The organism is Limnohabitans sp. 2KL-51 (assembly GCF_003063645.1).
Lineage (GTDB): Bacteria > Pseudomonadota > Gammaproteobacteria > Burkholderiales > Burkholderiaceae_C > Limnohabitans_A.
The window spans coordinates 55,263-110,328 of record NZ_NESJ01000009.1 but is presented as its reverse complement, the minus strand read 5'-3'; the positions used below and the strand labels follow the sequence as shown (position 1 = coordinate 110,328).

The 55,066-nt window shown below is 59.3% G+C and carries 60 protein-coding genes (2 of these 60 only partly in view); 48 read left to right on the top strand and 12 right to left on the bottom strand.

Going from position 1 to position 55,066, the window contains the following annotated elements; genetic code table 11:
- The 3 genes from B9Z49_RS11345 to B9Z49_RS11335 form a co-directional block, all read left to right on the top strand.
- On the top strand, positions 1 to 773 hold the 3' portion of the coding sequence (locus tag B9Z49_RS11345; RefSeq protein ID WP_233254601.1) for a DegT/DnrJ/EryC1/StrS aminotransferase family protein. Its footprint begins 472 nt before the window's first position; 773 of the gene's 1,245 nt are visible here — the last part of the coding sequence; its start codon lies off the left edge, out of view; the stop codon is at positions 771 to 773.
- A 46-nt stretch (positions 774 to 819) separates the two neighbouring features.
- On the top strand, positions 820 to 1,830 hold the full coding sequence (locus B9Z49_RS11340) for a D-cysteine desulfhydrase (RefSeq protein ID WP_108353555.1): 1,011 nt from the start codon (positions 820 to 822) through the stop codon (positions 1,828 to 1,830).
- 216 nt (positions 1,831 to 2,046) lie between these two features.
- On the top strand, positions 2,047 to 2,772 hold the full coding sequence (locus B9Z49_RS11335) for an aspartate/glutamate racemase family protein (RefSeq protein WP_108353554.1): 726 nt from the start codon (positions 2,047 to 2,049) through the stop codon (positions 2,770 to 2,772).
- Positions 2,773 to 2,830: 58 nt separating this feature from the next.
- Here the strand turns inward: B9Z49_RS11335 and manD are convergent, their stop codons facing one another.
- From manD to B9Z49_RS11295, 8 genes are all read right to left on the bottom strand, one after another.
- Positions 2,831 to 4,042 (bottom strand): D-mannonate dehydratase ManD, encoded by a 1,212-nt coding sequence (gene manD, locus B9Z49_RS11330; RefSeq protein WP_108353553.1) that lies wholly within the window; start codon positions 4,040 to 4,042, stop codon positions 2,831 to 2,833.
- 3 nt (positions 4,043 to 4,045) lie between these two features.
- The gene (locus tag B9Z49_RS11325) at positions 4,046 to 5,443 is read right to left on the bottom strand and encodes a mannitol dehydrogenase family protein (RefSeq protein WP_108353552.1); all 1,398 of its coding nucleotides are present in this window, start codon (positions 5,441 to 5,443) and stop codon (positions 4,046 to 4,048) included.
- A gap of 147 nt (positions 5,444 to 5,590) precedes the next feature.
- Positions 5,591 to 6,643 carry a malate/lactate/ureidoglycolate dehydrogenase gene (locus tag B9Z49_RS11320; RefSeq protein ID WP_108353551.1) on the bottom strand — a complete coding sequence of 351 codons (1,053 nt, stop codon included), beginning with the start codon at positions 6,641 to 6,643 and terminating at the stop codon, positions 5,591 to 5,593.
- Positions 6,644 to 6,818: 175 nt separating this feature from the next.
- The gene (locus tag B9Z49_RS11315; protein WP_108353550.1) at positions 6,819 to 8,348 is read right to left on the bottom strand and encodes a UxaA family hydrolase; all 1,530 of its coding nucleotides are present in this window, start codon (positions 8,346 to 8,348) and stop codon (positions 6,819 to 6,821) included.
- Positions 8,349 to 8,394: 46 nt separating this feature from the next.
- Complete coding sequence (locus tag B9Z49_RS11310; RefSeq protein WP_108353549.1) at positions 8,395 to 9,789, bottom strand: TRAP transporter large permease; 1,395 nt, start codon at positions 9,787 to 9,789, stop codon at positions 8,395 to 8,397.
- A 21-nt stretch (positions 9,790 to 9,810) separates the two neighbouring features.
- The gene (locus tag B9Z49_RS11305; protein ID WP_108353548.1) at positions 9,811 to 10,386 is read right to left on the bottom strand and encodes a TRAP transporter small permease; all 576 of its coding nucleotides are present in this window, start codon (positions 10,384 to 10,386) and stop codon (positions 9,811 to 9,813) included.
- A gap of 80 nt (positions 10,387 to 10,466) precedes the next feature.
- Positions 10,467 to 11,456, bottom strand: coding sequence for a sialic acid TRAP transporter substrate-binding protein SiaP (locus tag B9Z49_RS11300; protein WP_108353547.1), 990 nt, complete (start codon positions 11,454 to 11,456; stop codon positions 10,467 to 10,469).
- A gap of 55 nt (positions 11,457 to 11,511) precedes the next feature.
- Positions 11,512 to 12,240, bottom strand: coding sequence for a FadR/GntR family transcriptional regulator (locus B9Z49_RS11295; protein ID WP_108353546.1), 729 nt, complete (start codon positions 12,238 to 12,240; stop codon positions 11,512 to 11,514).
- Between the two features lie 245 nt (positions 12,241 to 12,485).
- Here B9Z49_RS11295 and B9Z49_RS11290 point away from each other — a divergent pair, with 245 nt between their 5' ends.
- From B9Z49_RS11290 to B9Z49_RS11140, 31 genes are all read left to right on the top strand, one after another.
- Positions 12,486 to 13,601, top strand: a complete 1,116-nt coding sequence (locus B9Z49_RS11290) for a mandelate racemase/muconate lactonizing enzyme family protein (RefSeq protein WP_108353545.1) — start codon at positions 12,486 to 12,488, stop codon at positions 13,599 to 13,601.
- Positions 13,598 to 14,347, top strand: a complete 750-nt coding sequence (locus tag B9Z49_RS11285) for an SDR family oxidoreductase (protein WP_108353544.1) — start codon at positions 13,598 to 13,600, stop codon at positions 14,345 to 14,347. Before B9Z49_RS11290 ends, B9Z49_RS11285 begins: the two co-directional genes overlap by 4 nt.
- Before the next feature lie 31 nt (positions 14,348 to 14,378).
- A complete protein-coding gene (locus B9Z49_RS11280; protein WP_108353543.1) occupies positions 14,379 to 15,137 on the top strand; it encodes an SDR family NAD(P)-dependent oxidoreductase in 759 nt (252 codons plus the stop codon).
- Between the two features lie 24 nt (positions 15,138 to 15,161).
- Positions 15,162 to 16,025 carry a fumarylacetoacetate hydrolase family protein gene (locus B9Z49_RS11275; protein ID WP_108353542.1) on the top strand — a complete coding sequence of 288 codons (864 nt, stop codon included), beginning with the start codon at positions 15,162 to 15,164 and terminating at the stop codon, positions 16,023 to 16,025.
- Between the two features lie 139 nt (positions 16,026 to 16,164).
- Positions 16,165 to 17,292, top strand: coding sequence for a 3-dehydroquinate synthase (gene aroB, locus B9Z49_RS11270; RefSeq protein ID WP_108353541.1), 1,128 nt, complete (start codon positions 16,165 to 16,167; stop codon positions 17,290 to 17,292).
- 9 nt (positions 17,293 to 17,301) lie between these two features.
- The gene (locus tag B9Z49_RS11265) at positions 17,302 to 18,477 is read left to right on the top strand and encodes a deoxyguanosinetriphosphate triphosphohydrolase (protein ID WP_108353540.1); all 1,176 of its coding nucleotides are present in this window, start codon (positions 17,302 to 17,304) and stop codon (positions 18,475 to 18,477) included.
- Positions 18,474 to 19,685 carry a CynX/NimT family MFS transporter gene (locus tag B9Z49_RS11260; RefSeq protein WP_108353539.1) on the top strand — a complete coding sequence of 404 codons (1,212 nt, stop codon included), beginning with the start codon at positions 18,474 to 18,476 and terminating at the stop codon, positions 19,683 to 19,685. The genes B9Z49_RS11265 and B9Z49_RS11260 overlap by 4 nt, the downstream gene beginning before the upstream one ends.
- Positions 19,682 to 20,236 carry a DUF1415 domain-containing protein gene (locus B9Z49_RS11255; protein WP_108353538.1) on the top strand — a complete coding sequence of 185 codons (555 nt, stop codon included), beginning with the start codon at positions 19,682 to 19,684 and terminating at the stop codon, positions 20,234 to 20,236. Before B9Z49_RS11260 ends, B9Z49_RS11255 begins: the two co-directional genes overlap by 4 nt.
- Positions 20,237 to 20,440: 204 nt before the next feature.
- Positions 20,441 to 21,316 (top strand): SAM-dependent methyltransferase, encoded by an 876-nt coding sequence (locus B9Z49_RS11250; protein ID WP_108353537.1) that lies wholly within the window; start codon positions 20,441 to 20,443, stop codon positions 21,314 to 21,316.
- A gap of 69 nt (positions 21,317 to 21,385) precedes the next feature.
- Entirely contained in the window at positions 21,386 to 22,081 is a 696-nt protein-coding gene (locus B9Z49_RS11245; protein WP_108353536.1) for a transposase, read from the top strand.
- Between the two features lie 132 nt (positions 22,082 to 22,213).
- Positions 22,214 to 26,938, top strand: a complete 4,725-nt coding sequence (locus tag B9Z49_RS11240) for a glutamate synthase-related protein (RefSeq protein WP_108353535.1) — start codon at positions 22,214 to 22,216, stop codon at positions 26,936 to 26,938.
- A gap of 30 nt (positions 26,939 to 26,968) precedes the next feature.
- Entirely contained in the window at positions 26,969 to 28,450 is a 1,482-nt protein-coding gene (locus tag B9Z49_RS11235) for a glutamate synthase subunit beta (protein ID WP_108353534.1), read from the top strand.
- Between the two features lie 105 nt (positions 28,451 to 28,555).
- Positions 28,556 to 29,374, top strand: coding sequence for an ABC transporter ATP-binding protein (locus tag B9Z49_RS11230; RefSeq protein WP_108353533.1), 819 nt, complete (start codon positions 28,556 to 28,558; stop codon positions 29,372 to 29,374).
- Positions 29,371 to 30,153, top strand: coding sequence for a lipid asymmetry maintenance ABC transporter permease subunit MlaE (gene mlaE, locus B9Z49_RS11225; protein ID WP_108353532.1), 783 nt, complete (start codon positions 29,371 to 29,373; stop codon positions 30,151 to 30,153). Before B9Z49_RS11230 ends, mlaE begins: the two co-directional genes overlap by 4 nt.
- A gap of 10 nt (positions 30,154 to 30,163) precedes the next feature.
- Positions 30,164 to 30,643, top strand: coding sequence for an outer membrane lipid asymmetry maintenance protein MlaD (gene mlaD, locus B9Z49_RS11220; RefSeq protein WP_108353531.1), 480 nt, complete (start codon positions 30,164 to 30,166; stop codon positions 30,641 to 30,643).
- Positions 30,640 to 31,377, top strand: a complete 738-nt coding sequence (locus tag B9Z49_RS11215) for a VacJ family lipoprotein (protein WP_108353530.1) — start codon at positions 30,640 to 30,642, stop codon at positions 31,375 to 31,377. The genes mlaD and B9Z49_RS11215 overlap by 4 nt, the downstream gene beginning before the upstream one ends.
- Positions 31,378 to 31,429: 52 nt before the next feature.
- Positions 31,430 to 32,086, top strand: coding sequence for a phospholipid-binding protein MlaC (locus B9Z49_RS11210; protein ID WP_108353529.1), 657 nt, complete (start codon positions 31,430 to 31,432; stop codon positions 32,084 to 32,086).
- A 10-nt stretch (positions 32,087 to 32,096) separates the two neighbouring features.
- On the top strand, positions 32,097 to 32,372 hold the full coding sequence (locus B9Z49_RS11205) for a lipid asymmetry maintenance protein MlaB (RefSeq protein ID WP_108353528.1): 276 nt from the start codon (positions 32,097 to 32,099) through the stop codon (positions 32,370 to 32,372).
- A gap of 84 nt (positions 32,373 to 32,456) precedes the next feature.
- A complete protein-coding gene (locus tag B9Z49_RS11200) occupies positions 32,457 to 33,392 on the top strand; it encodes an ABC transporter ATP-binding protein (RefSeq protein WP_108353527.1) in 936 nt (311 codons plus the stop codon).
- Positions 33,389 to 34,144 carry an ABC transporter permease gene (locus tag B9Z49_RS11195; RefSeq protein ID WP_108353526.1) on the top strand — a complete coding sequence of 252 codons (756 nt, stop codon included), beginning with the start codon at positions 33,389 to 33,391 and terminating at the stop codon, positions 34,142 to 34,144. Before B9Z49_RS11200 ends, B9Z49_RS11195 begins: the two co-directional genes overlap by 4 nt.
- Positions 34,145 to 34,150: 6 nt before the next feature.
- Positions 34,151 to 34,393 carry a BolA family protein gene (locus B9Z49_RS11190; protein WP_108353525.1) on the top strand — a complete coding sequence of 81 codons (243 nt, stop codon included), beginning with the start codon at positions 34,151 to 34,153 and terminating at the stop codon, positions 34,391 to 34,393.
- A 38-nt stretch (positions 34,394 to 34,431) separates the two neighbouring features.
- Positions 34,432 to 35,697: a UDP-N-acetylglucosamine 1-carboxyvinyltransferase gene (gene murA / locus B9Z49_RS11185; RefSeq protein ID WP_108353524.1), complete on the top strand. Its 1,266-nt coding sequence runs from the start codon at positions 34,432 to 34,434 to the stop codon at positions 35,695 to 35,697.
- Positions 35,694 to 36,335, top strand: coding sequence for an ATP phosphoribosyltransferase (hisG, locus tag B9Z49_RS11180; protein ID WP_108353523.1), 642 nt, complete (start codon positions 35,694 to 35,696; stop codon positions 36,333 to 36,335). The genes murA and hisG overlap by 4 nt, the downstream gene beginning before the upstream one ends.
- Positions 36,336 to 36,349: 14 nt before the next feature.
- Positions 36,350 to 37,744, top strand: coding sequence for a histidinol dehydrogenase (gene hisD / locus B9Z49_RS11175; RefSeq protein WP_108353629.1), 1,395 nt, complete (start codon positions 36,350 to 36,352; stop codon positions 37,742 to 37,744).
- Positions 37,741 to 38,823 carry a histidinol-phosphate transaminase gene (hisC, locus tag B9Z49_RS11170; RefSeq protein ID WP_108353522.1) on the top strand — a complete coding sequence of 361 codons (1,083 nt, stop codon included), beginning with the start codon at positions 37,741 to 37,743 and terminating at the stop codon, positions 38,821 to 38,823. The genes hisD and hisC overlap by 4 nt, the downstream gene beginning before the upstream one ends.
- Entirely contained in the window at positions 38,820 to 39,410 is a 591-nt protein-coding gene (gene hisB, locus B9Z49_RS11165) for an imidazoleglycerol-phosphate dehydratase HisB (protein ID WP_108353521.1), read from the top strand. The genes hisC and hisB overlap by 4 nt, the downstream gene beginning before the upstream one ends.
- A 2-nt stretch (positions 39,411 to 39,412) precedes the next feature.
- Positions 39,413 to 40,069: an imidazole glycerol phosphate synthase subunit HisH gene (gene hisH, locus B9Z49_RS11160; RefSeq protein ID WP_108353520.1), complete on the top strand. Its 657-nt coding sequence runs from the start codon at positions 39,413 to 39,415 to the stop codon at positions 40,067 to 40,069.
- A 47-nt stretch (positions 40,070 to 40,116) separates the two neighbouring features.
- Positions 40,117 to 40,857 (top strand): 1-(5-phosphoribosyl)-5-[(5-phosphoribosylamino)methylideneamino]imidazole-4-carboxamide isomerase, encoded by a 741-nt coding sequence (hisA, locus tag B9Z49_RS11155; protein ID WP_053172214.1) that lies wholly within the window; start codon positions 40,117 to 40,119, stop codon positions 40,855 to 40,857.
- A 21-nt stretch (positions 40,858 to 40,878) separates the two neighbouring features.
- Positions 40,879 to 41,736: a D-hexose-6-phosphate mutarotase gene (locus B9Z49_RS11150; RefSeq protein ID WP_108353519.1), complete on the top strand. Its 858-nt coding sequence runs from the start codon at positions 40,879 to 40,881 to the stop codon at positions 41,734 to 41,736.
- Between the two features lie 32 nt (positions 41,737 to 41,768).
- Positions 41,769 to 42,569 (top strand): imidazole glycerol phosphate synthase subunit HisF, encoded by an 801-nt coding sequence (gene hisF, locus B9Z49_RS11145; RefSeq protein ID WP_108353518.1) that lies wholly within the window; start codon positions 41,769 to 41,771, stop codon positions 42,567 to 42,569.
- Between the two features lie 307 nt (positions 42,570 to 42,876).
- On the top strand, positions 42,877 to 43,656 hold the full coding sequence (locus tag B9Z49_RS11140; protein WP_158273480.1) for a class I SAM-dependent methyltransferase: 780 nt from the start codon (positions 42,877 to 42,879) through the stop codon (positions 43,654 to 43,656).
- 220 nt (positions 43,657 to 43,876) lie between these two features.
- On the opposite strand, the gene B9Z49_RS11135 is transcribed toward B9Z49_RS11140, so the two are convergent.
- On the bottom strand, positions 43,877 to 44,161 hold the full coding sequence (locus B9Z49_RS11135; protein WP_199225041.1) for a type II toxin-antitoxin system RelE/ParE family toxin: 285 nt from the start codon (positions 44,159 to 44,161) through the stop codon (positions 43,877 to 43,879).
- Complete coding sequence (locus B9Z49_RS11130) at positions 44,161 to 44,379, bottom strand: hypothetical protein (RefSeq protein ID WP_108353516.1); 219 nt, start codon at positions 44,377 to 44,379, stop codon at positions 44,161 to 44,163. Before B9Z49_RS11130 ends, B9Z49_RS11135 begins: the two co-directional genes overlap by 1 nt.
- Positions 44,380 to 44,519: 140 nt before the next feature.
- Here B9Z49_RS11130 and hisI point away from each other — a divergent pair, with 140 nt between their 5' ends.
- The 7 genes from hisI (at position 44,520) to tatC (ending at position 47,717) form a co-directional block, all read left to right on the top strand.
- Positions 44,520 to 44,909 (top strand): phosphoribosyl-AMP cyclohydrolase, encoded by a 390-nt coding sequence (gene hisI / locus B9Z49_RS11125; RefSeq protein ID WP_108353515.1) that lies wholly within the window; start codon positions 44,520 to 44,522, stop codon positions 44,907 to 44,909.
- Positions 44,910 to 44,914: 5 nt separating this feature from the next.
- On the top strand, positions 44,915 to 45,283 hold the full coding sequence (locus B9Z49_RS11120; RefSeq protein ID WP_108353514.1) for a phosphoribosyl-ATP diphosphatase: 369 nt from the start codon (positions 44,915 to 44,917) through the stop codon (positions 45,281 to 45,283).
- Positions 45,284 to 45,307: 24 nt separating this feature from the next.
- Positions 45,308 to 45,670 (top strand): hypothetical protein, encoded by a 363-nt coding sequence (locus B9Z49_RS11115; protein ID WP_108353513.1) that lies wholly within the window; start codon positions 45,308 to 45,310, stop codon positions 45,668 to 45,670.
- A gap of 21 nt (positions 45,671 to 45,691) precedes the next feature.
- A complete protein-coding gene (locus tag B9Z49_RS11110) occupies positions 45,692 to 46,048 on the top strand; it encodes a histidine triad nucleotide-binding protein (protein WP_108353512.1) in 357 nt (118 codons plus the stop codon).
- Positions 46,049 to 46,143: 95 nt separating this feature from the next.
- Positions 46,144 to 46,392, top strand: coding sequence for a Sec-independent protein translocase subunit TatA (gene tatA, locus B9Z49_RS11105; RefSeq protein WP_108353511.1), 249 nt, complete (start codon positions 46,144 to 46,146; stop codon positions 46,390 to 46,392).
- 26 nt (positions 46,393 to 46,418) lie between these two features.
- Positions 46,419 to 46,886, top strand: coding sequence for a Sec-independent protein translocase protein TatB (tatB, locus tag B9Z49_RS11100; RefSeq protein WP_108353510.1), 468 nt, complete (start codon positions 46,419 to 46,421; stop codon positions 46,884 to 46,886).
- 42 nt (positions 46,887 to 46,928) lie between these two features.
- The gene (gene tatC, locus B9Z49_RS11095) at positions 46,929 to 47,717 is read left to right on the top strand and encodes a twin-arginine translocase subunit TatC (RefSeq protein ID WP_108353509.1); all 789 of its coding nucleotides are present in this window, start codon (positions 46,929 to 46,931) and stop codon (positions 47,715 to 47,717) included.
- A 75-nt stretch (positions 47,718 to 47,792) separates the two neighbouring features.
- On the opposite strand, the gene B9Z49_RS11090 is transcribed toward tatC, so the two are convergent.
- Entirely contained in the window at positions 47,793 to 48,953 is a 1,161-nt protein-coding gene (locus B9Z49_RS11090) for a S1C family serine protease (RefSeq protein WP_108353508.1), read from the bottom strand.
- 131 nt (positions 48,954 to 49,084) lie between these two features.
- Here B9Z49_RS11090 and B9Z49_RS11085 point away from each other — a divergent pair, with 131 nt between their 5' ends.
- On the top strand, positions 49,085 to 49,837 hold the full coding sequence (locus B9Z49_RS11085) for a Nif3-like dinuclear metal center hexameric protein (RefSeq protein WP_108353507.1): 753 nt from the start codon (positions 49,085 to 49,087) through the stop codon (positions 49,835 to 49,837).
- 17 nt (positions 49,838 to 49,854) lie between these two features.
- A complete protein-coding gene (gene pdxA / locus B9Z49_RS11080) occupies positions 49,855 to 50,925 on the top strand; it encodes a 4-hydroxythreonine-4-phosphate dehydrogenase PdxA (RefSeq protein WP_108353627.1) in 1,071 nt (356 codons plus the stop codon).
- A gap of 11 nt (positions 50,926 to 50,936) precedes the next feature.
- Here pdxA and mscL read toward each other — a convergent pair whose 3' ends face one another.
- The gene (gene mscL, locus B9Z49_RS11075; protein WP_108353506.1) at positions 50,937 to 51,368 is read right to left on the bottom strand and encodes a large conductance mechanosensitive channel protein MscL; all 432 of its coding nucleotides are present in this window, start codon (positions 51,366 to 51,368) and stop codon (positions 50,937 to 50,939) included.
- Positions 51,369 to 51,507: 139 nt separating this feature from the next.
- Here mscL and petA point away from each other — a divergent pair, with 139 nt between their 5' ends.
- From petA to B9Z49_RS11050, 5 genes are all read left to right on the top strand, one after another.
- A complete protein-coding gene (petA, locus tag B9Z49_RS11070; protein WP_108353505.1) occupies positions 51,508 to 52,104 on the top strand; it encodes a ubiquinol-cytochrome c reductase iron-sulfur subunit in 597 nt (198 codons plus the stop codon).
- A gap of 11 nt (positions 52,105 to 52,115) precedes the next feature.
- Positions 52,116 to 53,525, top strand: a complete 1,410-nt coding sequence (locus tag B9Z49_RS11065) for a cytochrome bc complex cytochrome b subunit (protein ID WP_199225040.1) — start codon at positions 52,116 to 52,118, stop codon at positions 53,523 to 53,525.
- A 20-nt stretch (positions 53,526 to 53,545) separates the two neighbouring features.
- Complete coding sequence (locus B9Z49_RS11060) at positions 53,546 to 54,310, top strand: cytochrome c1 (protein ID WP_108353503.1); 765 nt, start codon at positions 53,546 to 53,548, stop codon at positions 54,308 to 54,310.
- A gap of 91 nt (positions 54,311 to 54,401) precedes the next feature.
- Positions 54,402 to 55,013: a glutathione S-transferase N-terminal domain-containing protein gene (locus tag B9Z49_RS11055; RefSeq protein ID WP_062406307.1), complete on the top strand. Its 612-nt coding sequence runs from the start codon at positions 54,402 to 54,404 to the stop codon at positions 55,011 to 55,013.
- 43 nt (positions 55,014 to 55,056) lie between these two features.
- Positions 55,057 to 55,066, top strand: partial view of a ClpXP protease specificity-enhancing factor gene (locus B9Z49_RS11050; RefSeq protein ID WP_108353502.1) — the 5' end (the start) only. Its footprint extends 434 nt past the window's final position; the window shows 10 of its 444 coding nt (coding positions 1–10); the start codon lies at positions 55,057 to 55,059; its stop codon lies off the right edge, out of view.

The window sequence follows — 55,066 nt, the reverse complement described above, 5'->3', positions numbered from 1 at the left end:
GCCACATTGCTGACTTGCAAGCCATCAAAGTCATTTGCGATCAAAACGGCATCGCGATAGTGGAAGACTGCGCTCACACCATGGGTGCAAAATGGGATGGGAAACACACGGGTACTTGGGGCAATGTGGGTTGCTACAGCGCGCAAACCTACAAACACATCAACTCGGGTGAAGGTGGTTTGCTGGTGACCGATGACGATGATGTCGCTGCCCAAGCCATATTGATGTCGGGTTGTTACATGATGTACGACCAGCATGTCCTCAAGCCCAATGCAGAGGTGTTTGAGCGCTGGAAGTACGTCACACCCAATTTCAGTATGCGCATGTCAAACTTGGCCGCTGCGTTGCTGCGTCCCCAAATTGGGCAGTTGGCTGATCGTGGCCGCCGTTGGAATCACATTTACGCCACACTTGAACGCGAGCTGACAAAAGCTCAACACGTGTCGATCCCAGCGCGGGATGCAAGGGAAGATTTCATTGCCAGCTCGATTCAATTCACTCTGAATCTAAAGCCACATCAAATTGAGCAATTTCTCAAGCAATGCGGTTTGCGTGGGCTCTACATCAAGTGGTTTGGCACCCCTGCACCAGTCGCATTTACCAGCAATTACGAGCACTGGCATTACCTTGCCTGCAAGCCAGAAATTCCAAATTCAAAGGCCGTTTTGGATCAATTGCTGGATTTACGAACGCCCTTGTCGCTGACTGACGAGGACTGCGTTTTGATCGGGAAAATTGTCTTGGTTTCTACCCAGATAGCCGCAGCCACTTAGAGACCACGGGTACTGCATCCATTTCAAACCACAAAAGAAAGCACAAATGAAAATCACCAACTTCCCCCGAGTACGCATCACCCATGGTCCTACACCGCTTGAATTCATGCCCCGCATGTCGGAGGCATTGGGTGGCCCCAATCTTTACATCAAGCGAGACGACTGCACTGGCCTGGGCTCTGGTGGTAACAAAACGCGCAAGCTTGAGTTTTTGATGGCCGATGCTGTCAAGCATGGTGCAGACACCATCATCACGCAGGGTGCCACCCAATCGAATCACGCACGCCAAACCGTGGCCATCGCAGCAAAGATGGGCATGAAGTGCGAAATACTGCTCGAAGATCGCACCGGTTCTAAAGTAGAAAATTACAAAAAATCTGGAAACGTATTCCTCGATCTTTTATATGGTGCCAACGTGCAAGAAGTGCCAGGTGGAACAGACATGAATTCCGCTATGGCCAAGCTGGCCGAAGAGCTGGTTGCCAAAGGCCAGAAGCCTTACATCATTCCTGGCGGCGGCTCCAACCCCATTGGCGCACTGGGTTATGTGGTTTGCGCATTGGAGTTGGTCGACCAGTTCAATACCCTGGGCCTGAATGTCAGTAGCGTGGTGCACGCCACCGGAAGTGCCGGCACACAGGCTGGTTTGGTGGCAGGATTTGAAGGCACACGCAGTCAAATTCCGGTACTCGGCATTGGCGTACGTGCTCCTAAAGAGGCTCAGGAAAACAATGTCTACAACTTGGCCGTCAAAACAGCAGAACTCTTGGGCGTCCCCGGCAGCATCAGTCGCGACAGCGTGAAAGCCAACTGCGACTATGTAGGTGGTGGTTACGGCGTCCCGACAGACGGCATGGTTGAAGCCGTGACGATGATGGCCAGACTCGAAGGGATTTTGCTTGACCCCGTGTATTCGGGTAAGGGCATGGCCGGCCTGATTGATCTGTGCCGCAAGGGGCATTTCAAGAAGGGAGAAAACGTCGTTTTCCTTCACACCGGTGGCTCGGTAGCGCTTTACGGTTACATGGATGCTTTTAGTGGTTTGAAACCTCTTTGAATCCTGCCTTGATGACGACGCTTGCGCCGGGTTTTGCTTTTGAGTTCACACAATCACGTGCACCGGCGTGGGTTTGAAGACCTTCCTTAAAGAGGTCACTCAGTTCGTCTGGAGGCCAGTGGCCATGATTTTTTTGAGTCAAGCTGGGCTTGGCTTTTGTGGCGGGTGGCTATTTGATCGCCGTTCAATGAGCAATATCTGAAGGAGTCACCGATCATGATCGGAGTTTTAGGCGGGATGGGACCCTTGGCAACCCTTGATTTCTTCAGCAAAGTGATCTCGGCAACCCATGCCAAAGAAGATGCCGATCATGTACCGATGCTGATGCAGTCCGACCCTCGTATTGCGCCGCGACCAGCAGCAATTCTCAATGGGGGGCGTTCGCCACTGCCTGAATTGATGGCCGGGAGAGACCGCCTGATTTCAGCTGGCGCCATGGCCTTGGCCATGCCATGCAACACCGCACATTTTTGGTACCCTGATCTTCTGAAGGGATGTGCAGTTCCTTTTCTAAGCATTGTGGATGCGAGTGTCAATCAGCTCACGCTGCTGGCTGATGTGGGTTCAAAAATTGGCGTGATCGCCACACGCGCTACTTTGGCGGCCCAAATTTTTGATCCAGTACTCCACCGCGCGGGCTATACCGTCGTTTTGCCAGACGAGATCGCAATGAGCACCTTGGTTTTGCCTGGGATTGAGCGGGTCAAGGCTGGCGACGCTTTGAGCGCAGGAAAGCTCATTGAGAAAGCCGTTGAATCACTGCTGAACCAGGGCGTAAGCGCAGTGATTCTGGCTTGCACCGAAACACCTTTGGCGCTGGATGCGATCCAATCACCGCTTCGCACGCAGTGTGTTGACAGCACTGCGGCACTGGCTACAGCCTGCGTGGCTTGGTGGCAGTCCCAAAAAGATGGCATAAATGACAAGAGATCCTGCGTTTAAAGATGCAAAGACCTTGAGGCCTGCCACCCCAGCAACCAGCCCCCTCATTCAAAGCACCTCACCAATTCCACAAAGTCCCATCATGCTGCAGCCGGTTCACCGGCAAATAAGCCCTCTGATACGGGTACTTGGCGGCCAGCTTCTCGTCGATGTCCACACCGTGACCGGGTGACTCGCCGCAGTGCATCATGCCGCGCTCAAAGCGGTAATCGTGCGGAAAGACCGAGAGCATTTCTTTGCTGTGCGGCATGAACTCTTGCACGCCAAAGTTGGGCACCCAGGTGTCAAAGTGCAGGGCTGCGCCCATGCACACGGGTGACAAGTCGGTCGCGCCGTGGCAGCCGGTGCGCACTTGGTACAGGCTGGCCAGGTTGGCGATTTGCCGCAAGTGAGTGATGCCGCCCGCGTGGACCACGGTGGTGCGGATGTAGTCGATCAGTTGCTTTTCGATCAGCGCCTTGCAGTCCCAGATGCTGTTGAAAATCTCGCCAACCGCGATCGGCGTGGTGGTGTGGTGGCGTATCCACTGAAATGCTTCCTGGTTCTCGGCCGGGGTGGGGTCTTCCATCCAGAACATGCGCACAGGCTCCAGCGCCTTGCCCAGTTGCGCTGACTCGATCGGCGTCAGGCGGTGGTGCACGTCGTGCAGCAAATGGATGTCGGGGCCCACGGCTTCGCGCACGACTTCAAACAGGCCGGGCGTGTGGCGCAAATACTTTTCAGTGCTCCAGTCGTGCTCGCCGGGCAAGTTGCCGTCGGCGGGTTCGTACAGATGGTTTGTGCCACTCACACCATAGACCTTGTTCAGGCCGGGCACGCCGCTTTGGGCGCGTATCGCCATGTAACCTTCTTCCTTGTGGCGTAAAACTTCGTCTACGGTTTCTGCTGTGTCGCGGCCATTGGCGTGGCCGTAGACCATCACGCCAGTGCGGCTGCGACCGCCCAGCAGCTGGTACAGCGGCATGTTGGCTATCTTGGCCTTGATGTCCCACAGCGCGGTGTCCACCGCCGCAATGGCGCTCATGGTCACCGGACCGCGCCGCCAGTAAGCGCCTTTGTAGAGGTATTGCCAGATGTCTTCGATCTGCTGCGGGTCGCGCCCGATCAGGCAGGGCAGAACATGGTCCTCGAGGTAGCTGACCACCGCCAGTTCGCGGCCGTTGAGTGTGGCGTCGCCGATGCCGTAAACGCCTTGGTCAGTCTCGATCTTAAGGGTGACGAAGTTGCGGCCGGGGCTGCAGACGATGACGCGGGCGGCGGTGATTTTCATGGCTCAGGTCCCGGTCAGTTGCTGGACAGCGTGGTCCACGCCGTGCTGCAGGATGTGTTGGTGCCAGTGCTTAACGCGAGCCGTCCAGGCTGCGTCTTGGGGCAGGGCGCTGCCCCACAGGTCTTCGCGGGCTAGCAGGGTGCGCACGCAGGCCTCAGGTGTAGTCCGTTGCGCGGCACCCAATGCCATCAGGCTCTGGGCTTGTGGGTCGTTCAGGTTATAGGTTTGGCCTTGCTCGTCCACACCCAGCGTGTAGCGCACAAACACGGCCGCGGCCAGCGCGTGGTGTTCAAAAGTAGCGCCTTGCGCGATTTGCCCTAGAACTGAAGGCGGCCAGCGCTGCGGAATTTTTTGCGAGCTGTCGGTGGCAATCTGGTGCACGCTGTGTTTCAGATACGGGTTGCCAAAGCGGGCGATCAGCGCAGTTCGGTAATCAGCCCAGTCGCTGCGGCTCAGGTGTGGCGCAACTTCATGGCCCATCAAGCGGAACACAAATTCTCGGATGTGTGGCACGCCAATGCAGCTGGCAATAAAAGGCCTGCCCGTGACCGCGCCCATCAGCGCCATGGCCGTGTGGCTGCCATTGAGCATGCGCAGCTTGGCCTCTTCGTAGCTGTGCACATCGGCCGTGACACGCACGCCTGCGCTTTGCAACAGGGCAGCATCTGCCGGGTCGGCAAAGCGGTCTTCAATCACCCATTCCCAAAAGCCCTCAGTGCTCAAAGCGCAGTGGTCTTTAACGCCCAGTGCCTCGTGCGCTGCGGCCAGCACTTCAGGTGTGGCAGCGGGCACGATGCGGTCGACCATGCTGCACGGAAAGGCACACTGCGCATCGAGCCAACTCAGCACCTCGGAGTCTTGTGGCGCAGCGGCGGCTTTCACCAAAGCCTGCAGCTTGTGCCCGTTGCCTTGCAGGTTGTCGCACGATGCGATGGTGATGCCCGAAAGACCTGCTTGCTGGCGCAGGCGCAAGCCGTCCAGCAGCAGTTGGGCCAGATTAGGCATGTAGCCTTTTTCGGTAACGGTGAGCGTGACCCAGCGGGTGCTTGGCGCGGCGATGGCTTGCACCACCGCATCGCGCTCGGTGGTGGCCACGTTGGTCCGCCACAAAGCGCCGGGCACTTGCCATTTCACGCCCTGACCATCGGCCACGCGCACCGCGTACAGGCCGTCTTGCGTTTTGAGTTGGTTCACCAGATCCGGCCGTGTCATGCCCACACCGTGTATGCCCCAGCGTGTGTCACCACCGGCCAGCAGCTGGTCAAAGACCATGGCCTGGTGCGCCCGGTGAAAAGCTCCCAAGCCTAAGTGCACCACGCCGGGGGCGTGGTGGCGGCGGTCATAAATGGGGGTGACGATATCGGCGGGCAGCGATGCCAGGGCGAGGGCTGAGAGGTGCATGGTGTCAGAGGGGTGAACAGTTCATGGAGTTGTAGGAGCGCACCCCTGTGCGCGATGGGTTTGGGAGTTGGTCAGTCATGTGTGCCGCAATCGTCCCAATCGCTCACGCGGTGGGCTCCTACGAGGGAGGTCTTGGTCAGGCAACGCTTAACGCCCTGCCAACTTTTTCTCAGACGCTTCGATCTCGGCCCAGGTGGCGTCGTCGATCCAGATGCCGTTTTTCTCGCGGTCAGCGCGGGCTGCGCGTTCGGGATCGCCCGCCATGCGCACGCCATCGCTGCCAGGGGCATCAGGGCTTTGGCGCAGCCAGTCGTCAAAGGCCAGGGCTTCTTGCTCGAACACGGCTTGTGTGCCCAGGCGCACTGGGTCGATCAGCATGGTCAGCATGCCGTTGAGTACCGTCCGTTGGTGGTCGGCTTCGCGGTGCCAAGTGCCACCACCGGTCAGCGCGCCGCCCAGCAGCTCGCAGGCCATGGCCATGCCAAAGCCTTTGTGGTCGCCAAAGGTCATGAGCGCTCCGAACAGGCCGTTGGACTGCGGCACCACCACCACGCCGGGGTTGGTGGTGGGGTGGCCGTGTTCGTCAATCAAATAGCCAGGCGGCACTTGTTCGCCCTTGTTGTGCGCTACGCGCATCTTGCCTTGCGCCACGCGGCTGGTGGCAAAGTCCAGCACAAAGGGGGCGCGTTTGCCCATGGGCACGGCGATGCAACAGGGGTTGGTGCCAAAGCGGCCGTCGCCACCACCAAAGGGCGCGACCACAGGGCGCGCGAGCACGTTCACAAAATGAATCGACACCAAGCCTTGGGCCACGGCCATTTCGGCCAAGTGGCCGATGCGGCCCAGGTGGTGAGATCGGCTCAGGGCCACGGTGCACACGCCGTGTTGCTTGGCCCGCTCAATGCCCATTTGCATGGCTTGCGCACCGGTGATCTGGCCATAGCCACGCTGGCCGTCAAGGTTCAGCAAGGGCCCGGTGTCCAGCAAGACCTTGACACCCGTGTTGGGCGACAACCCCCCTTCGAGCACCGCGTCCACATAGCGCGGCGCCATGCCCACGCCGTGCGAGTCGTGGCCACTCAGGTTGGCCATGACCAGGTTGTCGGCCACTTGCGCGGCCTCGGCCGGGGCGCTGCCGGTCATCGCGATGATGCGGGTGATGTATTGGCGCAGATCGGTGGCTTGGATGAGTTGGCTCATGAGGGGGCTTTCAATACGAAGAGGTTGTAGGAGCGCACTCCTGTGCGCGATGTTTTTTTGGGGCGTGTGCCACGCCCATCGCCCACGGGGTGGGCTCCTACATGGAGGCTGTGGGTATTTGTAGGAGCGCACCCCGTGCGCGATGTGGGGCGAGCCGCAATGCGGGTCAATGTGTTCACATCACCGCACCAACTTGCCACGGCACGAACTCGTTTTGCCCATAGCCGTGGCGCTCGCTCTTGGTCGGTTCGCCCGACGCGGCGGCCAGGATCATCTCGAAAATGCGTTGTCCCATGTCGGCGATGCTCACGCCGCCGTCCACGATCTCGCCGCAGTTCAGATCCATGTCTTCTTCCTGTTTTTTCCACAAAGCGGTGTTGGTCGAGAACTTGAGGCTGGGCGATGGCGCGCAGCCATAAGCGCTGCCGCGCCCGGTGGTAAAGCAAATCAAGTTGGCCCCACCCGCGACTTGGCCCGTGGCGCTCACCGGGTCATAGCCCGGCGTGTCCATGTAGACAAAGCCTTTGGCCGTGACCGGCTCGGCGTATTCGTACACAGCTTGCAGGTTGCTGGTGCCACCTTTGGCCACCGCGCCCAATGATTTCTCCAGGATGGTGGTCAGGCCACCCGCCTTGTTGCCGGGGGATGGGTTGTTGTTCATCTCGCCGCCGTTGATGGCGGTGTAGTTTTCCCACCAGCGGATGCGCTCGATGAGTTTGTGCGCCACTTCGGGCTTGACAGCGCGGCGCGTGAGCAAATGCTCGGCACCATAAATCTCAGGCGTTTCGCTCAGGATCGCGGTGCCGCCGTGCTGCACCAGCAAGTCCACCGCTGCGCCTAAAGCCGGGTTGGCGCTGATGCCTGAATAACCGTCAGAGCCGCCGCACTGCAGACCGATGGTGATGTGTTCGGCACTGCAAGGCTCGCGTTGGGTGGCGTTGGCGCGGGGCAGCATCTCTTCGATAAGCAGGATGCCCTTTTCCACCGTCAGGCGTGTGCCGCCTGTGTCCTGGATGTTGAAGACCTTGAGCGTGTCTCCCACGCGCAAGCTGCTGCGTGACAGCCAGGTGCCCAGTTGGTTGGACTCGCAGCCCAGGCCCACCACCACCACGCCCCAGAAGTTGGCGTGTGTGGCATAACCGGCCAGCGTGCGCTCGAGCAACTGCATGCCCAGACCTTCGGTGTCCATGCCGCAGCCGGTGCCGTGGGTCAGTGCCACCACCCCGTCCACATTTGTAAAGTTGGCCAGCGCGGCGGGGTTGCTGCGTTTGGAAAAATGGTCGGCAATGGCGCGAGCCGCCGTGGCCGAGCAGTTCACGCTCGACAGCACGCCGATGTAGTTGCGTGTGGCCACGCGGCCGTCTGCGCGCTTGTAGCCCATGAAGGTGGCCTGCTTGCGGGCAGGTTCGGGTGTCACGTCTTGCCCGATGGCGTAATCGCGCTCGAAGTTGCCTTTTTCAGCACCCATGTTCAGGTTCTGCGTGTGCACATGCTCGCCCGGCGCAATGGGCTGGTGCGCAAAGCCAATGATCTGGTTGTAGCGGCGCACCGGCTCACCCACGGCGATGGCGCGTGTGGCGATTTTGTGGCCCGGCGGAATCAGGCCGCGCACGGGCACGCCCTCCACGGCGTTGCCGCTCATGAGTTGGCTGCGGGCGATGACCACGTCGTCAGACGGGTGCAGGCGGATGAATGAAGTGGACATATTTTTTAATCAGTTGGGGGCTGCGCTGAACAGCTGTCCCTCAAGGTCAATAAAACTGCTTGGGCAACCACAGCACCAGGCTGGGCATGTAGGTGATGACCGCCAGGCTGCCCAGCAAGGGGAACAGCCAGGGCAAGATGGCAATCGTCGTTCGCTCCACGCTGAGCTTGGCCACGCGGGCCAACACAAAGAGCACCATGCCCATGGGCGGGTGCAACAGGCCAATCATCAAATTGAGCACCATGATCAGACCGAAGTGCACCAGGTCAATGCCCAGCTGCTGGCAAATCGGCACCAGGATGGGTACAAGTATGGTGATGGCGGCAGTGGGCTCGAGGAAGCAGCCGACAAACAGCATCAGCGCATTGGCCAGCAGCAAAAACACCCAAGGTTCTTGCGTGAAGCCCAGTACCCAAGCAGAGATGGCGGTGGTCACACCTGTGGCGGTGAGCATCCAGCCAAAAATGCTGGCAGCCGCCACAATGAACAGCACGGTGGCGGTGGTTTCCACGGTGTCCAGACTGATCTTGACGAACATTTTGAAGTTCAGTGACCGGTACCAGAAGAAGCCCAAGACGATCGCCCAAACACAGGCGGCAATCGCGCCTTCGGTGGGGGTGAACACGCCGGTGGTCATGCCGCCAATCAGGATCACCGGGGTCATGATGGGCAACACGGCCTGGAAGTTGAAAAACTTATCGGCAGCAAACAAAACGATCAGGGCCGCAAACACGGTGATCTGCGGCGGTGTGCCCATGGTTTTGACCAGCCACCAAATCGCCATTGGCCAGCCAATCACCACAGCGGTTTCGGCCAGGGCCTTGATGACTTTGGGCCACTCGAATTTCACATCGGCGCCCCAGCCGTTTTTGTGCGCGAAATAGGCCACCGTCAGCATCATCAGCAGCGCCATCAAGATGCCGGGCAAGATGCCTGCGAGGAACAGCGCACCCACCGAGACGTTAGCCATCATGCCGTAGATCACAAAGGGCAAGCTGGGCGGAATGATGGGGCCCAACGTGGCTGAAGCCGCTGTCACGCCTACTGCAAACTCGGTGCTGTAGCCATGGTCTTTCATGGCTTTGATTTCAATGGTGCCCAGGCCTGCAGCGTCGGCAATGGCCGTGCCGCTCATGCCCGCAAACACGACCGAGCCCACCACGTTGACGTGACCGAGACCGCCCTTGAGCCAGCCCACCAGGGCCAGCGCATAGTTGTAGATGCGGTTGGTGATGCCCGCGTTGTTCATCAGGTTGCCCGCCAGAATGAAGAAGGGCACGGCCAGCAGCGGAAAGCTGTCGATGCCCGAGACCATGCGGTGGATCACCACAAAGGGTGGCGAACTTTCGACAAACAAAAGGTAAATCAGTGACGCGCCCGCCATGGCAATGGCCACCGGGATGCCGCCACTCATGAGGATAAGGAAAAGGATCTTCAACATGGAGAACTTTCTAAGGGCGTTTCAGCGGTCGGTCATTTCGGATTCGGGGCGTTGCAGCACGGTGTAGCCGCGTTGCCAATGGACCTTGGCCACCCACACGGCACGCAGGCACATGGCGGCAAAACCGGCCATCACCACGCCATAAACCAGGTTCATGGGCAAGTCGATGATGGTCATCTTGTAGCTGCCCAGCTTTTGCATCATCTGGCCCGTGAGGAAGGTGGCGGCCCCAAAGAAGGCGATGCGCATCACATCGACCACAGTGCCCATGGCGCGGCCCATCCAGTCGGGCATGAAGCGAAAGAAAAAGTCCACCTGGATGTGGTTGTTTTTGGCCACGCCGATCGTGGCCCCTGTGAACACGGCTGCGATCAGCAAATAACGTGCAATTTCTTCGGTCCAAGAGGCCGAGTTGTTCATCACGTAGCGCGTGAAAAATTGGTAAAAAACCGTCAGCCCCAAGGCCCAGAAGAAGGCCAAGGCCACCCAGGCTTCGATCGGCGTGCCCGAGAGATCGACTTCGTCATCGGTCGCGTGAAACTGGCCGTCGTCGCCCATGACTTTGGGCATGGCGTCGAGGTCGGGGAGTTTGCTCATGGGGGAATCCTTGAAATCGAAAAAACGCAGCAGGTCGGACCCTGCGGGTCCGACCTGTTCAGCCAAAGGGCTTCTCTGGCTTACTTGGCCGCTTGGATCTTGTCAAAGTCAGACTGCGTGAAACCCATGGAGGTCAGGGGTTTGTTTTTCAGGACAGCATCCTGGAAAGATTTGCGGTCCACCTGTACGATTTGCAGGCCTTTTTTCTTGAACTCGTCCACCAACTCGACTTCTCGCGCTTTGATCTTGGCGGTGGCACGCGCTGCAGCTTGCTGCGTCACTTCAGTGAACATTCTTTTTTCTGCATCGCTCAATTTATTCCATAAGTGAGGCGCAACTTGAGTGATCAAACCGTCCACGATGTGACCTGTCAACATGATGGCTTTTTGCACTTCAAAAAACTTCTTGGCTTCGATGGTGGTCAAGGGGTTTTCTTGCGCTTCCACGGTCCCGTTTTGCAGGGCCAGATACACCTCGGCAAAAGCGATGGGCGTGGGGTTGGCGCCGCAGGACTCAGGTGTGGCGCGATAGGCGGGCACGTCGGGCACACGGATCTTGATGCCCTTCATGCCTTCGCAATTGGTGAATGCTTTTTGAGCCGTGGTGTGGCGTGCTCCGTAGTAGGTGTAGGCCGTGACCTGGATGCCGGTCTTGGCGCGAAATTCGTTGACCATTTCCTGGAAAATTGGACTTTTGGAGTAGGCGATTAAATGTGCATCATCCCGAAAGATGAAGGGGTAGTAAGCGATACCAAACCGTGGGTAATTGCGTGCCGCAAACGAAGAGCCGCTGATGATCATGTCCACCGTGCCCAGCGTCAGGCCCTGGTTGATGTCGGTCTCTTTGCCCAGTGTGGAGGCCGGGAAGACCTGGATATCGAACTTGCCGTTGCTGCGCTTTTTGATCTCTTCGGCGGCCCATACCGATTCGCTGTGGTACGGCTCTGATGTTTCGTAGACGTGGGCCCATTTGATTTTTTGTTGGGCCATGGCGCCGGTGCTGACCAGCAGCGTGCCCATGGTTATGGCGCCGACGGCGGCCAGGGTTTTCAGTGTGAATCGTTTGCTCATCTTGGTCTCCTCATTGGGGTTTGAAATTTGCTGACGCGGGAACAGAAAAACCACCCTAACGGGCGGGTGCGCGGCGCCAGCTCGCGCTGTATCTTTTGTGGGCTTGTTTCAGGTGCTTTTGCATGGCTTTTCGGGCCGCGCTGCTGTCACGCGCCTCGATAGCCTGCATCACTTCCATGTGTTCTGCAATGGCGGTTTGCCATGAGACGGGGTGTTCAAAATAATCACCCAGCCGTTCAAACAAGGGCCCGTTACGGGCCATCCAGTAGCGCTGCACCGTGTCGAGCAGCACGCTGTTACCGCAGGCTTGGGCGATGGCTTCGTGAAACGCTTCATCGCCTTGGCGAGGCACTTCATCCCGCGCGGCTTCGAGCTTCATTTGTTGCAGTCCGCTCTTGATGGCTTTGAGGTCGCCCTTTTGGGCGTTGGCAGCGGCAAGGGCCGCCACTTCGGCCTCGACCAGAATGCGGGCGCTCATGACCTCCAGAGGCCCCCAGTTGGCAGGGGTGTTGTCGTCCAACTCTGCCGTGGACGCTGTCGACTTGGTCCCTGTGTTTTGCCGCACATAAATGCCAGACCCCGTGCGCACCTCGATCATGCCTTCCACTTCCAGCGCGATCAGGGCTTCGCGCACCGAAGGGCGGCTCACGCCCAGCTGCACGGCCAGGTCGCGCTCGGCCGGCAGACGCGAACCCAGCCCGAACTCGCCCGACACCATCAGCTGCCGAAGTTGTTCGGCAATCTGGCGGTACAAGCGCTGTGGGGCCACGGTATGCAAGGGCATAGGGAATCAGGGATAACGTGAATTGGACAAGTGGTCAGACCAGTTGCACAATCATCACATGATCAAAAGCTATTGCAACTCCGCACAAACCCGCATGGCGGCTGTCACGCAAACGACGTGTGTTGCTGCGGGGGTGTCGCATGCTTCAAGGCCTTGAAACCCATGTCCTTGCAGGTGCCGCTGCTGGTACCGCTGCTGGCTGTTGATCTTCTTCGCCTGTTTTTTTACCCTCCTTGCTGCCCCACATGACCCCCGTCACCATTGATCGCGTGAGCCTTCGGCAAGTCAACTTGCCACCCAAGGTCTTGCGCACCGACGCCATCCAGTCCTTTGTGACGCAAGAGACCATTTTGCTCACGCTGCACTGCAGCGATGGCATCCCGGCCACGGGCTACGCCTACACGATTGGCACCGGTGGCTCTTCGGTCATGGCCTTGCTCAAGGACCACCTGGCGCCGCGACTGATCGGGCGCAACCCGGTCTTGGTCGAAGCCATCTGGAAAGACCTGTTTTTCCACACCCATGCCACCGCTGTGGGGGCCATGACCAGCTTGGCGCTGGCTTGTGTGGACACCGCTTTGTGGGACTGGCGGGCGCAAAGCCAGGGCTTGCCGCTGTGGCAGTTGCTGGGCGGGGCGCAGCCGCGTGTGCCGCTGTACACCACCGAAGGCGGTTGGTTGCATTTGTCGCCCCAGGCGCTGGTGGACCAAACGCTGGAAGCGCAAGCGCAAGGCTTCAAAGGCGCCAAGATCAAGATTGGCCGCCCCCATGTGAGCGAAGATGTGGCCCGTCTGAGCGCGGTGCGCGATGCGGTGGGGCCGGGCTTTGACTTGATGACCGATGCCAACCAAGGCTTCAACCGGGCAGAGGCTGTGCGCCGGGCGCGGGCTTTTGACGGGTTGGGCTTGGCGTGGATGGAAGAGCCCATGCCCGCCGAAGACGTGTCGGGGCACCGCCAGTTGCGCGAGCACACCACCATCCCCGTGGCGGTGGGCGAATCGATGTACCACCCGATGCAGTTTCGCGAATACCTGGAGCAGGGCGCTTGCTCCATCGTGCAGCCCGATGTGGCCCGCATTGGTGGCATCACGCCTTGGATCAAAACTGCGCACTTGGCCGAAACTTTTGACGTGGCGGTTTGTCCGCACTTTTTGATGGAGTTGCATGTGAGCCTTTGCGCCGCCGTGCCCAATGCCACATGGGTCGAATACATCCCGCAACTCGACGACATCACCACCTCGCGCATGCAGGTGCAGGGCGGTTATGCCCTGCCACCCGAAACCCCCGGCCTGGGCATCGCCTGGGACTGGGCGGCCATCACCGCAAGACAAATCACCCAACTGGAGATCAAAGCACCATGAGACTCAAAGGAAAAATTGCACTCGTCACTGCCGCCGGGCAAGGCATTGGCCAAGCCGCCGCATTGGCCATGGCCGCTGAAGGCGCCACCGTGTACGCCACCGATGTGAACGCCGAGCTGCTCAAGTCTTACCAAGGTGTGGCGAACGTTCACACTGCCGTTCTGAACGTGCTGGACAAAAAAGCGATTGCCGCCCAAGTGGCCAGCCTCACGCGAATTGACATCATCTTTAACTGCGCAGGCTTTGTGCACAACGGCAACATCGAACTGGCCACCGACGAAGACTGGGAATTTGCCTTCAACCTGAACGTGCGATCGCAGTTCTGGATGATCCAGGCGGCCATCCCCAAAATGCTGTCGCAGTTCGAAAAAGACGGCCAGGGTGGCAGCATCATCAACATGGCCAGCGTGTGCTCCAGCGTTCGCGGCCTGCCCAACCGTTTCATCTATGGCGCGAGCAAAGCGGCCGTCATTGGTTTGACCAAAAGCGTGGCGGCCGATTACGTGCGCAAGGGCATTCGCTGCAATTGCATTTGCCCCGGCACGGTGGACACGCCCTCGCTGCAAGACCGCATCAACAGCTATGCCGACCCGGTGCAGGCTCGCCAAGATTTCATCAACCGCCAGCCCATGGGCCGTTTGGCCCAAGCGCACGAGATCGCGCCCATCGTCACCTTCCTCGCTTCCGACGAATCCATCTTCGCCACCGGCAATGCCTACATGGTCGACGGTGGCATGACCATTTGATAAACCCCACTTCAACCGCAGAAAGACACACATGAACTTGCTCGACATGAAAGGCCGCCACGCGGTCATCACCGGTGGGGCTACCGGTTTGGGCTATGCCATCGCACAGCGCATGCTCGCATCAGGTGCACGGGTCACCATCTGGGACCGCGATGTAGCCGGCATGACCCATGCGGCCGAGCAACTGCGCAAGGGCCAGTTGGGTGCGTTGGTCAACACCGTGCAGGTCGATGTGGCCGATCACGCCTCTGTGGTGCAAGCCACGGGGCAGACCACGGCGTTGGCGGGCGTCGATGTGCTGGTCAACAGCGCCGGCATCACCGGCCCCAACGTCAAAGTGTGGGACTACCCGGTCGATGCCTGGAAGCAGGTGTTCGATGTGAACGTGCACGGCTTGTTCCATTGCTGCCGCGAACTCAGCGCCCACATGAAGTCGCGCAACTACGGGCGCATCGTCAACATCGCCTCGGTCGCGGGCAAAGACGGCAACCCCAACGCCAGCGCGTACAGCGCGAGTAAAGCCGCCGTGATTGGCCTCACCAAATCGTTGGGCAAGGAGTTGGCCGACACGGGTGTGCGCGTCAACTGTGTCACCCCGGCGGCTGTGAAGACGGCGATTTTTGATCAAATGACGCCCGAGCACATCCAGTTCATGCTCTCCAAGATTCCGATGGCCCGCTTTGGCGAGCCCGAAGAAGTCGCCGCCATGGTCACCTGGCTGAGCACCGAAGAATGTTCCTTCTCCACTGGCGCGGTCTTTGATCTGTCCGGCGGCCGCTCCACTTATTGATTTTTTAAACACTGAAAGGCAACTATGAAACTCGTTCGCTATGGCCAACCCGGCAAAGAAAAACCAGGCCTGATCGACGCCGACGGCCGCTTGCGCGACTTGAGTGGCGTGGTCAAAGACATCTCGCCCGACCAACTGAATGACAAAGCTTTGGCCAAGTTGGCCAAGGTCAAAACCGACAAGCTGCCCCTGGTGCGTGGCAAAAAACGCTTCGGCACGCCCATCTCATACACCAGCAAGTTCATCGCCATCGGCCTGAACTACGCCGACCACGCGGCCGAGTCCAACATGCCCATCCCGGCCGAGCCGATCGTCTTCACTAAAACCATTTCTTGCATTCAAGGTGCTGATGACGACGTGATGCTGCCCAAAGGCTCCAAGAAAACCGACTGGGAAGTCGAGCTGGGCATCGTCATTGGTACCCGCACGCGCTATGTCACGCAAAAAGACGCCCTGAACCACGTGGCCGGTTACTGCGTGGTCAACGACGTGAGCGAGCGCGAATACCAACTCGAGCGCGGCGCCACGTGGGACAAGGGCAAGGGTTGCGACACCTTCGGTCCCGTGGGCCCTTGGCTGGTCACGCGCGACGAAGTGCCCAACCCGCAAGCTTTGGGCATGTGGCTTGATGTGAACGGTGTGCGCTTTCAAACCGGCAACACCAAGACCATGATTTTTGGCGTGGCCAAGCTCGTAAGCTATGTGAGCCAGTTCATGACCCTCGAGCCAGGCGACATCATCACCACCGGCACACCACCGGGCGTGGGCATGGGCGTCAAAGTCGACGGCAAGTCTGCACCTGTGTACTTGAAGCGTGGCGACGTGATGCGTTTGGGCATTGATGGTCTGGGCGAGCAAACTCAGAAAGTGGTGGCCTTCAAGCTCTGAGACACCGACAAGGCGCATGGCCCGGGCCTTCTGCCCGGGCATGCGTCCGCCCGTTTGATGGGCTGCACATCAGCGTGCGCTCAGCACCGGTTCGCTGGAGCAGTGGGATCTTCACGCGAAACATCTACACTTGGGGTCTATGTCCGAGCCCACATTCCCCCTCCAAACCGCTCCTGTTCAAACGGTCGCCATTTCGCTGGACGACCGCAGTTACGACATCCAGATTGGCCAAGGCCTGCTGAGCCGCCCTGAAGCTTGGGCCGGTTTGCCCAAAGCGCAGACCGCGATGATCGTGACCAACGACACGATTTCCCCGCTTTACGAAGCCGCATTGCGCAGCGTCATTGCCCCGCACTACAAAAAAGTACACACCGTAGTGCTGCCGGACGGTGAGGCGCACAAAGACTGGCCAACCCTGAACCTGATTTTTGACGCGCTGCTGGGTTATGGTTGCGACCGCAAAACCGTGCTGTTCGCACTGGGTGGCGGTGTGGTGGGCGATACGACCGGCTTTGCGGCCGCCAGTTACATGCGTGGTGTTCCTTTTGTGCAGGTGCCGACCACACTTTTGTCGCAGGTGGATTCGTCGGTGGGCGGCAAGACCGCCATCAACCACCCGCTGGGCAAAAATATGATCGGCGCGTTTTACCAGCCAGTGCGGGTGGTGTGCGACCTGAACACCTTGGCCACCTTGCCTCCGCGTGAGTTGAGCGCGGGCCTGGCCGAAGTCATCAAATACGGCCCGATTGCCGACATGGCCTTCCTCGACTGGATCGAGGCGAACATCGACGCCTTGATGGCGCAAGACCCGGCTGCGCTGGCCCATGCCGTCAAGCGCAGCTGCGAGATCAAGGCCTGGGTGGTGGGGCAGGACGAGCGCGAAGCGGGTCTGCGGGCCATCCTGAATTTTGGTCACACCTTTGGCCACGCCATCGAAGCCGGTTTGGGCTTTGGCGTCTGGCTGCACGGCGAGGCCGTGGGCTGCGGCATGGTCATGGCCGCCGAGCTGTCGCAGCGCCTGGGCAAAGTCGATGCTGCTTTTGTGGCGCGTCTGAGGGCTTTGATTTCGCGTGCAGGCTTGCCGGTGCGCGGCCCGGTCATTGACGCGGCCGACAACGCAGGACATTACATCGAACACATGCGGCTGGACAAGAAAGCCATCGGTGGCGACATCCAGTTTGTGGTGATCGATGGGCCTGGTCATGCCACGGTTTGCGGTACGCCCGACGCGATGGTGCGCGAAGTGATCAACACCTGCTGCGCCTGAGGCGCTGCGATGTTGCTCAGCGATTTGTCACCCGGGTCTGTGCAAGCAGTCGGTCCTTTGTCGGCCTTGGCCTGCGACCCGGCGCACACCCGGGGGCGCCGCTTTGCCGAGCCGCCAGCGCCCACGCGCAATGCGTATCAAAGAGACCGTGACCGTATCGTGCACTCCACCGCGTTTCGGCGGCTGGTCTACAAGACGCAGGTGTTCCTTAACCACGAAGGTGACTTGTTCCGCACGCGGCTCACGCACTCGCTCGAGGTCGCGCAGCTGGGCCGCTCGATTGCAAGGGCCCTTGGCCTGAACGAGGATTTGGTGGAAGCTATTGCGCTGGCGCACGACCTGGGCCACACGCCTTTTGGACATGCGGGACAAGATGCACTGAATGAATGCATGGCCGAGCACGGCGGCTTTGAACACAACCTGCAAAGCCTGCGCGTGGTCGACCAACTCGAAGAGCGCTACCCGGCGTTTGACGGTCTGAATCTGAGCTTTGAAACCCGCGAAGGCGTTCTCAAGCACTGCTCACGCGCCAATGCCGAGCAGCTGGAGCGGGCCGAGCCCGGTGGTGTGGCGCGTCGCTTCATTGACCGCACCCAACCCAGTCTGGAGGCTCAGCTGTGCAATCTGGCCGATGCGATTGCCTACAACGCGCACGACATCGACGATGGTGTGCGATCGGGGCTGATCACGGTGGCGCAATTGCTGGAGGTGAAGCTGTTTGCGTATTACCACCAGCAAACCTTGGCCGAGCACCCTGGTTTGTCGACCAAGCCGCGACGACTGCTGTATGAAACCATCCGACGCATGCTGAGCGATCAGGTGTACGACGTGATCGACACCACGCGGCAAGCGGTGATCCAAGCTGGTGTGCACACGCTCAACGATGCCCGTCGCGCTGGCCCGTTGGTGGCTTTCAGCACCGACATGAAGTCGCGCAGCAGCGAGCTGCAGAAGTTTTTGTTTGCGCAGCTGTATCGCCACCCGCAAGTCATGCACACCACCGTACAGGCGCAGCAGGTGGTGCACGAGTTGTTTGCCGCTTATGTGGCCCAGCCTGCAGAAATGCCCACCGACTTTGCCGCTGCCACCCACGTGCATCGCACAGTGGCCGACTACATTGCCGGCATGACCGACCGCTTCGCCCTGCGCGAACACGAACGCCTGACGGGGCGCAAGTTGCTGTGAGTCTGGTGCCCGCCCAGCGCGCCGCCTGGATTGTCGTCCTCGCAGGCGGCGTGGCGGCCTTGCAGGTAGGCAAGCTGCCGCCCGCCTTGCCGGCGCTGCAGGCCGAGCTGGGCCTGACGCTGGTGCAGTCCGGTTTCCTCTTGTCCATGGTGCAGCTCGCCGGCATGAGCCTGGCGGTGTTCATGGGCTTGTGGGCCGATGGCATGGGCCTTCGGCGCAGCATGGTGCGCGGCTTGTGCCTGCTGGCGCTGGCCAGTGGCTTGGGCGCATTCGCGACCTCGGTCACCGCTTTGCTGGCACTGCGGGCCATCGAAGGCTTGGGTTTTTTGCTGGTAGCCTTGCCCGCTCCCGCCTTGATTCGTCGCCTGGTGCCTGTGGCCCAACTGCCCGGCATGCTGGGCGTGTGGGGCGCGTACATGCCCACGGGGACGGCGCTGGCCCTGTTGGCCGGGCCGCTGTTCATTCCGGCTTGGGGCTGGAATGCTTGGTGGGGTTTGTTTGCGATGGTGTCGCTGGCCATGGCGGCGGCTTTGCTGCGGGCGGTGCCCGCCGATCCGGTGGCTGCACAACCACGGCAATCGCATGGCGCGGTAGGGTCCTGGCAGCGCTTGCGCAGCACCTTGGGGGCTCGCGGCCCCTGGCTGGTGGCGCTCACCTTTGGCATGTATTCCGGGCAGTGGTTGGCGGTGGTCGGGTTTTTGCCGTCCATTTATGCCGCCGCTGGCGTGAGCGGGGCGCTGCTGGGTGTGCTCACGGCGCTGGCGGCTGCGGTGAACATCGCCGGCAACATGGCGTCTGGTCGATTGCTGCAACGCGGCTGGGCCCCCCGCACCACGCTGTGGCTGGGCTTTGGCGCCATGGCTTTGGGCAGCACGCTGGCATTTGCCGCCGTTACCGAGGGGTGGCCGTGGCTGCGCTTTGCCGGGGTGCTGTTCTTCTCGGGCATGGGCGGCTTGGTGCCGGGCACGCTGTTCAGCCTGGCGGTGCGTCTGGCCCCGGGTGAGCAGCAAGTGGCCACCACAGTGGGCTGGGTGCAGCAGTTGTCTGCTCTGGGCCAGTTTGTGGGACCGCCCGTGGTGGCGGCCTTGGCGGCGCACGCTGGCGGCTGGCAACTCACCCCGCTTTTGACCCTGGGGTGTTGTGCGGTGGGTGCGGTGCTGGCTTGGGCCGCTGGGCGCTTGCTCTCGCAGGCACAATCTCGCTCATGACCGACCTGAACATCCCCGAAATTGTCGACACCGTGCGCTGGCTTGAGCGCGCCGTGATTGGCCTCAACCTGTGCCCTTTTGCCAAAGCCCCGCATGTCAAGGGCCAGATCCATTACGTGCTGAGCGAGGCCAAAGGCCTTGAGGGCCTGCGCGACGAGTTGATTGAGCAGTTACAGGCACTGGTCGCTATGGAAGCCGAAAAGCGTGAGACCGTGCTCTTGATCGTGCCGCAAATGCTGCAGGATTTTCTGGAGTTCAACGATTTTCTGGACGAAGCCGACGCCGTTTTGCAAGAGCTCGATTTGGAGGGCGTGTTTCAGGTGGCGAGTTTTCACCCGCAATTCCAGTTTGCCGACACCGAGCCGGATGACATCGGCAATTTCACCAACCGCTCGCCTTACCCCACGTTGCACCTGCTGCGCGAGGAAAGCATCGACCGGGCGGTGGAGGCTTTCCCCGAAGCCGAAATGATTTATCAAACCAACATTCAGACGATGGACAAGCTGGGGGCTGAGGGCTGGAAAAAGTTGGATGTAGGGCCACACGACTGAGTCGGTCATTCGTAAACCCCGAATAGAGTGTCATTTGGTGGTGTTGTCCCCAATCAAGATGTTGCCTGCAGTGATGCGCACACCGTTTGCATGGCGACCGAGGGGGCTCAACCATGAAATTCTTCCAAGTTGTGGAAGAAATACAGGGTTGCAACGGCATCAATCTGTCTAAATGAAAAGTCAAAAAATAGGTTCAATGGATACATGCCAAAACACAAACTCAGCATTGACCCCAAACCACTGGACCTCGATCTTAGACCTGGTCAGTCGCTGGAGCTGCTCAAAGAACTGCACATCCTGACCCGCGAGGGTAAGCTCAACCAGGACTCGCGCCGCAAGCTCAAGCAGGTTTACCACCTGTTCCAGTTCATCGAAAAACTGCTCAAAGAGTTGCCCGCCAGCGACACCGGTCCCACGCTGGCCGATCATGGTGCGGGTAAGTCGTATCTGGGCTTCATCATTTACGACTTGTTTTTCAAAGCCCTGGGTCGGGGCACGATCTACGGCATCGAAACGCGCAGCGAACTGGTGGAATCGTCGAAAGCGTTGGCTCAAAAATTGGGCTTTGATCGCATGCGCTTTTTGAACGTCAGCGTGGCCGACTCCACCCAAAGCACCGACTTGCCGGAACAGATCGACGTGGTCACCGCGCTGCATGCCTGCGACACCGCCACCGACGACGCCATCGCCTTTGGCCTGCAAAAGAAGGCCCGCTTCATGGTGCTGGTGCCTTGTTGCCAGGCCGAACTGGCCCGGGCACTCAACCAGAACAAGGCGCTCAATTTGCAGCGCACGCCTTTGGCCGAACTGTGGCGTCACCCCCTGCACACCCGCGAAATTGGCAGTCAGCTCACCAACGTGCTGCGTTGCCTTTACCTGGAGTCACAAGGCTACCAAGTGACCGTGACCGAACTGGTGGGCTGGGAGCACTCGATGAAGAACGAGTTGATTCTGGCGAAGTACATCGGGCAGAAAAAGCGCGCATCAGGAGAGCGCTTGCAGGCTCTGCTCCAGGAGTTTGGGGTGGAGGCACTGATGGGGGGGCGCTATACCCTGATCGCTCAACCTCAGGCAGTCTGACCTGGAACTAATTGGTTAATTAGGGTCAGATCCCAATTAAACTGGCGCTATCAATTCGGGAGTTTTCTCATGGCACGCCAACCCCGCCTGACCGTTGCAGGCTATTCCCACCACATCATCCAGCGCGGCAATGACCGCCAGGCCATCGTGCGCGACGATGCGGACCGCGAGCGTTTGCTGACGCTGTGGCAAGAGCATGCGCAAACTTTCAAGGTGGCCATCCATGCTTACGTGATCATGGACAACCATTTTCATTTGCTGCTCACACCCGAAACCGACACTGGCTTGCCGCAGATGATGCAGGCTGTAGGCCGGGCCTATGTGCGTTACTTCAATTTACGGCACCAGCGCACCGGCACATTGTGGGAAGGGCGCTACCGCAGCAACCTGATTGAGAGTGAGCGTTATCTTTTGGCGTGCATGGTTTACATCGACCTGAACCCGGTGCGGGCAGGCATGGTTGGGCAGGCTGCTGACTTCAAATGGTCCAGTCATAGGCACTGTATTGGGCAGTTGAGTGACAAGTGGGTGACGCCGCACGCCCTGTTTTGGGGCTTGGGCAACACGCCATTTGCGCGCGAAGCGGCCTATGCCGATTTGGTGCAAAGCGGTTTGGCGCAGTCCCAAAAGGAGCAGTTGACGCAAAGCGCTTTGTCGGGTTGGGCCTTGGGGACGGCCGATTTTGTAGGGCAATTGCAGCAATCCACAGCGCGCCGACTAATGCCAGGCAAGGCCGGGCGGCCATTTAATAAAATGCCCAATTGAATCTGTCCCCAATTAAATCAAAGTCGACCCAAAAGCGAAATTAATTGGGATCTGACCCCAATTAAAATGTTTGGCATGGATGCTGCTGTGCACTACACTCCTCGGTCTGCGTGAAAACCCTTAGGAGCGCCCATGACTTCGGCCAGTGCAAAAGAACATTTCCAATCGACCGGTTTGTACGATCCGGCCAATGAACACGATGCTTGCGGTGTCGGCTTTGTCGCCCACATTAAAGGACACAAGACGCACGCCATCGTCACCCAGGCACTGCAGATTTTGCAAAACCTGGACCACCGGGGTGCGGTGGGCGCCGATGCGCTCATGGGCGACGGTGCTGGTATCTTGATTCAGCTGCCCGATGCGCTGTACCGCGAAGAGATGGCCCGGGCTGGAACGGCCCCTGACGGCTCTGTGGGCGTGGCGCTGCCACCCTTTGGTGAATACGGCGTCGGCATGGTCTTCTTGCCCAAAGAACATGCTTCACGCATGGCTTGCGAGCAAGAGCTGGAACGCGCGGTCAAGGCCGAAGGCCAAGTGGTGCTGGGCTGGCGCGATGTGCCTGTGAACCGCGACATGCCCATGTCGCCCACCGTGCGTGAAAAAGAGCCGGTCATGCGGCAGATTTTCATCGGACGTGGTGCCGATGTGATCGTGCAAGACGCGCTGGAGCGCAAGCTGTACGTGATCCGCAAGACGGCCAGTGCCGCCATCCAGGCACTGAACTTGACGCACAGCAACGAGTACTACATCCCCAGCATGTCCAGCCGCACCGCGGTGTACAAGGGCTTGCTGCTTGCCGACCAAGTGGGCACCTATTACCTGGATCTGCAAGACGAGCGCTGCGTCTCGGCCCTGGGCCTGGTGCACCAGCGTTTTTCCACCAACACCTTCCCCGAGTGGCCATTGGCCCACCCCTACCGCTATGTAGCGCACAACGGTGAGATCAACACCGTCAAGGGCAACTACAACTGGATGAAGGCGCGTGAAGGCGTGATGTCTTCGCCCGTGTTGGCCGCCGACCTGCAAAAGCTCTACCCCATCAGCTTCGCCGGTCAGTCTGACACCGCTACCTTTGACAACTGCCTAGAACTGCTGACGATGGCGGGCTACCCCATCAGCCAGGCCGTGATGATGATGATCCCCGAGCCTTGGGAGCAGCACACCACCATGGACGAGCGCCGCAAGGCCTTTTATGAATACCACGCCGCGATGCTGGAGCCCTGGGACGGCCCCGCCTCGATCGTGTTCACCGACGGCCGCCAGATTGGCGCCACACTGGACCGCAACGGCCTGCGCCCATCGCGCTACATCATCACCGACGACGACATGGTCATCATGGGTTCGGAGACCGGCGTGCTGCCGATTCCTGAAAGCAAGATCGTGCGCAAGTGGCGTCTGCAGCCGGGCAAGATGTTCCTGATCGATCTGGAACAAGGCCGCATGATCAACGACGAAGAGTTGAAGGCCGGTTTGGCCAGCGCCAAACCTTACAAGCAGTGGATAGAAAACCTGCGCGTCAAGCTGGACGACGTCGCCGCGGCCCCTTTGGCCCCCGCTTCTGATGTGGCCTTGCTCGACCTGCAACAAGCCTTTGGCACCACACAAGAAGACATCAAGTTCTTGTTGGCCCCCATGGCCTCGGCCGGTGAAGAAGCCATTGGCTCCATGGGCAACGACAGCCCACTGGCCGTTCTGTCCGACAAAAACAAGCCGCTGTACAACTACTTCAAGCAGTTGTTCGCGCAGGTGACCAACCCCCCGATTGACCCGATCCGCGAAGCGATCGTGATGTCGCTGGTGTCCTTCATCGGCCCCAAGCCGAACTTGCTGGACATCAACCAGGTCAACCCGCCTATGCGCCTCGAAGTGAGCCAGCCGATCCTGGACTTCGCCGACATGGCCAAGCTGCGCAACATCGAGCAAGCCACTAAGGGCAAGTTCAAGAGTGCGACGCTGGACATCACTTACCCCGCGTTGTGGGGCCGCGAAGGCGTGGAAGCCAAGCTGGCATCGCTGTGCGCCGAAGCAGTGGACGCCATCAAGGGCGGCCACAACATCTTGATCATCAGCGACCGGGGCGTGAACGCCACCCAAGTGGCCGTGCCCGCACTGCTGGCGCTCTCCAGCATCCACCAGCACCTGGTCACTGCGGGCCTGCGCACCACGGCTGGTTTGGTGGTCGAGACCGGCACTGCCCGCGAAGTGCACCACTTTGCGGTGCTGGCCGGTTACGGCGCCGAAGCCGTGCACCCTTACCTGGCCATGGAAACCTTGGCCGCGCTGCACAAAGAGTTGCCCGGCGATTTGTCCGCCGAGAAAGCCCTCTACAACTACGTCAAGGCGATCGGCAAGGGCCTGTCCAAGATCATGTCCAAGATGGGCGTGTCGACCTACATGTCGTATTGCGGTTCACAGTTGTTTGAAGCCATTGGGATCAACACCGAAACCATCAACAAGTACTTCACCGGCACTTCCAGCCGCGTGGGCGGCATTGGCGTGTTCGAGATCGCCGAAGAAGCCTTCCGGATGCACGCCGCTGCATTTGGCGACGACCCGATCCTGGCCACCATGCTCGACGCTGGCGGCGAATACGCCTGGCGCGCCCGTGGTGAAGAGCACATGTGGACGCCGGATGCGATCGCCAAGTTGCAGCACTCCACCCGTGCCAACAACTTCAGCACCTACAAGGAATACGCGCAGATCATCAACGACCAAAGCAAGCGCCACATGACGCTGCGCGGCCTGTTCGAGTTCAAGATCGACCCGTCCAAAGCCATCCCGCTGGAGCAAGTCGAGCCTGCGGCCGAAATCGTCAAACGTTTCGCCACCGGCGCGATGTCGCTGGGCTCGATCTCCACCGAAGCGCACGCCACTCTGGCCGTGGCCATGAACCGCATCGGCGGCAAGAGCAACACGGGCGAGGGCGGTGAAGACGCCAACCGTTACCGCAACGAACTCAGAGGCATCCCGATCAAGTTGGGCGATTCCTTGAAGAGTGTGATCGGTGCAGAAAACGTCGAAGTGGACATGCCTTTGGCCGCCGGTGACAGCCTGCGCTCCAAGATCAAACAAGTCGCGTCGGGCCGCTTCGGTGTGACGGCCGAATACCTGTCCAGCGCCGACCAGATCCAGATCAAGATGGCCCAGGGTGCCAAACCCGGTGAAGGCGGCCAGTTGCCTGGCGGTAAAGTGTCCGATTACATCGGCAAGCTGCGCCATTCGGTGCCCGGTGTCGGTTTGATCTCGCCACCTCCGCACCATGACATCTACTCCATCGAGGACTTGGCCCAGCTGATCCACGACCTGAAGAACGTGGCCCCGCACAGCGACATCAGCGTGAAACTCGTGTCCGAAATCGGCGTGGGCACGATTGCCGCCGGTGTGGCCAAGTGCAAGGCCGACCACGTGGTGATCGCTGGCCACGACGGCGGCACGGGCGCATCGCCCTGGTCGTCGGTCAAGCATGCTGGCTCACCTTGGGAAATCGGACTGGCCGAAACCCAGCAGACCCTGGTGCTCAACGGCCTGCGTGGTCGTATCCGTGTGCAGGCTGATGGCCAGATGAAGACCGGCCGTGACGTGGCGATTGGTGCTTTATTGGGCGCTGACGAGTTCGGATTTGCCACCGCACCGCTGGTGGTCGAGGGCTGCATCATGATGCGCAAATGCCATCTGAACACCTGCCCCGTGGGCGTGGCCACGCAAGACCCGACTTTGCGCGCCAAGTTCACCGGCAAGCCCGAGCATGTCGTGAACTATTTCTTCTTCATCGCCGAAGAAGTGCGCCAGATCATGGCTCAGCTGGGCATTGCCAAGTTTGACGACTTGGTGGGTCGCGCCGACCTGCTCGACATGAAGAGCGGTGTGGAACACTGGAAAGCCAAGGGCCTGGACTTTGGTCGCTTGCTGGCTGTGCCGCAAGTGTCCTCTACTGTGGCTGTGCGCCATGTGGACACCCAAGACCACGGCCTCGAAAAAGCCCTGGACAACGTGCTGATCGCCAAGAGCCGCGCTGCCATCGACAAGGGCGAAAAAGTCCAGTTCATGGAAGTCGCCCGCAACGTGAACCGCTCGGTCGGTGCCATGTTGTCCGGTGCGGTGACCAAGGTGCACCCCGAAGGTTTGCCTGATGACACCCTGCGCATCCAGCTCGAAGGCACGGGCGGTCAGTCCTTTGGTGCATTCCTGGCCAAGGGCATTACGCTGTACCTGATTGGTGAGGCCAACGACTACACCGGCAAAGGTTTGTCGGGCGGTCGCATCGTGGTGCGCCCGAGCTTGGAGTTCCGTGGCGTGGCCTCGCAAAACATCATCGTGGGCAACACCGTCATGTACGGCGCGACCACCGGTGAAGCCTTCTTCGCGGGCGTGGCCGGTGAGCGTTTCGCGGTACGCCTGTCGGGCGCGACGGCGGTCGTCGAAGGCACTGGCGACCACGGTTGCGAATACATGACCGGCGGCACTGTCGCGGTCTTGGGTAAAACCGGCCGCAACTTCGGCGCAGGCATGAGCGGCGGTATCGCTTATGTGTACGACGAAGACGGCGAGTTCGCTTCGCGCTGCAACACCGCCATGGTCAGCATGGAAAAAGTGCTGACAGCGACCGAGCAAGAAGCGCAAGTGGACCGCAAGGTCTGGCACCGCGACCAAGCCGACGAAGCGCAACTCAAGAAACTGCTGGAAGACCACCACAAGTGGACCGGCAGCCAGCGTGCGCGCGAACTGCTGGACCACTGGGCCACGGCACGCGCCAAGTTCGTGAAAGTGTTCCCGAACGAATACAAGCGCGCCTTGGGCGAGATCAACGCGCGCAAAGTGGCGAGCGCGGCCAAGGCCGCCCAGCCCGTGGCCGCCTGAGCCGAACGTCAAGATTGAAGGAATAGCATCATGGGAAAAATCACCGGCTTCATGGAATTTGAGCGCATCGAAGAGGGCTACAAACCCGTCACCGAGCGCCTGAAAAACTACGGCGAATTCGTGATCGGTTTGACCGAAGAGCAATCCAAAACCCAAGCAGCACGCTGCATGGACTGCGGCACACCGTTTTGCAACAGCGGCTGCCCAGTCAACAACATCATTCCGGACTTCAACAACCTGGTGTTTGAAGGCGACTGGAAAAACGCGATCGAGGTCCTGCACAGCACCAACAATTTCCCCGAGTTCACCGGCCGTATTTGCCCCGCGCCTTGCGAAGCCGCTTGCGTGGTCAACTTCAACGACGATGCCGTGGGCATCAAGTCGATTGAGCACGCCATCATCGACCGCGCTTGGGCCGAAGGCTGGGTCACGCCCCGTCCCGCCAAAGTCAAGACCGGCAAGACCGTGGCTGTGATCGGCGCAGGCCCCGCAGGCCTGGCTGCTGCGCAGCAGCTGGCGCGAGCGGGTCATGCTGTGACCTTGTTCGAAAAGAACGACCGCGTGGGTGGTTTGCTGCGTTACGGCATCCCTGACTTCAAGATGGAAAAGACGCACATCGACCGCCGAGTGCAGCAGCTCGAAGCCGAAGGCGTGAAGATCCGAGCCAGCGTGCTGGTCGGCGAGTGGCCCAAGGATTCCAAGGTCACCAACTGGGCCAAGGAAACCATCAGCGCCGAGCAGCTCAAGAAAGACTTTGATGCCGTGTTGCTCACGGGCGGTTCCGAGCAGTCGCGTGATTTGCCCGTGCCCGGTCGCGACCTGGACGGTATCCATTTCGCGATGGAATTCTTGCCGCAGCAAAACAAGGTCAATGCAGGCGACAAGGTCCAGGGCCAGTTGCGTGCCGACGCTAAAAACGTCATCGTGATCGGTGGAGGAGACACCGGCAGCGACTGCGTGGGCACCAGCACACGCCATGGCGCAGTCAGCGTGACCCAGTTCGAGGTGATGCCCGAGCCTCCCGAAAAAGAAGACAAGGCCATGATTTGGCCCTATTGGCCAATGAAGCTGCGCACCAGCTCCAGCCACGACGAGAGCGCCGAAAAAGGTCTGTTGCAACGCGAATTCGCCATCTCCACCAAAGCGTTCATCGGTGAAAAAGGCAAGCTCACCGGCTTGAAGACGGTGCACGTTGAATTCAAGGACGGCAAGATGGTCGAGGTGCCCGGCACCGAGAAAGAATACAAAGCCGACATGGTTTTGCTGGCCATGGGCTTCACCAACCCGGTGGCCACCGTGCTCGATGCCTTTGGCATTGACAAGGACGCCCGTGGCAACGCCAAGGCCAGCACCGACTTCACTGGTGGCTACGCCACCAACGTGCCCAAGGTCTTTGCCGCTGGCGACATGCGCCGTGGTCAGTCGCTGGTGGTCTGGGCCATTCGCGAAGGACGCCAAGCGGCGCGATCGGTGGACGAGTTCCTAATGGGTCAGAGCGACCTGCCACGCTAAGGCTACCTGCTTATAGGTAAAATCCCTATACCGCTAAGGTTTACAAAGCGTATACCTTGGTTCGTTAACATCACAAGAGCCGGACCCCTCCGGCTTTTGTTTTTCATGAACACCCCATCCACACCACCGCCACTTGTTGAGCTGCGCGACCTGACTTTCGGGTACGGCAACCGTGTCATTTTGAAGAATCTCAGCTTCAATGTGCCGCGTGGCCAAGTCACGGCCCTGATGGGTGTGTCTGGTGGTGGCAAGACCACGGTGCTGCGGCTTATTGGCGGCCAGATCCGTTCGAGCCAAGGGCAGCTCTTGTTTGATGGCCAAGACGTCACCCCTATGCGTCAAGCCGAGCTGTATGCGGCCCGTCGTCGCATGGGCATGCTGTTTCAATTTGGGGCTTTGTTCACCGACATGAGCGTGTTCGACAACGTGGCTTTTCCCTTGCGCGAACACACCCGTTTGTCGGAAGACCTGATCCGCGACATCGTGCTCATGAAGCTGGATGCGGTGGGTTTGCGCGGCGCGCGAGACCTGAAGCCTTCCGAGATATCTGGCGGCATGAGCCGCCGCGTGGCCCTGGCCCGTGCCATTGCGCTGGACCCGGACCTGATCATGTACGACGAGCCCTTTGCCGGCCTCGACCCGATTTCGCTGGGCACGGCGGCCCGATTGATTCGCCGCCTGAACGACAGCCTGGGCATCACCAGCATCGTGGTGTCGCACGACGTGACGGAGACTTTTGAGATCGCCGACCATGTGGTCATTCTGGCTCACGGCGGTGTGGCCGCGCAGGGCACGCCTGCCGAGCTGCGGGCCAGCACCGACCCGTTGATTTACCAGTTTGTGCATGCCTTGAGCGATGGGCCGGTGCCCTTCCACTACCCTGCCCCTTCGGCCGCGCAAGACTACAACGGGAGGTCGGCATGATCACCGACATGCTGGGCGCTTTGGGTACGTCCACCCGGCAGATGCTGGCCAATTGGGGTTTTGCCGCTCGGCTGTTTTTCAAGTTGCTGGGCATGTCGGGCGCGGCGCTCAAGCGCTTTGGCCTGGTGCGGGACCAGGTGCATTTTTTGGGCAATTACTCGCTGGCCATCATCACCGTGTCGGGCTTGTTTGTGGGCTTTGTGCTGGGCTTGCAGGGCTACTACACGCTGCAGCGTTACGGCTCGGCTGAGGCGCTGGGCCTGCTGGTGGCACTGAGCCTGGTGCGCGAGTTGGGTCCGGTCGTTGCAGCTTTGTTGTTTGCAGGACGCGCCGGGGCATCCCTCACGGCCGAGATTGGCCTCATGCGGGCCGGTGAGCAGCTAACCGCCCTGGAAATGATGGCGGTAGACCCGGTGCAGCGCATTTTGGCACCACGTTTTTGGGGCGGCATCATCGCCTTGCCATTGCTCGCGGCAGTGTTCAGTGCGGTGGGCATTTTGGGTGGCTACGTGGTGGGCGTGTTGCTCATCGGTGTCGACTCGGGTGCTTTTTGGAGCCAGATGCAAGGCGGCGTGGATGTGTTCAAGGACGTGGGCAACGGCATCGTCAAGAGTGTTGTGTTTGGAGTGGCCGTGACCTTCATCGCCTTGCTGCAAGGCTATGTGGCCAAGCCCACGCCCGAAGGTGTGGCCAGTGCCACCACACGCAGTGTGGTGGTTTCTTCTTTGTCGGTATTGGGGCTGGATTTCATCCTGACCGCGATGATGTTCAGCATTTGAGGAGGACGGCATGCAACGTTCAAAAAATGATGTTTGGGTGGGTTTGTTTGTGTTGATCGGTGCTATCGCCGTGCTGTTTTTGGCGCTCAAGGCAGCCAACTTGCTCACCTGGAGTTTCAGCCAGGACTACGAAGTCACGGCCAAGTTCGACAATATTGGCGGGCTCAAGCCCGGCGCTGCTGTCAAGAGCGCCGGTGTGGTGGTTGGGCGCGTGAAGAAAATCGAATTTGACGGCGAGTCCTTCCAGGCCAAGGTCACGCTGGGCATGCAGACCCAGCACGCCTTTCCTCAAGACAGCTCCCTGAAAATCCTGACCAGCGGTTTGCTGGGCGAGCAATACCTCGATGTCGCGCCTGGCGCGGACGAGAAAAATCTGGCCGCCGGAGACCGCATCGGCTCCACCCAATCGGCCGTCATCCTGGAAAACCTGATCAGCCAGTTTCTGTTCAGCCAGGCCGAGAAACCCACCACTGAAAGCAAAAAACCATGATCGCCTGGACGAAACGCTTTGCCTCGCTGGCCCTGTTGTTCAGCCTTGTGGCCTTGCAAGGCTGCGCCACCGTGAAAACAGCCGATGCGCGTGACCCTTGGGAGTCGATGAACCGCAGCGTCTTCCAGTTCAACGACGTGGTGGACACCATGGCCATCAAGCCTGCAGCCCAGCTGTATGTGAAAGTGCTGCCCAGCTTTGTGCGCAAGGGTGTGGGCAACTTTTTGGGGAATCTGGGCGATGTGTGGTCCATGGCCAACAGCGCCCTGCAGCTCAAGGGCCAGGCCACGGTGGAAACTTTGATGCGCATCCACGTGAACACTTTTTTCGGTCTGGGCGGCTTGCTGGATGTGGCCACCGAAATGCGCCTTGAAAAGCGCAAGGAAGACTTCGGGCAGACCTTGGGTTACTGGGGTGTCAAGCCTGGCCCCTATGTGGTGCTGCCTTTGCTGGGGCCGTCCACGCTGCGCGACACCCTGGCCTTGCCCCTGGACATGCAGGGCGATGTTTCGCGGCAGTTTTCGGATGAGGCCACCCGCAATGCTTTGACCGCGACACGCGTTTTGGACATCCGCTCGGGACTGCTGCAAACCGTGGACGTGGTCATGGCCGCATCGCTGGACCCTTACTCGTTTGTGCGTGACGGCTACCTGCAAAAACGCCGCAACGACATACACGACGGCAACCCACCCTCAAGTTTTGACTACGGTGATGGCGAGGCCGATCCGAAATAAGCCCGTTACAGTTGTTCACACGCATTTTGGCCGCAGGCCGTATAGTTATTTCATGTCTAAATCCGATAACGCTCTTTTCCTGAACCGCCGCCATGTGCTTGTGGCCGCCTGTGCCGCAAGCCTTCTGGGCGCTTCGGGCCTGTCCATGGCTGCCGATGAAGCGCCCGAGGCCTTGATCCAGCGCATCACCAACGAAACGCTCAACGCCATCAAGGCCGACAAAGCGCTGCGCAGCGGCGACATCGGCAAAATCATGCAGCTGGTCGACACGCAACTGATGCCGCATGTGAATTTTCGCCGCATGACCGCGCTGGCCACTGGCCCAGCTTGGCGCAAAGCCACGCCTGAGCAACAAAAACGCCTGCAAGAAGAATTCAAGATTTTGTTGGTGCGCACCTATTCGGGTGCGCTCAGCCAGATCACTGACCAAGTGGTGGTGGTCAAGCCCCTGCGCGCCGGCCAGGAAGACAAAAACCTGGTGGTGAACACCGAGGTGCGCGGCAAAGCGGACCCGATTCAGTTGGACTACCGACTCGAAAAAACCCCGGGTCAAGGCGCAGGCTGGATGATTTTTGACCTGAACGTGCTGGGCGTTTGGCTGATCGAAAACTACCGCAACCAGTTCACCAAAGAGATCAATGCCGGGGGCATCGATGCGCTGATTGCCAGTTTGGCCGCCCGCAACAAGTCCAACGCCAAAGCTTCTTGATCCGATTGACATGAGCGCTCTGAAATTGCCCGCCAGCTTGCTGCACGACCAGGCCGAGGCTTGCTTGGCGCAATGGGTGAAGCAATTGCCGGAGGACTTGCCGCCTTCTGTGGCCCTGGACGCTTCTGGATTGGCAGAGTTTGACTCCTCTGCGCTGGCCGTGTTGCTGGGCTTGCGCCGGGTATTGACCCAAAAAGGCAGTGTGCTGCGGGTCGAGGGCATGACGCCGCGCTTGCGCGAACTGGCCAGTTTGTACGGGGTGATGGATCTGCTCCAGCCCGCTTGAATGCGTGGTTTTTATGTCTTTTGGGGCCACTGCAAGGGCAGCCCTACAGGGCCCGCGGGCCAGCACTTAAAATAGACCTCTTCCATGCCAGCGCTCTCATTCCAATCCGTTTCCAAGATTTATCCGGCCAAACAGGCGGGCGCAGCCGCATTCAAAGCCCTTGACCAGGTCAGCTTTGATGTGGAGGAGGGCGAGTTTTTTGGCCTGCTCGGCCCCAACGGTGCTGGCAAAACCACCCTGATCAGCACTTTGGCAGGCTTGAGTCGCCCCAGCACCGGCCGTGTTTTGGTGCATGGCCACGACGTGCAAACCGACTATGCGGCTGCGCGCCGCCTGCTGGGCGTGGTGCCGCAAGAGCTGGTGTTTGACCCGTTTTTCACCGTGCGCGAAGCTTTGCGCATCCAGTCGGGGTATTTTGGCGTCAAGAAAAACGAAGCCTGGATCGATGAACTGCTGGACAGCCTGGGCCTGGCCGACAAGGCGGGCGCCAACATGCGTCAACTCTCAGGCGGCATGAAACGCAGGGTGCTGGTGGCACAAGCCTTGGTGCACAAGCCCCGCGTGATCGTGCTTGACGAGCCCACCGCCGGGGTCGATGTGGAGCTGCGCCAGACCTTGTGGGCGTTCATCGCCAAACTCAACAAGCAAGGCCACACCGTCTTGCTCACCACCCATTACCTTGAAGAGGCCGAAGCCTTGTGCGGACGCATTGCCATGCTCAAGCGCGGGCAGTTGCTGGCGCTGGAGCGCACCTCTGATTTGCTCCGTTCTGCCACCAGCCAGGTGTTGCGCTTCAAGCTGGATGGCGACTTGCCCCCAGCCGTGGCGTCTATCGCCCGGGTGACGGGTCGCATCGTGCAGTTGCCGGTTCACAACGCGGTCGAGATCGAAAATTATCTGACAACCCTGCGCACAGCGGGTCTGGTGGTCGAAGACGTGGAGATCCGCCAAGCCGATCTGGAAGACGTTTTCCTGGAAGTGATGAACCGCAAACAAACCGCCACCGGAGCTTTGGCATGACCGGCTGGCAAACCCTGCTCTACAAAGAAGTGCTTCGTTTTTGGAAAGTCGCTTTCCAGACTGTGGGCGCGCCGGTGTTGACGTCGGTGCTTTACATGCTGATCTTTGGCCATGTGCTCGAGGACCATGTCAAGGTTTATGACAACGTGGCCTACACCTCGTTTTTGCTGCCGGGCCTGATCATGATGGGCGTGTTGCAAAACGCGTTTGCCAACAGCTCGTCCAGTTTGGTGCAAAGCAAGATCATGGGCAGCTTGGTGTTTTTGCTGCTCACGCCCTTGTCTCACCGAAGCTGGTTCGTGGCCTATGTGGGCTCGTCCATCGTGCGCGGCTTGGCCGTGGGTCTGGGCGTGTTTGTCATCACCGGCTGGATGGTCAACATCACCTTCGTGAACCCGCTGTGGATTTTGGCCTTCGCCTGCATGGGTGCGGCCATGATGGGCGCTTTGGGCGTGATCGCTGGGCTGTGGGCTGAAAAGTTCGACCAGATGGCCGCCTTCCAGAACTTCATCATCATGCCCATGACGTTCTTGTCGGGCGTGTTTTATTCCATCCATTCGCTGCCGCCATTTTGGCAAAAACTCAGCCACCTGAACCCGTTTTTCTACATGATCGACGGTTTCCGTTACGGCTTTTTTGGCCAAAGCGACGTCTCCCCCTGGCTCAGTCTGGCGGTGGTGGGCACTGCCCTGGCCGCCATCAGCGGCCTGACCCTTCACCTTTTGCGCATCGGCTACAAAATCCGGAGCTGACCCCCCATGAACGCTGACCAACTTCAAGCCATCATTGCCGCAGGTCTTGACTGCACCCACCTGACAGTGGATGGCGATGGCCGCCACTGGAGCGCCGTGGTGGTGTCCGAAGCCTTTGCCGGCATGCGCCCGATTGCGCGGCACCAACGGGTGTACGCCACGCTGGGCCAGAAAATGCACACCGATGAGGTGCACGCCTTGTCGATGAAAACATTCACGCCCGCCGAATGGGCTGCGCAAGCGAAATGAAACGAAGGCCTTCGGGCCGCAACGCACTGACCTGACCCATGGACAAACTGATTATTCGCGGCGGCAAACGCCTGCAAGGCACGCTCGATGTGGCAGGGGCCAAAAACGCGGCCCTGCCCGAGCTGTGTGCTGCGCTGCTGAGCGCCGAGCCCGTCTCCCTGAGCAATGTGCCGCGGCTTCAAGACGTGTCGACCATGCTCAAGCTGATACGCAACATGGGCGTGACGGCCGAGCACCACGAAGACGGCCGCGTCACCCTCAATGCCGGCGCCCTGAACAACCCCGAAGCCCCTTACGAACTGGTGAAAACCATGCGCGCCTCGGTGCTGGCACTGGGCCCCTTGTTGGCCCGCTTTGGCCATGCCAAGGTGTCCTTGCCTGGCGGTTGCGCCATCGGTTCGCGCCCAGTGGACCAACACATCAAAGGCCTGCAAGCCATGGGCGCGGTGATCACGGTGGACCACGGCTACATGTTGGCCAGCTTGCCTGCTGGCCGCACACGCCTCAAAGGTGCGCACATCACCACCGACATGGTGACGGTGACGGGCACCGAAAACTTCATGATGGCAGCCGCCTTGGCTGAAGGCGAGACTGTGCTGGAAAACGCCGCGCAAGAGCCTGAAATTCCGGACCTGGCTGAGATGCTGATCCAAATGGGCGCGAAGATCGAAGGCCAAGGCACACGCCGCATCCGCATTCAAGGTGTCGACCGCTTGCACGGCGCTCAGCACCAAGTGGTGGCTGACCGCATCGAGGCGGGCACATTCCTTTGCGCGGTCGCTGCCACGGGTGGTGACGTGGTGCTGCGCCACGGCCGAGCCGACCACCTCGAAGTGGTCATCGAAAAACTCCGTGAAGCCGGTGCCACCATCGAAGTGGGTGAGGGCTTCATCCGCGTCAAATCCGAAGGCCGCTTGAAAGCCCAGAGCTTTCGCACCACCGAATACCCGGGTTTTCCGACCGACATGCAGGCGCAGTTCATGGCGCTCAACTGCATCTCGCAAGGGGCCAGCAAAGTGACTGAAACGATTTTTGAAAACCGCTTCATGCATGTCAACGAGCTGGTGCGCCTTGGCGCGCACATCCAGATCGAGGGCAAGGTCTCCGTGATCGAAGGCGTGCCAAAATTGTCTGGCGCGACTGTGATGGCCACTGACTTGCGCGCCTCGGCCAGCCTGGTTATTGCTGGCTTGGTGGCCGAAGGTGAAACCACCGTCGAGCGCATTTACCACCTGGATCGAGGTTACGACCGCATGGAAGCCAAATTGCGCGCACTTGGTGCCGACATCGAAAGAGTGAAATGATCACGCTGGCCCTGTCCAAAGGACGCATCTTTGACGAAACCCTGCCGCTGCTCAAAGCCGCAGGCATCGAGGTGCTGGAAGACCCCGAAAAATCTCGCAAACTGATCTTGCCCACGAATCAGCCGAACGTGCGCGTGGTGTTGGTGCGTGCCAGCGATGTGCCCACCTATGTGGAATACGGTGGTGCCGATCTGGGCGTGACGGGTTTGGATACCTTGATCGAGCACGGCGGCCAGGGCCTGTACCAGCCGCTGGACCTGAATATTGCCAAATGCCGCATGAGCGTGGCCGTGCGCGCCGATGACGACTACGCCGCGCTGGTTCGCACCGGGGCACGTCTGAAGGTGGCCACCAAATACACAGCCATCGCCCGTGATTTTTTTGCGACCAAGGGTGTGCACGTTGACCTGATCAAACTTTACGGCAGCATGGAACTGGCCCCGCTCACGGGCCTGGCCGACGCCATCGTTGACTTGGTATCGACGGGCAACACGCTCAAGGCCAACCACTTGATTGAAGTCGAACGCATCATGGACATCAGCTCGCGCTTGGTGGTCAACCAAGCTGCACTCAAACTCAAGCAAGCACCGATCCGCGCCATCATCGACGCCTTTGCGGGCGCAGTGAAGAAAGACTGAACAACATGGACTCGTTGGGCCTGCAAGCCAAACCCTTGCAACTGAACACGGCCGATGCCGGTTTTGAAGCGGCCTTTGCGGCCCGCCTGCATTGGTCTGCCGACACCGACGCCGCCATCGAGCAGCGCGTGGCCGATATCCTGGCCGATGTGCAAAAGCGTGGCGATAACGCCGTGCTGGAATACACCCAGCGCTTTGACGGCCTGCAAGCGCCCGATGTGAAAGCTTTGGAGATCACCCAGGCCGAACTGAAAGCGGCACTCGACAGCCTGCCCGCCGCACAACGCGAAGCCCTGCAAGCCGCAGCAAGCCGGGTGCGCAAGTACCACGAAGCGCAAAAGAAAGCCTCTGGCGAGAGCTGGAGCTACCGCGACGAAGACGGCACGCTGCTCGGCCAAAAAGTCACACCGCTCGACCGCGTGGGCATTTATGTGCCCGGTGGCAAAGCCGCTTACCCCTCTTCGGTGTTGATGAATGCCATTCCCGCCCATGTGGCCGGGGTGCAAGACATCATCATGGTCGTGCCCACGCCCGTGCGCGGCAGCGTGGCCACGGGAGGATCTGGAGAGGCGGCCGCTTCCAGCCTGGGCGAACGCAATGAACTCGTGTTGGCCGCCGCCTATGTGGCGGGCGTCACGCGTGCCTTCACCGTGGGCGGTGCACAAGCGGTGGGGGCTTTGGCCTACGGCACGGCCACCATCCCCAAGGTCGACAAGATCACCGGCCCGGGCAACGCCTATGTGGCCAGCGCCAAAAAGCGTGTGTTCGGCACCGTGGGCATCGACATGATTGCGGGCCCCTCTGAAATTCTGGTCTTGGCCGATGGCAGCACGCCCGCCGAATGGGTGGCGATGGATTTGTTCAGCCAGGCCGAGCACGACGAGTTGGCGCAAAGCATTTTGCTGTGCCCCGATGCGGCCTACATCTCCGAAGTGCAAGCCGCCATTGACCGCCTGCTGCCCACCATGCCCCGCCGCGAGATCATCGCCAAGAGCCTGAACGACCGTGGTGCGCTGATCCTCACGCGCAGCATGGAAGAAGCCTGCGCCATTAGCAACCGCATCGCGCCCGAGCACCTGGAGGTGTCGAGCAGCGAGCCGCACCGCTGGGAGCCTTTGCTGCGCCACGCAGGGGCTATCTTTTTGGGCGCGTTCACCAGCGAATCGCTGGGCGACTACTGCGCTGGCCCCAACCATGTGCTGCCCACCAGCGGCACGGCGCGTTTTTCCTCGCCTTTGGGCGTGTACGACTTCCAAAAACGCAGCAGCCTGATTGAGGTGAGCGAAGCCGGTGCCCAGCCTCTGGGCCGCATCGCCGCCGAGCTGGCCTATGGCGAAGGCCTGCAAGCCCACGCCCGCGCTGCCGAATTGCGTTTGAACCCTGTTCCCCCCATGCGAGAGCCGACATGACCGTGAGCCCCCAACTGATGCAACGCATCCGCCAGGACGTGAAGTCCATGCACGCCTACGCCATCCAGGACTCGGTCGGCATGGTCAAGCTCGACGCGATGGAAAACCCGCACCGTTTGCCTGCTGATTTGCAAAAGGTTTTGGGCGAGCGACTGGGCGCTTTGGCGCTCAACCGCTACCCCGACGGCCGCGTGAACGAACTGCGCCATGCTTTGGCCCAGCACGCCCGCATGCCCGAAGGCTTCGACATCATGCTGGGCAACGGCTCGGACGAATTGATCTCTTTGCTGGCCATGGCCTGCGACGTGCCCGGCGCTTCCATCCTGTCGCCCTTGCCGGGCTTTGTGATGTACGCCATGAGCGCTCAGCTGCAAGGCTTGGCGTTCCATGGCGTGCCGCTCACTGCCGACTTTGAACTCGACGAAGACACCATGCTGGCCGCTATTCATCAACACAAGCCGTCTATCGTGTACCTGGCTTACCCCAACAACCCCACGGGCAACCTGTGGAACGACGACACGATCGAAAAGATCGTGCTGGCCCAGGGCGCGCAAGGCGGCCTGGTGGTCATGGACGAGGCCTACCAGCCCTTTGCCAGCCGCAGCTACATCGACCGCATCACGCACCATTCGCATGTCTTGCTCATGCGCACGCTGTCCAAGTTTGGCTTGGCGGGTGTGCGTCTGGGCTACATGATCGGCCCCAAGGCTTTGGTGGCCGAGGTGGACAAGGTACGCCCGCCTTACAACATCAGCGTGCTCAATGCCGAGTGCGCCCTGTTTGCCCTGGAGCATGCCGAGGTGTTTGCCGCACAGGCTCAAGACCTGCGTCAAGAGCGCACACGCTTGCTGCAAGCACTGACGGCATTGCCCGGCGTGCAGCCTTTCCCCAGCGAGGCCAACATGATCCTGGCCCGCGTGCCCGATGCGGCCAAAACCTTTGACGGTCTGAAGGCCCACGGTGTGCTGATCAAGAACATTTCTAAAATGCATCCATTGCTGGCCAATTGCCTGCGCCTGACGGTGGGCACCGCTGCAGAAAACGACCAACTCCTTGCTGCTCTGAAAGTCTCCTTATGAACCGTACAGCAAACGTGACCCGCAAGACGGCCGAGACGAACATCCGCGTCGCCATCAACCTGGACGGCACAGGCCAGGCCAAGCTGGCCAGCGGCATCGGTTTTCTGGACCACATGCTCGACCAGATCGCTCGCCACGGCTTGATTGATCTGGACATCGCCTGCGAAGGCGACCTGCACATCGACGGCCACCACACGGTGGAAGACATTGGCATCACCTTGGGTCAAGCTTTCGCGCAGGCCATTGGCGACAAAAAAGGCATTCGCCGTTATGGCCAAGCCTATGTGCCGCTTGATGAAGCTTTGAGCCGCGTGGTGGTGGACTTTTCAGGCCGCCCCGGTTTGCACATGGACGTGAACTTCACCTCCGGCTCGCTGGGCTCGCTCGACACCCAGTTGATTTACGAATTTTTCCAAGGCTTTGTGAACCACGCGCTGTGCACCTTGCACATCGACAACCTCAAGGGCGTGAACGCACACCACCAGTGCGAGACGATTTTCAAGGCCTTCGCCCGTGCCGTGCGTGCCGCGCTCGAACTCGATCCACGCTCGGCGGGCGTGATCCCTTCCACCAAAGGCAGTCTCTGAACATGAGCGTCAACCGCGTCGCCGTTGTGGACTACGGCATGGGCAACCTGCGCAGCGTGGCGCAGGCGGTGATGCACGCCGCCTCCAGCGTGGACCATGCCGAAGTCACCGTCACCAGTGATCCGCAAGTCGTGCGCAACGCGCACCGGGTTGTCTTGCCAGGGCAGGGCGCCATGCCCGACTGCATGCGCGAGTTGCGCGAGTCGGGTTTGCTGGACGCCGTGCTTGAAGCCGCTGCCAGCAAACCCCTGTTTGGTGTGTGTGTGGGCATGCAAATGCTGCTGGACCACAGCGACGAAGGTGATACGCCGGGCCTCGGCTTGATCCCCGGGCGCGTGGTCAAGTTCGATTTGGCCGGACGCATCCAGCCCGATGGCACCCGCTACAAAGTGCCGCAAATGGGCTGGAACCAAGTTTGGCAAGACCAACCAGCGCATGCCCTGTGGCAAGGCGTCGAGGACGGCAGCTGGTATTATTTTGTGCACAGCTTCTATGCCCAGGTGGCCAACCCGGCGCACAGCGCGGCCCAGACCGATTACGGCAGCCGCTTTGCTTGCGCCATTGCCCGTGACAACATATTTGCCACCCAGTTTCACCCCGAAAAAAGCGCGGCCCAAGGTTTGGCCTTGTTCCGCAATTTCCTCCACTGGCAGCCTTGAGAAGTTTTCACTGCCGTTTTTCAGCCCTCAGCCTTTTTTAATTCGCCATGATTCTGATCCCCGCCATTGACCTCAAAGACGGCCACTGCGTTCGCCTCAAGCAAGGCGATATGGACCAAGCCACGACCTTCGGTGAAGACCCCGCTGCCATGGCGCGCACCTGGCTCGAAAAAGGCGCACGCCGCCTGCACCTGGTGGATCTGAATGGCGCGTTCGCGGGCAAGCCGCAAAACTTCAGCGCCATCAAGTCCATCCTCAAGGCCGTGGGCGACGACATCCCGGTGCAGCTCGGTGGTGGCATCCGCGATCTGGACACGATTGAAAAATACATCGACAGCGGCCTGCGCTACGTCATCATCGGCACTGCAGCTGTCAAGAACCCCGGCTTTTTGAAAGACGCCTGCACCGCCTTTGGCGGCCACATCATCGTCGGCCTGGACGCCAAAGACGGCAAAGTCGCCACCGACGGCTGGAGCAAGCTCACCGGCCACGAAGTGGTGGACCTGGCCAAGAAGTTCGAGGACTGGGGCGTTGAGTCCATCATTTACACCGACATCGGCCGTGACGGCATGCTCAGCGGCATCAACATCGATGCCACCGTCAAGCTTGCCCAAGCTCTGACCATCCCCGTGATCGCATCGGGCGGCCTGTCCAACATGGCCGACATCGAGCAGTTGTGCGCGGTGGAGGACGAAGGCGTGGAAGGCGTGATCTGCGGCCGCGCCGTGTATTCGGGTGACCTCGACTTCGCGCTGGCGCAGCAACGCGCCGACGAACTCAACGGCTGATCCATCCCCTCGCGATTGCACATGAGCGCTCAGGCCACTTGTCGCGACACCGCGTTCGCGGGCCTGCCCGCTTGCGAATTGACCCTGCCGCAAGGCGACCGCCTGCTGGTGGCGCTGCACGGTGCGCATGTGCTGTCTTGGGTGTCGGGCGGGCAAGAGCGCCTGTACCTCAGCCCCCAAAGCATTTTGGACGGCCAAGCCGCCATCCGTGGCGGTGTGCCCGTGTGCTTTCCGCAGTTCAACCAACGCGGCCCCATGGCCGACCGTTTGCCCAAACACGGCTTTGCCCGCAACGTGGCCTGGCAGGCTGATGCGCCCGAACTTGGTGCCGAGCATGCCCGCCTCACGCTGCGCCTGAATGACAACATCCAGACCCGCACCTGGTGGCCCCAAGCCTTTGCCTTGGCGCTGCACATCGACCTGAGCCCGGGTGCCGTGCAACTGACGCTGGACGTTCACAACACAGACACCCAAGCGCTGGCGTTCTCTGGCGCACTGCACACCTATTTGGCCGTGCCCGACGTGACGCAGGCCACGCTGCAGGGCTTGGGCGTTCAGCCCGAGTGGGATTCGCTGACCGACACCCATGCACAAGCGGCCGACACGATCCGCTTCGCCGTCGAATTTGACCGCGTCTACGAAGCCGGGCCAAAGCCCCTGACGCTGAACGATACATTGCACATCAGCCAAAGCCCCAGCTGGGCCAATACGGTGGTCTGGAACCCCGCGCAAGACCTGTGCAAGCGCCTGCCCGACATGCCCGAAGACGGCTGGCGGCACATGCTGTGCGTCGAAGCAGCCCAGGTCTACACGCCCATCACCTTGCCTGCGGGCGGGCGTTGGGCGGGCTGGCAGCGCTTACAAGTGCTGAAACCCTAAAACCCTGAACCCATTCAACAAGAGAAGTCTCCATGCTCGCCAAACGCATCATCCCTTGCCTCGACGTGACCGGCGGTCGCGTGGTCAAGGGCGTCAACTTTGTCGAACTGCGCGACGCCGGAGACCCGGTCGAAATCGCGGCCCGCTACAACGAGCAAGGCGCTGACGAACTCACGTTTTTGGATATCACCGCCACCAGCGACGGTCGCGACGTGATCCTGCACATCATCGAAGCCGTGGCCAGCCAGGTCTTCATTCCGCTCACTGTGGGCGGTGGTGTGCGCACGGTGGAAGACGTGCGCCGTTTGCTCAACGCCGGTGCCGACAAAACCAGCTTCAACTCGGCCGCCATTGCCAACCCGCAAGTCATCCGCGAAGCGTCTGCCAAATACGGCGCGCAATGCATCGTGGTCGCCATCGACGCCAAACGCCGCAGAGCAGAGGACGAACAGCGCGTCGGCACCCACGGTCTGCCCATGGGCCCCGGCTGGGACGTGTACAGCCATGGCGGCCGCAAAAACGTGGGCCTGGACGCGGTGGTTTGGGCCACCCAAATGGCCGAATACGGCGCGGGTGAAATCCTGCTCACCAGCATGGACCGCGACGGCACCAAAAGCGGCTTTGACCTGCAGCTGACCCGCGCCGTGAGCGATGCAGTCAGCGTGCCCGTCATCGCATCGGGCGGCGTGGGCAACCTCGACCACTTGGCCGACGGCGTGAGCATCGGCGGCGCGGATGCGGTACTGGCGGCCAGCATCTTCCACTACGGTGAATACACGGTGCAGCAGGCCAAAGAGCGGATGCGGGAGCGGGGGATTCCTGTTCGTTTGTGATGCGCTGATCAATCAATCACGTTGAAAGCAAGTCATCCAGTGGGCTGCGAGTGCTGTTTTGTTCTCCCTTGCGCTCATTGGCCAGCATAGACAAAAACACCTCGACGTCGGTCACCCCAACTCACGCGGGTGAATTACACGGAAGGAGCACCGGGTTTCATGACAAATTTGTACCAGTGCGAAATCACGATGCATGAATCTGTATGCCTAGGCGCAGGCGGCTTGCAGGCAATTCACCAAAAAGATGTATCGTTTCTGCTCGGAAGTATTAACCGAGCCTAGCGGGCCATATCACGATAGGCTACAGATGCAACAACTCTATGACTCCATCGGCAGGACTTACACCAGGTCGCGTCACGCTGACCCTGAAATCGTCAAGACCCTCTCGCAGACTCTAGATCTTCAGTCGTCACGCGCCTATCTGGACCTTGCGTGCGGGACCGGCAACTACACCGTCGCCCTAAGCGGTCTCGGCGGTAAGTGGAGCGCCATTGATGTATCGACCGTCATGCTCACGCAAGCAAGAGAGAAGGACAACGCTGTGTCTTGGATTCAGTCCAGCGCGGACGACCTTCCTTTTCCCGACGGGTACTTTGACGGGGCCATCTGCACTCTTGCCATCCACCACTTCTCTGATCTAACAAGGCCTTTCGCCGAGGTCCACAGAACCCTGAGAGGCGGAAAATTTGTCCTCTTTACGGGTCTTGCCGAACAAATGCGGCACTACTGGTTGCGCCACTACTTTCCGGAGATGATGGAGCGGTCCATCGCGAACATGCCGACAGAAACCAAGATATGTGAAGCTTTACAGGAGGCGGGCTTCAAGTCGGTGACTGTCGAACCGTTTTTTGTTACCAACGAGCTTCAGGATCTATTTCTCTACTCTGGTAAGCACCGACCGAGTCTCTACCTGGATCCGGCCGTCAGGGCAAACATCAGTTCTTTCGCGCGACTCTCTTCTGAATCTGAAGTACGGATCGGATTAGATCGGCTTAGCGTCGACATCAAAAGCGGCGCCTTCCCAAGCATTGCAGCGACATACGCCACCGAGCTTGGCGACTATGCGTATATCCAATGCACGCGCTAACTTCTAACGAAAGGATAGGTCACGCGAAGCCGAGACCAGATCCGTTTGTTTAACAAGCCCGGTTCTGAGCGGTGGTTTGAGCCCTAGAGAAAACATCTTTTTGTCTTGCCTGTGTGATCGAGCATTCTCGGGACTCAAGCGATATGACGGCGGCGCATCGGGCTACGTGAGCATTTGTCGGCGTAGTTCCAAATGTCACCAGCATGAGTACCACCAGCTATCACCGCTTCAACCCCGCATAGAAATTTTCATGCGGCCCGACCGCCAGCAGCATGGCTTCAGTGGGAGCTGTTTTGTGCGGCTGCAGTTCATAGGCCAGCAGTGTTTCCTGACCGTTCAGTTTGAACTTGGAGACAAAAACACCAGCGAGGTCGCCTTTCTTTTCTTCGCCCAGCTGCGGAGTCTGAAGAATGGCCTTGATGGCTTCATCCAGTGTTTTTTTGTCGCGTTCGCGCAGTTTTTTGGCCACCCGGTTGAACGATGGTGAGGCGCTGACTTGCAGCATCAGCCAAACTCATAAGGCGCAGCCAGTCCCGCTTTGACTTCTTCACGCGAGAGCATGGTGTCTTGAATTACCCGCAAAGGCATGTCAGGGTTGTCGATCACGGCTTTGCCGATGCGGGCCCAATATTCAATTTGTCGGGGCACCGAACGGTGCTCCGCCGCAGCATAGGGTTTGGCGTCTTCGACCAATTCGTCAGACAGTTTCATTGCAACAGCCATGGTGCTTCTCCTTGATGGGTTGTATTTTGCAACCAATGAGTGTTTTGTGCAACCTGGTAAGGCTTTGAAGTAGCTTGATTAACGGTGCTATGAGGTGCGAATGCAGTCCTGACACCCCAATGTCTTAAGATCACCCCCCTATGAACTGGCTCGATCAAATCAAATGGGATGACAAAGGCCTGGTGCCGGTCATTGCCCAAGAACAAAGCTCCGGCGACGTGTTGATGTTCGCCTGGATGAACCGCGAGGCGCTGCAAAAGACGGCCGAGCTGAAAAGGGCGGTGTATTTCAGCCGCTCCCGCAACAAGCTGTGGTTCAAGGGCGAGGAGTCGGGCCACGTGCAGACGGTGCACGACATCCGCATCGACTGCGACAATGATGTGGTGCTGCTCATGGTGACGCAGTTGGGGCACGAGCCAGGCATTGCCTGTCACACGGGGCGCCACAGTTGCTTCTTTCAGAGCTTGCAGCCGGACGGCTGGCAGACTGTTCATCCTGTCCTGAAGGACCCTGAAACCATTTACAAGTGAACGCGATGAGTTCTACCGACACCCTGGCCCGTTTGGCCGCCATCATCGAAAGCCGCAAAGCGGCCAACGGCGGCGATCCCGACACCAGCTATGTGGCCCGCCTGCTTCACAAAGGGCCCGACGCCTTTTTGAAGAAAATCGGCGAAGAAGCCACCGAAACCGTGATGGCCGCCAAAGACGTGGACCACGGCGGCGATGCCTCCAAGCTGGTTTATGAAGTGGCCGACCTGTGGTTCCACAGCATGATCGCGCTGGCGCACTATGGCCTGTCACCCGCCGACGTGGTCAACGAGCTGGCCCGCCGCGAAGGCCTGAGCGGCTTGGAAGAAAAAGCCCTGCGCAAAGTGCAAGAGCGTGAGCGCTTGGGCGAATAAACTGGACGACTGGACCAACAAACCATGAACCACCAACCCATCGATGACAGCACCCAAACCATCAGCTGGATCAGCTACATCCTGCACCTGATCGTGGCGGTGAGCGCCGTGATTCCCGGGGCGCAGATGGGCCCGGCCTTGCTGGTGGTGGCGCTGATCATCGATTTGGTCAAAAAGGGCGATGCCCCAGGCTGGGAAGCCACGCATTTCAGCTACCGCATCCGCACCGTGATCTGGGCAGCTTTGCTGTACTTGGTCACGGCACCTTTGTTTTTGTTGATGTTTTTCCCTGGATGGCTGGCTTGGGTGGCCATTTCCATTTGGTTTTTGTACCGCATCGTGCTGGGCATGGTGCGCTTGAACGGGCAGCGACCCGTGATGGATTGATCTTTTTAAGCTGAGCAGACCATGATCGACGAGAAATGTATTTTTTGCAAAATCATCGCGGGCAAGATTCCTTCGCGAAAGGTGCATGAGGATGAGCATGTGTTCGCCTTTCACGACATCAACCCCTGGGCACCCATCCATTTCCTGATCATTCCCAAGCTGCACATCCCGTCATTGGCGCAGTTGGCTCCTGAGCACGCTGCTTTGATGGGGCATATGATGACTCTGGCTCCCAAACTGGCCGCGCAGGAGGGTTGCAACCCGTACCCGGAGGGCGGTTTCCGCACGGTGATCAACAGCGGGACGGAGGGCGGACAGGAAGTGCACCACCTGCACATGCACATCATGGGAGGTCCGCGGCCATGGTTGCGCGGCTGAAATTTGGAATTGTCATCAAATCCTTGTCTAATCAAGGCAGTTTTTTTGGCAGGGCTTCAGCCCTTAGAATTGACCAACTAGCTTAGGAGATTTTCATGGGTACTTTTTCCATTTGGCACTGGCTGATCGTGCTGCTGATCGTGGTCATGGTGTTCGGCACCAAAAAGCTCAGAAACATGGGCTCTGACCTTGGCGGTGCTGTCAAAGGCTTCAAAGACGGTATGAAAGAAGGTGGCGTCAAGCCCGAAGATGGCGCGGCCCCCATTGCCGGCCAGGTCACAGCTTCGACCACAGCTCAAACCGAAAAAACCACCATCGACGTTGAAGCCAAGACCAAGTCTTGAGCTTTTGAACGACTGAACGCTGCACTGTGCTGGACTTAAGTTTTTCGAAAATGGCCCTCATCGGGGTGGTGGCGTTGATCGTCATCGGCCCTGAAAAGTTGCCCAAAGTTGCCCGCACGCTGGGTGCTTTGCTGGGCAAAGCGCAGCGCTATGTGGCTGACGTCAAAGCCGAGGTCAACCGGTCCATGGACCTCGAAGAACTCAAAAAGATGAAAGAGACCATGGAGACGGCGGCTCGCGATGTCGAGCAAACCGTCCAAACAACGGCCTCTGATTTTGAAAAAGACTGGGCCGACACCACGGCGGGATTGAACAGCGATTTGCCCGCCATCGAGCCTCCGCCTCCCTACTACAAACGTCCCGAAAAGAACTGGCGTCTCAAACGGGGTGCGATGCCCCAGTGGTACAAAGCGCGTTCTGGGGTGCGCACCAAAGCCTTGTCGGGTGCTGCCCGCGTGGCCCGTTACCGGCCCAAGCCTCTTAATTCCTTTTGATGTTGGCGCGCTTGCTGCGCGCCCGCTAGACTGCCCCATCCCATGTCTGAAACCCCTTCCCAGCCCGACGACGAACTCAAAGGTTCAGAGCAACCTTTTGTGGCGCATTTGATCGAGTTGCGAGACAGGTTGATGTGGGCCGTGGCTGCTGTGGCCGTCGCTGCCGCAGCTTTGGCCATTTACCCAGGGCCGGGCAATTTGTACGACATCTTGGCGGCTCCCCTGGTGGTGCATCTGCCCAAAGGTGCCACCTTGATCGCGACGTCTGTGATTTCGCCTTTCATGGTGCCGCTCAAGATTTTGCTGATGAGTGCTTTCCTCGTTGCTTTGCCGGTGGTCTTGTACCAAGTTTGGGGCTTCATTGCGCCTGGCCTTTACAGCCATGAGAAAAAGCTGGTCATGCCTTTGGTGGTCTCCAGCACCTTGCTGTTTTTCATCGGGGTGGCTTTTTGTTATTTCTTTGTGTTCGGCCAGGTGTTCAGCTTCATTCAGAGCTTCGCCCCCAAAAGTATCACCGCCGCGCCTGACATCGAGGCTTACCTGAGCTTTGTGCTCTCCATGTTCTTGGCTTTCGGTCTGGCATTTGAAGTGCCCGTGGCCGTGGTGGTGTTGGCCCGCATGGGCGTGGTCACCATTCAAAAGCTCAAGGATTTCCGAGGCTACTTCGTGGTGCTGGCTTTTGTGATTGCCGCTGTGGTCACGCCGCCCGATGTGGTGTCTCAGCTGGCGCTGGCCATACCCATGTGCTTGCTTTATGAGTTGGGGATATGGGCTGCGCAAATTTTCATCAAGCACACCCAGGCCCCGGATGCGGCTGCCGATGGCAGCTGATGTGTGTGTTTAGATGTCAAATGGAAAAGGGCCGCCAGGCCCTTTTTTATGTACACCTCAAAGCTTGCATCTCTTTCAAGGCGCTTTCTTTTTAGGAGAGGGTCTTTCCGCAGGGGTTAGACGCAAAGACAGTTGGGCTTGTTGACGCCATATCAGCACCTCGGCGGGCTCGCCCGGCTTCAGGCTGGCGACCTGATTGAGCAGGTCTGAAACGCTGCCCACTGGTTGCTTGGCCACTTGCAGGATCACGTCCCCGGGACGAACGCCCGCCTTGGCTGCTGGGCCGTTTTGCAAAACGCCGGTGATGACGACACCCTGTTGGCTTTGATCGGATTTCACCTTGGGAAGCTGAAAGCTTTCGGCCAGTTCCGGCGACATGTCTTGCGGTTCAACCCCGATCCAGCCCCGGATGACCTTGCCGTTTTGCAGCAAATCCTGCATGACCTGCTTGGCCGTCGAGATCGGGATGGCAAAGCCAATGCCCATGCTGCCACCAGAGCGGGAGTAGATGGCGGTGTTGATGCCCATAAGGTGGCCATTCACATCGACCAGCGCCCCGCCGGAGTTGCCAGGGTTGATGGCGGCGTCGGTCTGGATGAAGTTTTCAAAAGTGTTGATGCCCAGTTGGCTGCGGCCCAAGGCGCTGACGATGCCCGAGGTGACGGTCTGGCCCACACCAAAGGGATTGCCAATGGCCAGCACCACATCGCCCACTTGCAGGTCTTGCAGCTGACCCAAAACGATCACGGGCAGTTTATCCAGAGAGATTTTCAGCAAGGCCAGATCGGTGTCCGGGTCAGTGCCGATCACTTTGGCCAAGGTTTTGCGGCCATCGCTGAGCACTACCTCGATGTTGTCGGCGTCTTCGATGACATGGTTGTTGGTCAGGATGTGACCCTCGGCGCTGATGATCACGCCGCTGCCCAGGCCACCTGGGTTCTGCTCTTCCTGTTCTCCATAGAAGAACTTGAACCAAGGGTCTTGGCCATGCGGGTTTTTGCTTTTGCCTTGACGGGTATTGATGCTCACCACCGCTGGGGAGGCTTTTTGCGCTGGCCCGCTCAGACTGCCGACGGGCCGGTTGCCGCTGGCAGCCGGTGGTGCTTGCAGCAAAGTCATGCCGTCCACCGAGCGTGGAGCACGGCGGAGCCATTCAGGCTGGAGCGTGGCCACCACAAACCAGATGGCCAACAAAACGGTCACCCATTGGGAAAATAAAAGCCAATAACGTTTCATGGTTGCAGATTGTCCTTGATTCGGTTGAGTCGCACTTCAAACTGTGCGCATCAACCAGCACAGATGCAAGGACGTGACACAGACCGACCTGAGCCACAATGGCACATCCAAGCTTAGTCAAATCAGTCATCATGACCAATGCCAAAACCTTGGGCCAAGCTTTTGATGCCTTGCTCCAACCCGAAAAATTCCGCGATTACGGTCCCAACGGCCTGCAGGTCGAAGGCGACCGTGAGGTGCGGCTGCTGGTCAGCGGTGTCACCGCCAGCCGTGCCCTGATCGAAGCGGCGATTGACGCCCAAGCCGACGCCATCTTGGTGCACCACGGCTTGTTCTGGCGTGGTCAAGATGGGCGCGTCACGGGCTGGATGCGTGAGCGTTTGCGTTTGCTGTTGGTGCATGGCATTCACTTGTTTGCTTACCACCTGCCGCTGGACGCACACCCCGAATTGGGTAACAACGCTCAACTGGCCCGGGTGCTCGGATTGCAGGCCGATGGCCGGTTTGGCGAACAAGACCTGGGTTTTGTCGGGATGGGCACACAGACTTGGGAGCGGCCTCAGGCCCTGGCCGAGCATGTAGCCGCCTTGCTGGCGCGCCCGGTGACCTGCGTGGGCGATGCCGATCGGCCTGTTCGACGGGTGGCCTGGTGCACGGGCGGTGCTCAAAGTTACTTCGAGTCGGCCATTGCCCAAGGCGTGGATGCGTTCATCACCGGCGAAATTTCCGAGCCGCAAGCCCATTTGGCTCGCGAAACCGGTGTGGCGTTTCTGGCCTGCGGCCACCATGCCACCGAGCGCTATGGTGCACCCGCCTTGGGCGCGCATGTGGCGCAGGCGCTGGGCATTGCGCACCGTTTCATTGAGATCGACAACCCGGCCTGATGCCGTCCTTTTGCGCCATGAACCTGCCTGAACTGTCCCGCCCCATCGCCATCACGCCCGGTGACCCTTGCGGCATTGGCCCCGAAATCATCGCCCGGGCCTGGTGCATTGCGCCTGAACTGACCCGGGGCTGCTTTGTGGCGGGCGATGTGGGCCTGATGCGCCGCGCCATGGCCTTGGTTCAGCCGTCAGTGAGCTATCCGGTTTGTGAAATCGAAACACCCGCGCAAGCCCTTGTAGTGCCCCCGAGGTGTTTGCCCGTGCTGCAAGTGGTGCCGGTCCTACCCGAGATGCCATGGGGCCAAGTCGATGGCCGTGCCGGGCAGTTGGCGGGCGAGGCCGTGCTGTGGGCCACGCGTGCGGCCTTGAGAGGCGAGGTGGCCGCGCTGGTCACCGCCCCTTTGCACAAAGAGGCCTTGCACGCTGCAGGCGCACCGTACGACCAATACCCGGGCCACACCGAGTTGCTGCAGGCCGAGTCGGCCCGGTATGCTGGGGTGAAGCTCGCGCAAATGCCCGTGCGCATGATGCTGGCCAACAACGAGTTGCGCACGGTGCTGGTCAGCATCCATGTTTCCATGCGTGAGGCGCTCGACGCGATTACCGTGGATCGGGTTCTGGAGACCTTGCGCATCACCCAATCGGCTTTGTCAGCTTTGCTGAGCCGCAGGCCACGCATCGCGGTGGCGGGTGTCAACCCCCATGCGGGCGAGGGCGGCTTGTTTGGACGGGAAGAAATCGAGGTCTTGCAGCCAGCCATGTCGCGGGCCCGCCAAGAGGGTCTGGATGTGCACGGCCCCTTTGCGCCCGACACGGTGTTCATGCGGGCTCGCCAAAAACCAGGCATTCAGCGTGAATTCGATGTGGTGGTGGCCATGTACCACGATCAAGGTTTGATCCCTGTGAAGTACCTAGGGGTGGAGCAGGGGGTGAACGTGACCCTGGGCCTGCCCTTGATCAGGACCAGCCCGGACCACGGCACGGCCATGGACGTGGCTGGGCAGGGCAGGGCCGATGCCAGCAGCATGGTCCAGGCCATTCGAATGGCGCGTCAGTTGGTGGCGGGCAAGGCCCATGGCGAGGCTTGAGTCCGGAAGTTTCAGGCCTTGTTTTTCAGACTGTCGCGGATTTCACGCAGCAGCAACACGTCTTCAGGTGGGATGGGCGCCGCTTCTGGTGCTACTGTGGCGGTGTCACTGGCTTTGAGGCGGTTGATCTGGCGCACCATCACAAAAATCACAAAAGCCAAAATAAAGAAGTTCAAGGTGACCGTGACGAAACTGCCGTAGGCAAAAACGGCCCCGAGCTTTTTAGCCTCTGCCAATGTCAAACTGGCTGCTTGTCCGGCCAGCGGCAGGTAGTAGTTTGCGAAGTCGAGACCACCAAACACCAAACTCACAAAAGGCATGATCAGATCGGCCACCAAGGAATCGACGATTTTGCCAAAGGCCGCCCCGATGATCACGCCCACCGCCAGGTCCATGACGTTGCCCTTCACGGCAAAAGATTTGAATTCTTGAACAAATGACATCTTAAATCTCCAAAAAGAACAAAGTGATGGCTATTGTGCCCCACTCAAAAGGAAGCTTATCGGGTTGTAAGTCGTTAGCTTGTTTCACTCCGCTACAATCGCGGGTTGACCCTGATAACGACTCGCCAAGAGGATTCCCATGAGTGACACCCCAGTCGACAGCAGCAAGCGGACGTGGCTGATTGCCTCCACTTGCGCAGGTGCCGTAGGCGCTGGCTTTGTGGCCACCCCCTTCGTCAGCAGCTTCCAACCATCCGAGCGGGCCAAAGCGGCCGGTGCGGCCGTAGAGGTGGACATTTCCGCCTTGAATCCGGGCGAAAAGCTCACGGTCGAATGGCGCGGCAAACCCGTGTGGATCATGAAGCGCTCGCCTGAGCAGCTCGAATCACTGAAAAAAATCGAAGGCCAACTGGCCGACCCTGCCTCAGATCGCACCGCGTATCCCACGCCTGAGTACGCCAAAAACGGCCATCGCTCGATCAAGCCTGAAATCATGGTGGCTGTGGGCATTTGCACCCACTTGGGTTGCTCGCCAGCCGATAAGTTCGCCGCTGGTCCTCAGCCTTCTTTGCCTGATGACTGGAATGGCGGCTTCTTGTGCGCCTGCCATGGTTCCACCTTTGATCTGGCCGGACGCGTGTTCAAGAACAAGCCCGCGCCCGATAACCTCGAAGTGCCGCCTCACATGTACCTGTCTGACACCAAACTGATCATTGGTGAAGACAAGAAGGCTTGATGGAGAAAAACATGGCTCAATTCAAAGAAATTTCTCCGAACGCCCCCGCTGGCGAAAAGTTGCTCAACTGGGTAGACAACCGCTTTCCTTTGTCCAAGCTGTACAAGGACCATTTGTCCGAGTATTACGCGTCCAAAAACCTGAACATTTGGTACGTTTTTGGCGCTCTGTCGCTCTTGGTTTTGGTGATCCAAATCGTGACCGGCATCTTTTTGGTCATGCATTACAAACCAGATGCAGCATTGGCGTTCGCCTCGGTCGAGTACATCATGCGCGATGTGCCCTGGGGCTGGTTGATCCGCTACATGCACTCGACTGGCGCCTCAGCGTTCTTCGTTGTGGTGTACCTGCACATGTTCCGGGGTTTGATGTACGGCTCGTACCGCAAGCCGCGCGAACTGGTTTGGATCTTCGGTTGCGGCATCTTCTTGGTGCTCATGGCCGAAGCTTTCATGGGTTACTTGCTGCCTTGGGGCCAGATGTCCTACTGGGGCGCTCAGGTGATCGTGAATCTGTTCTCGGCTGTGCCTGTAATTGGCCCAGACTTGGCGTTGTTGATTCGCGGCGACTTCGTGGTGGGAGATGCCACCTTGAACCGGTTCTTCAGTTTCCACGTGATTGCCGTGCCCTTGGTACTTTTGGGCTTGGTGGTGGCGCACATCATTGCGCTGCACGAAGTGGGCTCCAACAACCCCGATGGCGTTGAAATCAAGGCTGCAGATGCCCCCAAGGACGCCAAAGGCAATCCTCTGGATGGCATTCCGTTCCACCCTTACTACACCGTGCACGACATTTTTTCTGTCAGCGTCTTCTTGATGGCGTTCACAGCGATCGTGTTCTTTGCGCCTGAATTCGGTGGTTATTTCCTGGAGTACAACAACTTCATTCCGGCCGATCCACTGACCACGCCTTTGCACATTGCGCCGGTCTGGTACTTCACCCCTTACTACTCCATGCTGCGCGCCATCACGACAGAGATGATGTATGTGTTGGTGTTGTGTGTGGTGGTGGGGGCGTTCTTGGCTGTGGCCAAGGGCAAGCTGCCAACTTTGCTCAAAGGTGGTTTGGTGGGTGCAAGCATTGTGATTTGTGTGTTGCTTTTGTCCATTGACGCCAAGTTCTGGGGTGTGGTGGTCATGGGCGGCGCCGTGATCATCATGTTCTTCTTGCCTTGGCTCGATTACAGCCCCGCCAAGTCGATCCGCTACCGTCCTGACTGGCACAAATATGTCTATGCAGTGTTTGTGATCAACTTCCTGATCTTGGGCTACTTGGGCGTCAAGCCGCCCTCGCCCATCGGTGAGCGCGTGTCCCAAGTGGGTACCTTGTTCTATTTCGGCTTCTTCCTGTTGATGCCTTGGTGGAGCAAGCTGGGCACGTTCAAGCAAGTGCCCGACCGCGTGACCTTCACGCCTCACTGAGATCACGGAGAGTCAAGAACATGAAAAACCTCAAGAAACTCGCATTGGGCTTTGTGATGGCGCTGGGCCTGGTGGCCGGTGTCCACGCTGCAGGCGGCGGCATTGCCTGGGATAAAGCACCTCACAAAACCAACGATTTAGCTGCTTTGCAAAATGGCGCCAAATTGTTCGTCAACTACTGTCTCAATTGCCACTCTGCGGCTTACATGCGCTACAACCGCCTGAAAGACATCGGCTTGACCGATCAGCAGATCAAGGACAACCTGATGTTTGCCACCGAGCGCGTTGGCGACAACATGAAAGTGGCTGTGGATCCTGTGTTGGCCAAAGACTGGTTCGGCAAGAACCCACCCGACTTGACGTTGATGGCCCGCTCGCGTTCAGGGCCTGGCGGCACAGGTGCAGACTACCTCTACACCTATTTGCGCACTTATTACCGTGATTCGACCAAACCTACAGGTTGGAACAACCTGGCCCTGCCCAACGTGGGCATGCCCAATCCGCTGTGGGAACTGCAAGGCGAGCGAGAGCCCGTTTATGTGGAAAAAGAAGAGCATGGTCACAAAGTCCAAATCTTTTCTGGCTGGAAGCAAGTCAAGCCCGGCACCATGACGCCTTTGGAATACGATCAAGCCATTGGAGACTTGGTCGGATACATGCAATGGATGGCCGAGCCTGACCAAAACACCCGTGTGCGCATTGGTGTATGGGTTTTGATTTTCTTGTCCTTCTTTACCTTCATTGCCTGGCGTTTGAATGCGGCATACTGGAAAGACATCAAGTAACTGATCTTTCACCCGGCTATTCAGCCGGGTCCTTTGGAGTGGCAGGTCTTTGGGCCTCCCACTCTTTTTGATTTTTTGAGGAGCCTCCACCATGATGGTGCTTTATTCCGGAACGACTTGCCCTTTTTCACACCGCTGCCGCTTTGTGCTGTTTGAAAAAGGCATGGACTTCGAGATTCGCGATGTGGACTTGTACAACAAGCAAGAAGACATCAATGTGATGAACCCCTACGGTCAGGTGCCGATTTTGGTTGAGCGCGACCTGATCCTGTATGAGTCGAACATCATCAATGAGTACATCGACGAGCGCTTTCCGCATCCCCAGTTGATGCCCGGTGACCCGGTGGACCGCGCCCGGGTGCGCTTGTTTTTGCTCAACTTCGAAAAAGAACTGTTCACCCATGTACTGACCTTGGAAAATCGTGCGCTCAAAGGCAACGACAAGGCGCTGGAAAAAGCCCGCTCGCACATCCGCGACCGCCTGACCCAGTTGGCCCCGGTGTTCCTGAAAAACAAGTTCATGCTGGGCGACAACTTTTCCATGCTGGATGTGGCCATTGCACCTTTGTTGTGGCGTCTGGACTACTACGGTATTGAACTCAGCAAAAATGCAGCCCCGTTGCTCAAGTACGCTGAGCGCATTTTTTCGCGTCCTGCCTACATCGAGGCGCTGACGCCTTCTGAAAAGGTCATGCGCAAGTAAAGCCGGGTGTTTTCGGGTAAATAATGGCGACGGAGGACAACGCATGATCAGCA

Bases quoted from the DNA above. Each gene is read 5' to 3' on its own strand.
- B9Z49_RS11340 (WP_108353555.1), top strand. From the start codon at position 820: ATGAAAATCACCAACTTCCCCCGAGTACGCATCACCCATGGTCCTACA.
- B9Z49_RS11335 (WP_108353554.1), top strand. From the start codon at position 2,047: ATGATCGGAGTTTTAGGCGGGATGGGACCCTTGGCAACCCTTGATTTC.
- manD (WP_108353553.1), bottom strand. From the start codon at position 4,042: ATGAAAATCACCGCCGCCCGCGTCATCGTCTGCAGCCCCGGCCGCAAC.
- B9Z49_RS11325 (WP_108353552.1), bottom strand. From the start codon at position 5,443: ATGCACCTCTCAGCCCTCGCCCTGGCATCGCTGCCCGCCGATATCGTC.
- B9Z49_RS11320 (WP_108353551.1), bottom strand. From the start codon at position 6,643: ATGAGCCAACTCATCCAAGCCACCGATCTGCGCCAATACATCACCCGC.
- B9Z49_RS11315 (WP_108353550.1), bottom strand. From the start codon at position 8,348: ATGTCCACTTCATTCATCCGCCTGCACCCGTCTGACGACGTGGTCATC.
- B9Z49_RS11310 (WP_108353549.1), bottom strand. From the start codon at position 9,789: ATGTTGAAGATCCTTTTCCTTATCCTCATGAGTGGCGGCATCCCGGTG.
- B9Z49_RS11305 (WP_108353548.1), bottom strand. From the start codon at position 10,386: ATGAGCAAACTCCCCGACCTCGACGCCATGCCCAAAGTCATGGGCGAC.
- B9Z49_RS11300 (WP_108353547.1), bottom strand. From the start codon at position 11,456: ATGAGCAAACGATTCACACTGAAAACCCTGGCCGCCGTCGGCGCCATA.
- B9Z49_RS11295 (WP_108353546.1), bottom strand. From the start codon at position 12,240: ATGCCCTTGCATACCGTGGCCCCACAGCGCTTGTACCGCCAGATTGCC.
- B9Z49_RS11290 (WP_108353545.1), top strand. From the start codon at position 12,486: ATGACCCCCGTCACCATTGATCGCGTGAGCCTTCGGCAAGTCAACTTG.
- B9Z49_RS11285 (WP_108353544.1), top strand. From the start codon at position 13,598: ATGAGACTCAAAGGAAAAATTGCACTCGTCACTGCCGCCGGGCAAGGC.
- B9Z49_RS11280 (WP_108353543.1), top strand. From the start codon at position 14,379: ATGAACTTGCTCGACATGAAAGGCCGCCACGCGGTCATCACCGGTGGG.
- B9Z49_RS11275 (WP_108353542.1), top strand. From the start codon at position 15,162: ATGAAACTCGTTCGCTATGGCCAACCCGGCAAAGAAAAACCAGGCCTG.
- aroB (WP_108353541.1), top strand. From the start codon at position 16,165: ATGTCCGAGCCCACATTCCCCCTCCAAACCGCTCCTGTTCAAACGGTC.
- B9Z49_RS11265 (WP_108353540.1), top strand. From the start codon at position 17,302: ATGTTGCTCAGCGATTTGTCACCCGGGTCTGTGCAAGCAGTCGGTCCT.
- B9Z49_RS11255 (WP_108353538.1), top strand. From the start codon at position 19,682: ATGACCGACCTGAACATCCCCGAAATTGTCGACACCGTGCGCTGGCTT.
- B9Z49_RS11250 (WP_108353537.1), top strand. From the start codon at position 20,441: ATGCCAAAACACAAACTCAGCATTGACCCCAAACCACTGGACCTCGAT.
- B9Z49_RS11245 (WP_108353536.1), top strand. From the start codon at position 21,386: ATGGCACGCCAACCCCGCCTGACCGTTGCAGGCTATTCCCACCACATC.
- B9Z49_RS11240 (WP_108353535.1), top strand. From the start codon at position 22,214: ATGACTTCGGCCAGTGCAAAAGAACATTTCCAATCGACCGGTTTGTAC.
- B9Z49_RS11235 (WP_108353534.1), top strand. From the start codon at position 26,969: ATGGGAAAAATCACCGGCTTCATGGAATTTGAGCGCATCGAAGAGGGC.
- B9Z49_RS11230 (WP_108353533.1), top strand. From the start codon at position 28,556: ATGAACACCCCATCCACACCACCGCCACTTGTTGAGCTGCGCGACCTG.
- mlaE (WP_108353532.1), top strand. From the start codon at position 29,371: ATGATCACCGACATGCTGGGCGCTTTGGGTACGTCCACCCGGCAGATG.
- mlaD (WP_108353531.1), top strand. From the start codon at position 30,164: ATGCAACGTTCAAAAAATGATGTTTGGGTGGGTTTGTTTGTGTTGATC.
- B9Z49_RS11215 (WP_108353530.1), top strand. From the start codon at position 30,640: ATGATCGCCTGGACGAAACGCTTTGCCTCGCTGGCCCTGTTGTTCAGC.
- B9Z49_RS11210 (WP_108353529.1), top strand. From the start codon at position 31,430: ATGTCTAAATCCGATAACGCTCTTTTCCTGAACCGCCGCCATGTGCTT.
- B9Z49_RS11205 (WP_108353528.1), top strand. From the start codon at position 32,097: ATGAGCGCTCTGAAATTGCCCGCCAGCTTGCTGCACGACCAGGCCGAG.
- B9Z49_RS11200 (WP_108353527.1), top strand. From the start codon at position 32,457: ATGCCAGCGCTCTCATTCCAATCCGTTTCCAAGATTTATCCGGCCAAA.
- B9Z49_RS11195 (WP_108353526.1), top strand. From the start codon at position 33,389: ATGACCGGCTGGCAAACCCTGCTCTACAAAGAAGTGCTTCGTTTTTGG.
- B9Z49_RS11190 (WP_108353525.1), top strand. From the start codon at position 34,151: ATGAACGCTGACCAACTTCAAGCCATCATTGCCGCAGGTCTTGACTGC.
- murA (WP_108353524.1), top strand. From the start codon at position 34,432: ATGGACAAACTGATTATTCGCGGCGGCAAACGCCTGCAAGGCACGCTC.
- hisG (WP_108353523.1), top strand. From the start codon at position 35,694: ATGATCACGCTGGCCCTGTCCAAAGGACGCATCTTTGACGAAACCCTG.
- hisC (WP_108353522.1), top strand. From the start codon at position 37,741: ATGACCGTGAGCCCCCAACTGATGCAACGCATCCGCCAGGACGTGAAG.
- hisB (WP_108353521.1), top strand. From the start codon at position 38,820: ATGAACCGTACAGCAAACGTGACCCGCAAGACGGCCGAGACGAACATC.
- hisH (WP_108353520.1), top strand. From the start codon at position 39,413: ATGAGCGTCAACCGCGTCGCCGTTGTGGACTACGGCATGGGCAACCTG.
- hisA (WP_053172214.1), top strand. From the start codon at position 40,117: ATGATTCTGATCCCCGCCATTGACCTCAAAGACGGCCACTGCGTTCGC.
- B9Z49_RS11150 (WP_108353519.1), top strand. From the start codon at position 40,879: ATGAGCGCTCAGGCCACTTGTCGCGACACCGCGTTCGCGGGCCTGCCC.
- hisF (WP_108353518.1), top strand. From the start codon at position 41,769: ATGCTCGCCAAACGCATCATCCCTTGCCTCGACGTGACCGGCGGTCGC.
- B9Z49_RS11140 (WP_158273480.1), top strand. From the start codon at position 42,877: ATGCAACAACTCTATGACTCCATCGGCAGGACTTACACCAGGTCGCGT.
- B9Z49_RS11135 (WP_199225041.1), bottom strand. From the start codon at position 44,161: ATGCTGCAAGTCAGCGCCTCACCATCGTTCAACCGGGTGGCCAAAAAA.
- B9Z49_RS11130 (WP_108353516.1), bottom strand. From the start codon at position 44,379: ATGGCTGTTGCAATGAAACTGTCTGACGAATTGGTCGAAGACGCCAAA.
- hisI (WP_108353515.1), top strand. From the start codon at position 44,520: ATGAACTGGCTCGATCAAATCAAATGGGATGACAAAGGCCTGGTGCCG.
- B9Z49_RS11120 (WP_108353514.1), top strand. From the start codon at position 44,915: ATGAGTTCTACCGACACCCTGGCCCGTTTGGCCGCCATCATCGAAAGC.
- B9Z49_RS11115 (WP_108353513.1), top strand. From the start codon at position 45,308: ATGAACCACCAACCCATCGATGACAGCACCCAAACCATCAGCTGGATC.
- B9Z49_RS11110 (WP_108353512.1), top strand. From the start codon at position 45,692: ATGATCGACGAGAAATGTATTTTTTGCAAAATCATCGCGGGCAAGATT.
- tatA (WP_108353511.1), top strand. From the start codon at position 46,144: ATGGGTACTTTTTCCATTTGGCACTGGCTGATCGTGCTGCTGATCGTG.
- tatC (WP_108353509.1), top strand. From the start codon at position 46,929: ATGTCTGAAACCCCTTCCCAGCCCGACGACGAACTCAAAGGTTCAGAG.
- B9Z49_RS11090 (WP_108353508.1), bottom strand. From the start codon at position 48,953: ATGAAACGTTATTGGCTTTTATTTTCCCAATGGGTGACCGTTTTGTTG.
- B9Z49_RS11085 (WP_108353507.1), top strand. From the start codon at position 49,085: ATGACCAATGCCAAAACCTTGGGCCAAGCTTTTGATGCCTTGCTCCAA.
- pdxA (WP_108353627.1), top strand. From the start codon at position 49,855: ATGAACCTGCCTGAACTGTCCCGCCCCATCGCCATCACGCCCGGTGAC.
- mscL (WP_108353506.1), bottom strand. From the start codon at position 51,368: ATGTCATTTGTTCAAGAATTCAAATCTTTTGCCGTGAAGGGCAACGTC.
- petA (WP_108353505.1), top strand. From the start codon at position 51,508: ATGAGTGACACCCCAGTCGACAGCAGCAAGCGGACGTGGCTGATTGCC.
- B9Z49_RS11065 (WP_199225040.1), top strand. From the start codon at position 52,116: ATGGCTCAATTCAAAGAAATTTCTCCGAACGCCCCCGCTGGCGAAAAG.
- B9Z49_RS11060 (WP_108353503.1), top strand. From the start codon at position 53,546: ATGAAAAACCTCAAGAAACTCGCATTGGGCTTTGTGATGGCGCTGGGC.
- B9Z49_RS11055 (WP_062406307.1), top strand. From the start codon at position 54,402: ATGATGGTGCTTTATTCCGGAACGACTTGCCCTTTTTCACACCGCTGC.